The following is a 55,310-nucleotide window of genomic DNA, read 5'->3' as shown; positions in this document are numbered from 1 at the left end:
CGGGTGAGAGGAGGGGCGAAAAGGGGGTGGGAATCCCCCCATAGGCGGGATGGCGCGGGTGGGGATCCGCCCATGAGGAGGGCGATGCGACAGCCCGAATGGTGAAATGTGGGGGGAGAAGGGGCCGCTATGCCTCGACTATCCCCTCTCTCCTGTCTTCTCTCGGCGAAAGCAGGGGCGCGGCGAGAGAGGCCAGGCAAGTGCTCGCTCTTTGCACATTCTGAGGTTCAAGACGCCTCGCCTGTGTCGTCTCCGAGCTTGTAATCCTGCTTGTCGAGGCCATATTTGCGCATCTTGTCGTACAGGGTCTTGCGCGGCAGGCCGAGCACCTCCTGAACCTCTTTCAGGCGCCCGCGATGCTGGCTAAGGGTGTCGGTCAGCAGGATGCGCTCGAACCGGTCGACCTGTTCGGCCAGGGTCAGGGCCTCGCAACCCAGGCTGAGATCGGCAAAGGCCCCCTCTTCTCCCATCAGCACGCAGCGCTCGGCCAGGTTGCGCAGCTCGCGCACGTTGCCCGGCCAGTCGTGGGCCAACAGCCAGGCGCGTTGCTCTGCACCCAGGCGCGGCGGCGCCAGCTGGTAGCGGGTAGCGGCCACCCGCAGGAAGTTCTCGAACAGGAGGGGCACATCCTCCTTGCGTTCGCGCAATGGGGGGATATCCACCCTCACTACGTTGAGTCGGTAATAGAGGTCGGCGCGAAAAGTGCCCTGCTCGACCAGCTTCTTCAGATCCATCTTGCTGGCAGCCAGTACCCGTATGTCCAGGGTGATCAGCTGGTTGGTGCCGAGCGGTTCTACCTTTCTGTCTTCCAGCACCCGCAGCAGCTTGATCTGCAACGCCATCGGCATGCTCTCAATTTCGTCGAGGAAGAGGGTGCCCTTGTCGGCCCAGACTATCTTGCCGACCCGTCGCTTCTGGGCACCCGTAAAGGCGCCAGCCTCGAAGCCAAACAGCTCGCTCTCTATCATGGTCTCGGGCACGGCGCCGCAGTTGATGGCGACGAAGGGCTCGGCGGCGCGCACCGAATGGTCGTGCAGGAAGCGGGCGACCAGCTCCTTGCCGCACCCCGTCTCGCCCATGATGAGCACGTCGGCGGGGGCATCCTTGATGTGGGTGAGGATCTGGCGCAGCCGCTTGATGGCCGGGTGGGCGCCGAGCAGTCTGGGGCCCGGTCCGCTCTGGGCTTCCAGTTCGCTGCGCAGTTCGCGATTTTCCAGCACCAGGCGCCGCTTGTCACTGGCGCGGCGCACGACTTCCAGCAACTGTTCGGTGCCGAACGGCTTCTCGATGAAGTCGTAGGCACCCAGGCGAATGGCCTGCACCGCCGTCGAGATATCCCCATGGCCGGTGAGCAGTATCACCGGCAGCTCGGGGTCACGGCGCATGATCTCTTCGAGCAGGGCGATGCCGTTCATGCCGGGCATGTTGATGTCGCTGATGATGATGCCGGGCCACTGCGCCCGGATATGGGGCAGGGCCTCGGTGGCGCTGGCGAAGGTGGTGACCTGCCACTGGGCCAGCTCCAGGGTCTGGCCGAGGGAGAGCCGCAGGTGATGTTCATCGTCGATCAGCATGACTTGGTTCATGTCGGCCTCCTCGAGGGCGTGGTGAGCAGGGTTGTGCGGGTAAGATGGCAACGGGGGATCCCGACATCATTGTGGGAGCGGAGTTGCTTCACAGGGGACTTCTCCGGCTGGGGTCAACCGCGGGCAGCGTGATGGTGAAGCGGGCTCCGCCCCTGGGATCATTGGTGGCATCCAGGTTGCCGCCAAAGGCGTTAATGATGCGCAGCGATATGGTCAACCCCAGTCCCAGCCCCTGGGATTTGGTGGTGTAGAAAGGGGCAAACAGCTGCCTGGCCTCGACGGCCAGGCCTGGGCCATTGTCGATGATGGCAATGGTCACTTGCTCCGCCTGGTTTTCCACCTCGAGCCAGACCCGGGGGGGCCCGCAATTGGTACAGGCCTGCAGGGCGTTGTGCAGCAGGTTGACCAGCACCTGCTCAAGCTGGACCGCATCGGCGCGCACATAGAGGAGGTCTGCTGGCAGGCGGGTTTCGACCAGCAGTCCCTGCTTGATCATCTGGCCGTGCAGGAGGGAGAGGCTGGCATGAATCACGGGTTGCAGCGCCACCGCCTGCAGCGTCTGCTCCCCCTTGCGGGCGAACACCTTGAAGCGGGCCACCAACTCGCTCATGTGGTGGTTGAGGTCATTGATTTGCAAAAGATTGTCGCGGCAACTGTCGAGGCGGCCCTTGTCGAGCAGTTGCAATGCATTCTCACCGTAGGCCCGCATGGCGGCCAGAGGTTGATTGAGCTCATGGTTGATACCGGCAGACATCTCGCCGAGCAGGGCCAGCTTGGCAGTCTGTACCAGCTGTTCCTGGGTATCGACCAGTTCTCGCTGGGTCTGGCGGAACTTGTCCAGGGTGGCGACCAGATCTTGGTTACTGGTGGAGAGGGCCCGGGTACGCTGGTTGACCTTGTGTTCCAGCAAGTTGTTGAGCCGGGCCAGCCGGGCGCGACCGAGCAGCACCTGGCGCCAGTAGAGCCAGATCATCAGCAGTAACAGGGAGATCAGGGCGAAACTGGCCAGGGCCTTGGCAATGATGGGCCGCAAGTCATGGAGTGGCTCCAGGGTATAGAGGTGCCAGCCAGCCGTCGGCATGGCGGTGCCGGTAAAGAGATAGCCCTGGCCCCAGTGCCACTCGTTCTGACTGCGCAGCAGGCCGAGGGAGGCAAGGTCGCTCAAGGGGGCGCCCAGTCTGTCTCCGTATTTACGCTCTTCGGCCAGGATGTTGCGGGTGGCCTGATCGAGCTGGACCAGGGGGCGATAGAGCCAGTCGGGCTGAGAGGCGAAGAAGACGACACCGTATTCGTCGGTGAGCAGGTAGTCGAGATCGCTGCGGGCCCAGCGCTCATCGATCAGAGAGAGCGCCACCTTGACCACGACGACCCCGAGCCGGCGATCACCATCTTGTACCGGAAAGGAGAAGTAGTAGCCGCGCCGTCCTGAGCGCTGACCCAAGGCGAAGTAACTGCCGGGTTTACCTTGCATCGCCTGGCGAAAATAGGGACGGAAATGGTAGTTGTCACCGACAAAACTGTCCTTTTGCCGCCAATTACTGGCGGAGATCACCTCTCCTTGCTCCGTCATCAGATAGATGGCGTCCGTCCCGAGGATCTCGTTGTATTGCTCCAGCAGAGCGTGGAGTCGATAGGGGGGAAACTGCTGCAACAAGGTCTGTTTCAACTCGCTGCGCGTGGCGATCAGGGCCGGCAAGCGGCGGTACTTGTCGAGCTCGCCCAGCAGCTGTCCCGCCAGCCGCTCATTGTCGAGCTGTGCCTGCTGGCGCAGCGTCTCCAGCCCCCATTGGCGTGCCGTGAAGGCGATCATCACCATCAAGGTGACCCAGAGGCCGATCAGCAGGCCCCGACTTCCATTGTTCATCATGCCCTTCCTTAGGTTGGCATCATCTTAACCTGTCCCGGCTTGAGAGGGGGCGACGCCGACGACAGAGTGTGATGGGGGCGACAGGAGAAGAGATCCTGCACAATCTGCCAGCTTGATATTCATTCTCGTTTAGGCATCATGATAGGCCTCATTCAAGTAAGGAGGTCTCTCATGGCACAGGCATTCACCAGGCCGGACAACACAGAGGCGCACTGGCAGCGTTACATGATAGAAGCCGAGCACTCCTTGGATCAGGGGGCGCTCGGCTCAGCGGTCTGCCTCTATCAGCAGGCCCTCGGCGTCATCTCTGAACCCGTCGACGAGCAGAGCAGGCCCGTCACCATCGACCTTGAAGGGCTGGCCACCATGCGGGTTGCTACCTGCCATCGTCTCGCCGACTTCTGGCGTGCTATGGGGGAGCCCAACTATGAGTTGCGTTATCTCAAGCTTGCCGCCGAATTGGTGACGGCTCTGGTGCCCCAGTGCCCCCACAAGGGGGGCCAGTCCCTCATCAGCGAGCTGGGTTGCTGTCGTGCCGCCCTGCTCGGTTTTCTGCGCCGTCATCCCAATCCCAAGATAGCCAGGCTGATCCAGAGTCAGGACATCATGCAAGGCTGCGAGCTGATTGGCCGGTTTCGCCTCAACTGATGGGTCTGAACCAAGCTGGCCGGCATCGCGGCGGCCCGTTTATCCCCTGGGGGCCAGCTTGCGGGCGATGCGCGCTTGCGCCTCTTCCCCCTGCAGCGCCAGGGAGAAGGCGCGCGCCTCTGTGTCTATCACGAAATGAACCGCCTGCTTGAGCTCCTGCTTGAGCAGAGCCTTGCTGCGCTGCAGGGCCAAGGGGGGCTTGGCGGCGAGTCGCTCGGCCTGGTGCTTGGCATGGGCCAATAGATCGTCAGGGGCCAGCACCTGGTTGGCCAGGCCGAGGCTCAGCGCTTCCTGGGCCGAGATGGGGTCTGCCAGCAAGAGCAGCTCGCAGGCCTTGAGATGACCCACGGCCCTTGGCAGCAAAAGGCTGGAGGCAAACTCCGGCACCAGACCCAGCTCGACGAAGGGCAGTTGCAGCCTGGCGTTATCTGCCAGATAGACGAGATCGCAGTGCAGCAGCAGGGTGGTGCCAATGCCGACCGCCGCTCCGGCGACGGCGGCAATCACCGGCTTTGGGAAATCGGCAAGGGTGTGCAGGAACTGCAAGATGGGATCGTCCTCGTCGAGGCTCTCCTTGCCGATGAAGTCGGCAAGATCGTTGCCAGCGGTGAAGCAATCGTGCTGGCCCTGCAGTAGAACCACCCGCACTTCCGTATCCAGCGCGGCCTCGCGCAACTGATGGGTCAATGCCTGATACATGGCGCCATTGAGGGCGTTTCGTTTGGCGGGGCGATTCAGGGTAAGGGTCAGTACCCCTTGCAGGCGCTGACTGATGACGGGGTTGTTCATGTCGCAATCCTTGGCTGGTGATCTGTTCAAGCTTGGCGCTTGGCAGTAAACTTTTCCTTTCTTAACAAGTTCATAAAAGGATTTCAACCATGTTAAAACGCATGTTTTATGCCGCAGTCTCCTTGGTATTGGCGGCCCCGGTGCTGGCGAACGTCACGGCCAGTGACGGCTATGTGCGTCTGCTGCCCCCTGGTTCCCCCAACACGGCGGCGTTCGTGGTGCTGAAAAATGATGGGGATACGCCGGTCAAACTGACCGGCGCCAGCTCGCCCGAGGTGGCGCGTGCCGAGCTGCATACTCACCTCCATGAGAATGGCGTGATGCGTATGCGCCAGGTCGAGAGCATAGATATCCCGGCCAGGGGCGAGGTGGCACTCAAGCCGGGCAGCTTTCACATCATGCTGTTCGAGCTCAAGGATCAGCCCAGTCAGGATACCCCCTTCCCGCTGACCCTGAGTCTGGACAATGGCCAGACCCTGAGCCTGATGCTACCGGTGAAACCGGTCGCGCCTTCGGCGGGTATGCAGCACTAATCTGGGTCAGGTTTGGTCGCTGTGCGGATAATCTTGCTAGGTATTGGGGATAAGCGAGGTAAAATGCGGGTCTAATCCCGCATTCTCTGGAGTTTAATAATGAAAAAGACACTGTTGGCCTCTTCCCTGCTTGCCCTGATGAGCACCTCCGCCATGGCCGCCGACGACTGGCGCTTTGCCGCCGGCAGCGATATTTGGAATGCCGAAGGTAGCGGTCACGTCAACGACATCGGTGCCAACGGCAGCTTTGATGACAAGAACAACTGGAGCGGTTACCTGCAACTGGAACATGGCATCATACTGCTGCCCAACGCCAAGTTTGAAATGTCCGATCTGAGCTCCAGCGGTGGAGCCTTCGACAACGATATGCAGGCCTATGATCTGAGCCTTTACTACCGCTTGTTCAACAACGATCTCTTCCAGATCGATCTGGGTCTGACCGGTCGTCGTTACGAGGGTGATTTCAACACCCAGCACTACTCCTATGACAAGGACGTGCTGATGGCCTACACCGGTGCCGAAGTACGTCTGCCGGGTACCGGCTTCTCTGCCTTTGGCGATGCCCGGGTTCAGGATGCAGACAACTATGACTACCGTCTGGGTGGTGCTTACAAGTTCTCCTCCCTGCCGCTCAAGCTGCGCGCCGGCTGGCGTCAAGTCGATGTCGACTTTGACAAGGTCGATCAGCGCATAGATGGCTGGTTCGCTGGCGCCGAATTCAGCTTCTAATTTCACCGTAACGAGGGTTCCTCATGGGCAACATCATTGTGACGGGGGCGGGGTCTGGTCTGGGCCGCGCCTTGACGAATGGACTGGTGGCCCGCGGTCACCGGGTGGCCATGATGGGACGCCGTTACCAGAAATTGCAGGATCTGGAGGCCGGACTCGGTCAGGCCGTGATCGGCATCGCGGCGGATCTCTCCCACCATGAAGAGGTGGAGATGGCCTTCGCCGCTGCGGTGGAGTGGGGCGGTCTGCCGGATCTGGTGATCCATTGCGCCGGGGTCGGTGAATTTGGCCCGGTCGGCGTCTATACCGCCGAACAGGTGCGTCGGGTGGTGGAGAATAATCTTGTCTCCACCATTTTGGTGGCCCAGCAGACGGTACGGCTCATCGGGGAGCGGGGGGGAGTACTGGCCAACGTGCTCTCTTCGGCTGCTCAGGTTGGCAAGGCCAACGAGAGCCTCTATTGCGCCTCCAAATGGGGCATGCGCGGCTTTCTCGAATCTTTGCGCGCCGAAACCAAGGGCGGCCCGTTGCGCCTGGTCAACCTCTATCCAAGCGGCATTCGCAGTGAATTCTGGGACAACTCGGATCATGTGGACTCGAGTGATTTCATGACCCCGGAAGACGCTGCCGAATACATGCTCGATGCCCTGGAGGCGCGCAGCAGTTGCCATGTGACCGACCTCTTTATTGGTCGCAATTAAACACTGTTGCCTGGAGACGCTGGATCACCAGACAACAAAAAGCGCGCCGATGGGCGCGCTTTTTTATGGGCGTTGACGGGGGATCAACGGCCCAGCTTGGCCTTGATCATGGCGACGATGTCGGTGATGGCCACTTCCTGCTTCTCACCGGTACGGCGGCACTTGTACTCCACCACGCCGCTGTCCAGGCCACGATCGCCGATGACGATGGCGTGGGGCACACCCAGCAGCTCCATGTCGGCAAACATCACGCCCGGGCGCTCTTTACGGTCATCGAACAGGGTGTCGACCCCGGCGGCTTTCAGCTCGGCATAGAAGCGTTCGGCCAGTTCGGCAACCCGCACCGACTTGTGCATGTTCATCGGAATGATGACTGCTTCGAACGGCGCTATCGCATCCGGCCAGATGATGCCGTACTGATCGTTGTTCTGCTCGATGGCCGCGGCCACCAGGCGGGAGACCCCGATGCCGTAGCAACCCATCTCCATGGTGACGGACTTACCTCCTTCGTTGAGCACGTTCGCCTTCATGGCTTCGGAGTATTTGGTGCCCAGCTGGAAGATGTGGCCCACTTCGATGCCACGCTTGAGCAGCAGCTTGCCCTGGCCGCAGGGGCTGGGGTCGCCTTCGACGACGTTGCGCAGATCGGCAACCTCGTAAGTGGCGATGTCACGATCCCAGTTGGCACCGGTCAGGTGGAAGCCGGTCTCGTTGGCGCCACAAACAAAATCGCTCAGCTGGGCGGCGCTGCGATCGACGATGATGCGGCCGGCAAAGCCGACCGGGCCGATGGAGCCTGCTTCACAGCCTGCGGCGGCCAGGATCTGCTCTTCGCTGGCGAAGGTGAGCGGGTTGGCCACACCGGCCAGCTTCTCTGCCTTGAGCTCGTTGAGCTCATGGTCGCCACGCACTATCAGCGCAATCACGGCCTGTTTGCCGTGCTCGTCCGCATCGGCCAGTACCAGCAGGGTCTTGGCGATGGCGCTCGGTGCCAGGCTCAGGAAGGCGGCAACCTCCTCGATGCTGTGCACGGCCGGGGTCGCTACCTTGGTCAGGGCCTGGGTCGCGGCAGCGCGCTCACCGGCCGGGGCCAGGGCTTCGGCCATCTCGATGTTGGCGGCGTAGTCGGAGCTGTCGGAGAAGGCGATCAAGTCTTCGCCGCTCTCGGCCAGCACCTGGAATTCGTGGGAGCCGGTGCCACCGATGGAGCCGGTATCGGCCTGCACAGGGCGGAAGTTCAGACCCATGCGGCTAAAGGCGGCGCAGTAGGCTGCGTGCATCCGCTCGTAGGTTTCGATCAGCGAGGCTTTGTCGATGTGGAAGGAGTAGGCATCCTTCATCAGGAATTCGCGGCCGCGCATCACACCGAAACGGGGACGCACTTCATCGCGGAACTTGGTCTGGATCTGATAAAGGTTGAGGGGCAGCTGCTTGTAGCTGTTCACCTCGTAACGGACCAGGGCGGTGATCACCTCTTCGTGGGTCGGACCCAGCACGAAGGCACGGTTGTGACGGTCGGTCAGGCGGCACAGTTCGGGGCCGTAGTCGTCCCAGCGGCCAGATTCCTGCCAGAGTTCGGCTGGCTGCACTACCGGCATGGACACTTCGACTGCCCCTGCGTTGTTCATCTCTTCGCGCACTATGTTCTCAATCTTCTTGAGTACACGCAGACCAGAGGGCAACCAGGCGTACATGCCGGAGGCCAGTTTGCGGATCATGCCGGCGCGCAGCATCAGCTGATGGCTGACAACCTCGGCGTCGGACGGAGTTTCCTTGAGGGTAGAAAGCAGATAATGGCTGGTACGCATCGCGATGAACCTTAACGTGAGACGGGCCGCCGGGCCCTGGATAAAAGCAAGGGCGGAATTTTAACATGGGTCACCATCCTAATGCGATTTTCTGTCCGCAATAACATGATTAATGCACGGGTCATGTCGCCAGCGGGGGTTGATGGCTGGAGCCTGGCCGACAGGGGGCATCAGTGTGCTGGATACTTATCCAGTAATTATTTAAGCTAGGGCTACTTTTGTTGCTAGCTGTGTTGGTTGAGGAGACAAGCCGTGATCGGTCGCTTGAGAGGCATTGTAATTGAGAAGAATCCCCCCGAGGTGTTGCTCGAGGTAGGGGGCGTGGGTTATGAGGTACAGATGCCCATGAGCTGCTTCTATGACTTGCCCGAGCTTGGCAAGGAGGCGATCGTTCAGACTCACTTCGTGGTACGCGAAGACGCCCAGCTATTGTATGGCTTCAACCACAAGCAGGAGCGCGCCCTGTTTCGCGAGCTGATCAAGACCAATGGCGTCGGCCCCAAGCTGGCACTGGCAATTCTCTCCGGCATGACAGCCAGCCAGTTCGTGCTCAGTGTCGAGCGGGAGGAGATAAGCACATTGATCAAATTGCCAGGGGTTGGCAAGAAGACCGCCGAGCGATTGGTGGTGGAGATGAAAGACAGGCTCAAGGGCTGGGTCAGTCACGATCTTTTCTCGCCAGCGACTATCAGCCTGCCCGCTCAGGAGAGCAGTTTGCGCGCCCCGGATGCGAGCGAGGAGGCGGCAAGCGCCTTGGTGGCGCTCGGTTACAAGCCCGCCCAGGCGAGTCAGATTGTCGGCAAGGTTGCCAAGGAGGGGATGTCGGTGGAAGCCATCATCCGTGAATCCTTGCGCAGCCTGGTGTGAGGTAAGAGATGATCGAAGCAGACCGTCTCATCTCGGCCACGGGCGTTCGTGAAGATGAGGTCATCGACAGGGCTATTCGCCCCAAGAAGCTGGCCGACTATACCGGCCAGGACCCTGTGTGCGCCCAGATGGAGATCTTCATCGAAGCCGCCCGCCAACGGGGCGAGGCGTTGGATCATTTGCTTATCTTTGGCCCGCCTGGCCTCGGCAAGACCACCCTCGCCAATATAGTGGCCAATGAGATGGGGGTGAACATCAAGACCACCTCGGGCCCCGTGTTGGAAAAAGCGGGGGATCTGGCGGCGCTGCTCACCAACCTCGAGCCTAACGATGTGCTCTTCATTGACGAAATTCACCGACTCAGCCCTGTGGTGGAGGAGGTGCTCTATCCGGCGATGGAGGATTATCAGCTAGACATCATGATAGGAGAGGGGCCTGCAGCCCGCTCCATCAAGCTCGATTTGCCCCCCTTCACCCTGATTGGCGCGACCACCCGGGCCGGTTCTCTCACCAGCCCGCTGCGGGATCGCTTCGGTATAGTGCAGCGCCTCGAGTTTTACAACGTCAAGGACTTGACCGACATAGTGGCGCGCAGCGCCCGCTGCCTGGGCCTTGAGATGACCGATGATGGCGCCCTGGAAGTGGCCCGCCGTTCCCGTGGCACCCCTCGTATTGCTAACCGTTTGTTACGCCGGGTTCGCGATTTTGCTCAAGTGAAATCCGATGGCCGTATAGATGGAGCCATTGCGGCCCGAGCCATGGACATGCTGGACGTGGATAACGAAGGTTTCGACTTTATGGATCGCAAGCTATTGTTGGCTGTGATTGACAAGTTTATGGGTGGCCCTGTCGGGCTGGACAACCTGGCCGCCGCCATTGGCGAAGAGAAGGATACTATTGAGGACGTGCTCGAACCCTATCTGATCCAGCAGGGTTATCTGCAACGTACTCCTAGAGGCAGGATTGCGACGGTTAGAGCCTATGCCCACTTCGGTCTGCAGCGACCCGCTGAAAGCTGAAAATGGCTGGTTCGACAAAAAACCGTCCTCTGGGACGGTTTTTTTATGGGCGGGCATAAAAAAGCCCACACGCACAGGCGGTGGGCATAAAAGACAATTCTGGGTGGATGTTCACAGACAGTGAGTGCATCTGGACACAAGCCGGGTAAAGCAAAAACGGTGAGTCGTCGCGAGACTCAGAGTCGGTTCAGTTGATACAGCTGAACGAAAGAAATCTTGTAATAACGGATCGCTTTAGTCACAAACTTTTTCATCTTGGTGCCCCTCTGTCAGATTCGAAATGGTCATCAAATACGCACTGGGAACCCTGATTAACCGGCCTGTATCCAAGGGATTGCCCTCACTGCGGGGCGCATTGTAGGAGGAGTGTCACTAGGGAGCAAACAAGAAAAATTGTCATTTATAGATTAGTTTTTCTAATCATTTTAGTGGCGATTTAAACTAGCATGAACATGCGTTTTTATCGGTTTTTCAGTAATTTCGCATCAAGAGCTCATCTTTGACAAAAATGAGTCTGACTATATCGATGTCGTGATTTATTTAATAGATTTCTCTGTGGAGCTGTTTTTATAAAAATTGATTTAAATCAATAAATTAAAATCTTTGTGGATTTGTGATATTCCTCTCGGAATGGATGGGTTTTAGGCGTAAAAATCCTTTTAAAACACATGTATCGACACTGGTTTTACATTGATTTCAATCAAATAAAGATGATATAAAACAGCCGTCATCATGGGCGAGAATAAATACCTGGCGCTTGTTTTGTAGTTGTTAAACATTAGCTTTTTTTGTTCTCAGTTATTGCCTTGTTGTTAATATTTGGTCGTGACCTAACAATGCGGTTGTGAAGTGATGCAGTACGCAGCGGACTCGGGAACACCAACGGAAGCTTTGTTCTTAAATACACCTAAAATAGCCGTGCCAATAATCGGTGAGGAAACATCATGATTGCTGAGCATGTGGTAGACCTATCGCGGTTCCAATTTGCTGCGACGGCCCTTTATCACTTCCTGTTTGTACCCCTGACGCTGGGAATGGCCTTCATTCTGGCGATCATGGAATCTGTCTATGTCATGACCAACAACCCCGTTTACAGGGACATGACCAAGTTCTGGGGCAAGTTGTTTGGGATCAACTTCGCCTTGGGGGTCACAACGGGTCTGACCATGGAGTTCCAGTTCGGTACTAACTGGGCCTACTACTCCCACTATGTCGGCGATATCTTCGGGGCCCCACTGGCCATCGAAGGGTTGATGGCCTTCTTCCTCGAATCCACCTTCGTCGGTATGTTCTTCTTTGGTTGGGATCGACTGACCAAGCGTCAACACCTGGCTGCGACCTGGTTGATGGCGTTGGGAACCAACCTCTCTGCCTTGTGGATCCTGGTCGCCAACGGCTGGATGCAAAACCCGGTTGGCGCCGAGTTCAACTTTGAATCCATGCGCATGGAGATGGTGAGCTTCGCGGATCTGGTGTTCAACCCCGTAGCTCAGGTCAAGTTCGTCCATACGGTTGCGGCGGGCTACACCACGGGTGCCATGTTCGTGCTGGGTATCTCTTCTTACTACCTGCTCAAGGGCCGGGATGTGGCCTTCGCTCGTCGCTCCTTCGCCATTGCGGCAGCCTTTGGTATGGCCTCCATCCTGTCGGTGTTGATCCTGGGTGATGAATCCGGCTACGAGACCGGGGAAGTGCAGAAGGTGAAACTGGCCGCCATCGAGGCGGAGTGGGATACCCACCCGGCTCCGGCTTCCTTCACCCTGTTCGGTATCCCGAATCAGGAGGAGATGCGCACCGATTACGCCATCAAAATCCCTTATGCCCTCGGCATCATCGCCACCCGCTCCCTGGACGAGCAGGTGACCGGCATCAAGGATCTGAAGAGCGAGCACGAACTGCGCGTGCGTAGCGGCATGACCGCTTACGAGCTGTTGACCAAGCTGCAATCTGGCGACAAGTCGGAAGAGACCCGGGCCCGTTTCGATGAAGTGAAACAGGATCTGGGCTACGGTCTGCTGCTCAAGCGTTACACCAATGACGTGGTTGATGCGACCGATGCCCAGATAAAGTCTGCCGTGGATGACTCCATTCCTCAGGTGGCGCCTCTGTTCTTCGCGTTCCGCATCATGGTTGCCTGTGGCATCGCCATGCTGTTGCTCATTGGTATCGCCTTCTATGACAGTACTCGTCACCGCATAGGTCAGCGCAAGTGGCTGCTCAAAGCCCTGTTGTGGGGCATACCACTGCCCTGGATTGCCATCGAGTGCGGTTGGTTTGTGGCTGAGTACGGCCGTCAACCCTGGACTATAGCGGAAGTGCTGCCGACCTTCGTGTCAGCCTCCAATGTGCCCGCCGCCGAGATCTGGTTCTCCCTGATAGGCATCTGTCTGTTCTACTCGGTACTGCTGGTCATCGAGATGTATCTGATGTTCAAGTATGCGCGTCTGGGTCCTAGCAGCCTCAGAACTGGCAAGTACCACTTCGAACAGCTCAAGGCATAAGGGGATCGACTCATGTTTGATTATGAAATGTTGCGTCTGGTCTGGTGGGTGCTGGTCGGTGTCTTGCTGATCGGGTTCGCTGTCACGGATGGTTTTGATATGGGGGTGGGCGCTCTGCTCCCCTTCGTCGGCAAGAAGGATGTCGAGCGTCGCGTGATGCTTAACACCATGGGGCCCCACTGGGAAGGAAACCAGGTCTGGCTGGTTACCGCGGGTGGCGCGCTGTTTGCTGCCTGGCCCATGGTCTATGCGGCAGCCTTCTCCGGCTTCTACATTGCCATGATCTTGACTCTGATGGCGCTCTTCTTGCGTCCGGTCGGATTTAAATACCGCTCCCTGCGTGAAGACGCCAAATGGCGCAACAACTGGGATTGGGGACTCTTCATTGGTAGTGCTGTACCGCCCGTTATCTTCGGGGTCGCCTTCGGCAACCTGCTGCAAGGGGTTCCGTTCAGCTTCAACCAGTTCCTGATGCTGACCTATCACGGCAACTTCTTCGGCCTGCTCAACCCGTTCGGTATTCTGGCCGGTCTGGTCAGTCTGTTCATGATCGTGACCCAAGGTGCAACCTGGTTGATGATGAAGACTGAAGGTGAAGTGCTGGCTCGTTCCCGCACTGCCGCCACCTTCTTCTCGCTGCTGACCTTGGTGAGCTTTGCCCTGGCCGGTGTCTGGGTCAGTGGCATGGATGGCTACGTGGTTGTCAGCAGTGCTGCAACCGATGCCGTGACCAACCCCTTGCACAAGGAAGTGGTAGTACAGGCCGGTGCCTGGATGCAGAACTACAGCTTATATAGCTGGATGATTGCCGCCCCTGTGCTGGGTCTGGTGATGAGCCTGTTGACCGCGATTGCGGCCAGAATGGACAAAGGCTGGTTGGCATTCCTCTGCTCATCCCTGGCCATTGCAGGCATCATACTGACTGCCGGTTTCTCCATGTTCCCCTTCGTGATGCCTTCGAGCCTGGAGCCGTCACAGAGTCTGACCATGTGGGATGCTACCGCCTCCTTCAACACCCTTAAGGTGATGACAGTGGTTGCTGCCATTTTTGTGCCGACTGTGCTGGCGTACACCATCTGGACCTACATCAAGATGTTTGGTCGAGTGAGTAACAAGCACATCGAAGACAACCAACAATCGCTCTACTAAAAAGGTGCCCTGATATGTGGTATTTCACCTGGATCCTGGGTCTGCTGCTGGCTTGTGCGTTTGGGATCATCAATGCGCTCTGGCTTGAGCACACCGAGAACCTGGATCGCACGATCGATGAAGATAAGTGACAGCCTGGCCAGGCTGGCCGCTCCCCTTGAGCGCCAGCCATGGCAGGGTCTGATGTTACTTGCGGCGGCCCTGTTGGCCGCCGCCATTCTACAGGCCCCCAATCTGATTGCGGCCAACACCAGTGCCCATGGCCACTGGGTTGCGCCCTGGTTGATGTGGGCAGTCAGTTGTGGCGTCATGCATGGGCTGGGGTTCCATCCCCGCAGCCTGCCGGGCAGGGTGTTGTTCTGTCCCTGGCTCGCCTGGCCAAGCCTGCTTTATGGGCTCTGGCTGACACACAGTTACTTCCTGCCATAAAAACAGGGGGAGACAGGATTTCCCTGTCTCCCCCTGCTTCTTTCCTATTCACCCCTGCGCTATGATAGCCCCCCATCAGACTGTCGAATGGATCACAGATCGTTATGGGTGAAGTCTCTGAGTTTCCGGTACGGGTCTACTACGAAGACACCGATGCCGGGGGCATCGTCTACAACGCCAATTATCTCAAATTTATGGAGCGGGCCCGCACCGAGTTGCTGCGTGCAGGCGGCATAGAGCAGGACGTCCTGCTCGGACTGGGGATCGCCTTCGTGGTAAGCCGGACCGAGATCGATTTTCGCGCCGCAGCCCGCTTCAACGAATTACTGACCGTAATAACGCAAGTGACTGAAGTGAGACGTGCCTCGATGCGCTTCTCGCAGCAGATACTGGCGGCTGATGGGCGACTGATCACCCAGGCCATGGTACAGATAGCCTGTGTCAGTCACCCGCTTATGAAACCTGTTGCAATACCTGAAAATGTGAAGGGAGTGCTGTTAAGTGCACGCTGAAATTTCGTTTATTGGTCTGTTCTGGCAAGCCAGCCTGTTGGTCAAGCTGGTGATGTTGACCCTGATGGGCATGTCTGTCGTCTCTTGGGCGCTGATCATCCAACGCGCCAAGGTCATCAAGGCCGCCAACCTGGCATCCGAGCAATTCGAGGACAGATTCTGGTCCGGGGTGGATCTCAATCGCCTCTATCAGGAGTCCTCCGCCCGCCGCGATGATATCGAAGGCATGGAAGACATCTTCTACTCCGGCTTCAAGGAGTATGCCCGTCTGCTCAAAGCCGGTGCCCGTGGTCAGGATGCGGTGATGGACGGTACTTACCGCGCCATGCGTGTCTCGCTGTCTCGCGCCGTGGACGAGCTGGAGTCCAATTTGCCGGTGCTGGCCACCGTCGGCTCCATCAGCCCCTATATCGGGTTGTTTGGTACCGTTTGGGGCATCATGAATGCCTTTATCGCCCTGGGTCAGGTACAACAGGCGACCCTGCAGATGGTGGCACCCGGCATCGCCGAGGCGCTTATCGCCACTGCCATGGGTCTGTTTGCCGCCATACCCGCGGTTATCTTCTACAACCGTTTCTCCCACAAGGTAGAACGGCTGGAGAATGCTTACGTCAACTTCATGGATGAGTTCACCACCATTCTGAACCGCCAGATAGCACAGCAGCAGGGTGAGAAGTAAATGCAAACTTATCAGCGGATCCGGCGCAAGAAGGTGGCCGAGATCAACGTGGTGCCTTACATCGACGTCATGCTGGTGCTGCTTATCATCTTCATGGCGGTGACGCCGGTGATCACGCAAGGGGTGAAAGTGGATTTGCCCCAGGCTGAATCCGAGCAACTGCCGGAAGATGCCAAGTCCCCCTTCATCGTCAGCGTCAACGTCGACGGCGAGTACGTGGTCAAGGCGGGTGAGGCGGATGACGAGCCAGTGCCTGCAGGGTCCCCCGAGGCTATCCAGCAATTTATCACCGAGAAGGCCATGGGGTATCTCGCGGTCAACCAGGGCGCGCCCGTGGTGGTTGCCGGCGACAAGGCCGTGCGCTACGAAGAGGTGATACTGCTGATGGTGGCCCTGAAGAAAGCCGGGGTGCCTCAGGTCGGTCTGATGACGGATCCGGTGAACTGACGGAGATGGATGTGAAGCGTGGTATTTCCGGTTATCTCATCGTCTCGCTGCTGCTGCACCTGATCATCGGCATCATCTTGCTGGTCGGCGTCGACTTCAGCAAGCCGAAGCGGCCTGCCTCCTCGGCCCAGATAGTCAACGCTGTGATGCTCGATGACGAATTCCTCGCCGAGCAAGCCGCGAAGATCCAGCAACAGCAAGCACAACAGCAAAACAAGCCGGCCGTGAAGGCCGAGATCGATCAAGCCAAACAGGCCCGTGAGCTGGAGCAGGAGCGGCTGCGGACCATCGAGACCAAGCGTAAGGCGGCCGAAGAGGCGACTCGCAAGGCAGAGGCCGAGAAACAGAAGAAGCAGGCTGAACAGAAACAGGCCGAGGAGCAAACCCAGAAAGCCGAACAGGCTCGCAAACAGGAAGAGCTGAAAACCAAGAAGGCTGAGGCAGAACGCAAGGCGGCCGAAGAGGCGACCAGCAAGGCCCTGGCCCTGAAGAAGAAACAAGAGCAAGAACAGAAGCAGGCTGAGGAGAAGGCCAAAGCCGCCAAGAAAGTCGAGGCGGAGAAGCAAGCCAAAGCCGAAGCGGACAAGAAGGCGAAAGCCGAAGCCGAGAAGAAGGCCAAGGCCGAAGCGGACAAGAAAGCCAAGGCGGATGCCGAGAAGAAAGCCAAAGCCGAGGCCGACCAGAAGGCCAAGGACGAGGCGGCCAAGAAGGCAAAAGCTGACGCAGACAAGAAAGCGAAGGAAGCGGCGGACAAGAAAGCCAAAGCCGATGCAGAACGTAAGCGCAAGGCGGCCGAAGAGGCCAAGCTACAGGCACAGCTAGAGGCTCAAATGCAGGCGCAGATGGCGGCTGAGGCTAGCTCTAGAAGTCAGGCGGCCGCGGCTGCGGCTCAGGGTGAGGTCGACAAATATGCCGCCCTCATCAAGGCGACAGTCGAGCGCTATATGATTTTGGATCCCACCATGCGGGGCAAAACATGTACTATCGGTGTGAAGCTTGCCAGCAGTGGCTTCGTCATTTCGGTCGACAATGGTCAGGGTGATCCCGCCGTTTGCCGTTCGGGTCGAGCCGCCGTACTGAAGGCGAACCAGTTGCCCGTGCCCAAGGATCCTGCGGCATTCGAGCAGCTGAAAGAATTCAATCTCAAATTGGAACCGAGTATTTAAGCCATGATAAGAAAAGTATTTTTTGCTTTGGTTGGCTGCTTGCTGATGGGCCAGAGTGCCCAGGCGGCTCTGGACATCGTCATCACAGGTGGTATCGACAGCGCCCGTCCCATCGCCGTCGCTCCTTTCAAATGGAGTGGTGAGGGACAGCTGCCTCAGGATATTGCCGAGGTGGTCTCCAATGACCTGATGCGCAGCGGCAAATTCAAGCCGCTGGCCCGTGGCCAGATGCCGCAAACCCCGAGTAGCAGTGGCGAGATTGACTTCGCGCCCTGGGCCTCCCAAGGGGTCGAGGCCGTGGTGGTGGGCACCATAGCCCCTGCCGGCAACGGTTCCTACAAAATCAACTTCGAGCTGGTCGATGTACTCAAGGGCCAACTGGCCAAGACCCAAGGCGGAGAAGCCAATGGCTACGTACTCGACAGCCGCATGGCCACCATACCCGGTGCCCAGATGCGTCAGTTCGCCCACCGTATCTCCGACATCGTCTATGAGCGCCTGACTGGTGAACGTGGCGCCTTCCTGACTCGTCTGGCTTATGTGGCTGTCGATCAGGGGGCACAGTTCCCCTATCAGCTGCGCATCTCAGACTATGACGGTTACAACGAGAAGGTATTGCTGCGTTCCCGTGAGCCGTTGATGTCACCCTCCTGGTCACCGGATGGCAGCAAGTTGGCTTATGTCAGCTTCGAGAACCAGAAATCCGAGATCTATGTGCAGGATATTTACAACCAGCAACGCAGTCTGGTCTCCAGTTTCCGTGGCATTAACGGGGCGCCGGAGTGGTCACCAGATGGTCGCCGATTGGCTATCGTTCTCTCCAAAGATGGTCAGCCTGATATCTACATCATCGATGTTGCGAGCAAGCAGCTGACCCGGGTGACCAATAGCCGCACCATAGACACCGAACCCTCTTGGGCAGCGGATGGACAAAGTTTGATATTCACCTCTGAACGTGGTGGCAAACCCCAGATTTATAGCGTAAATTTGGCGACTGGCGCCACTCGTCGCATCACCTGGGAAGGGGATTCTAACCAGGGGGCGTCCATGACAGCGGACGGAAAGTCCATGGTAGTGGTCACCCGGGAACAGGGACAATATCGCATCGCTCGGCAAGATATGGAAAGTGGAGCCATGTTGGTATTGACCCAGAGTGCATTGGATGAGTCGCCAAGTGTGGCTCCTAATGGCAGCATGATCATCTACTCCACCATCTATCAGGGGCGCAAGAGCCTGGCTCTGGTCTCGACGGATGGTCGCTTCAAGGCAGTATTGCCGACAAGCAGCGGGGAAATACGTGCGCCAGCTTGGTCGCCCTTTCTGAATTGATAATAAATTCAATTGTTTTTTGTTTTGTTATAAAGGTTTAAGGAAATAGCATGCAACTCAATAAACTGCTCAAGGGTCTGGCCATCGCACTGCCTCTGTTCGCCCTGGCTGCCTGTAGTTCTTCTTCCGACTCCGACGCCTCTGGCGCCGAAGCGGGTATGACCGACGGCATGGGTGGTGTACAGACTGGCTCCGCCAATGGTCTGTTGTCACCGGAAGAGCAGATGCGTCAGAAGTTCGAAGCGCTGCAGCGCGACAACGTCATCTTCTTCCCGTACGACGGTTACGATATCCAGGGTCAATACGCTGACCTGCTGGATGCCCACGCCAGCTATCTGCGTGAGCGCCCGTCCGTCAAAGTACTGATCGAAGGTCACGCCGATGAGCGCGGTACCCCAGAGTACAACATCGCCCTGGGCGAACGTCGTGCCAAGGCCGTAGCCAAATATCTGCAAACCCTGGGTGTGCAGGCTGAGCAACTGTCTATCGTCAGCTATGGCGAAGAGAAGCCGCTGGACTTGTCTCACACCGAGGATGCCTTTGCCAAGAACCGTCGTGCGGTTCTGGTCTACTAAGGTTTCATTCGGATGAATCTTGTGTATAAAAATGCGGCCATTTCGATGGCCGCACTTCTATTTAGCATGGGGGCCCATGCCGCGGCGCCTGTGTCCGATCTCTCCGGTGGCGACAGTGCGGTCACCGCCGCCTTCGGCAGCAATGCGGGTGCCATCGTACCCTCAGGCAGCCTGGAGGACAGGGTTGCGCTGCTGGAGCGAACCCTCAATGCTCGTCTGCGTCTACAGGCCGACTTGCAGCAGCAAGTCGACTCCCTGCAAGGGGAGGTGGCCGATCTGCGTGGTCAGCTGGAGCAGCAGACCTACAAGATGGAGCAGTCCCAGGAACGCCAGCGCCAGCTCTATCAGGAACTCGACAAAGTCAGTAGCCAGCAGGCTGCTCCGGCCGCAGCGGCAGCAGCCACGGCGGCAACAGCCACCGCCGCGAGTGCTGCGACTTATTCCAGTAACCAGGATGAGAATCAGGCCTATGATTCGGCCGTCAATCTGGTGCTCAAGGATAAAAACTACGACAAGGCGATCCCGGCATTTCAGGGATTCATCAAGCAGTTCCCGGATTCGAGCTATGTGCCCAATGCCCACTACTGGCTAGGTCAGTTGCTGTTCAACAAGGGCGACAGACCCGGTGCCACGGCCCAGTTCAAGACCTTGGCTGACAAGTACGGCAAATCGCCCAAGCGTGCCGATGCGCTGGTCAAGCTGGGCATGATAGCTCAGCTGGATGGCAACAAGGCTCAGGCAAAAAGTTACTACGAGCAGGTGATCAAGGGCTATCCCAATACCTCGCCAGCACAGCTCGCCAAGCAGAGCCTCGACAAGCTGTAACATTGCGCTAGGTAGTTGTTTTCGTAACACTCTTGTAAATGTGACGGCGGTTTGTACGCGCAGTGAGCAAACGGATTTAAATTAAGAATTTTCTGTTGCACCGGAAATTTAAATCCGTATTATAGGCCGCCGTCAGCGTTGGTTCAGTCATGAGCCAGGTGCGATGGTGGTATGGGTCGTTAGCTCAGTCGGTAGAGCAGTTGACTTTTAATCAATTGGTCGCTGGTTCGAATCCAGCACGACCCACCATTTCCACTCATGAAGTGGACAGCAGTATCCCAGGTCGTTTAGCTCAGCTGGGAGAGCACCTCCCTTACAAGGAGGGGGTCACTGGTTCGAGCCCAGTAACGACCACCATACTTTTTGAGTATGAACCGCAGTAAAAATGAGTTAGATGGGCCGTTAGCTCAGTCGGTAGAGCAGTTGACTTTTAATCAATTGGTCGCTGGTTCGAATCCAGCACGGCCCACCATCATTTCCCATCGTCGAGATGGACAGTTTCCCAGGTCGTTTAGCTCAGCTGGGAGAGCACCTCCCTTACAAGGAGGGGGTCACTGGTTCGAGCCCAGTAACGACCACCATACTTTTTGAGTATGAACCGCAGTAAAAATGAGTTAGATGGGCCGTTAGCTCAGTCGGTAGAGCAGTTGACTTTTAATCAATTGGTCGCTGGTTCGAATCCAGCACGGCCCACCATCATTTCCCATCGTCGAGATGGACAGTTTCCCAGGTCGTTTAGCTCAGCTGGGAGAGCACCTCCCTTACAAGGAGGGGGTCACTGGTTCGAGCCCAGTAACGACCACCAAGTTTGTAAGCAGTAAAAATGAGTTAGATGGGCCGTTAGCTCAGTCGGTAGAGCAGTTGACTTTTAATCAATTGGTCGCTGGTTCGAATCCAGCACGGCCCACCATCATTTCCCATCGTCGAGATGGACAGTTTCCCAGGTCGTTTAGCTCAGCTGGGAGAGCACCTCCCTTACAAGGAGGGGGTCACTGGTTCGAGCCCAGTAACGACCACCAAGTTTGTAAGCAGTAAAAATGAGTTAGATGGGCCGTTAGCTCAGTCGGTAGAGCAGTTGACTTTTAATCAATTGGTCGCTGGTTCGAATCCAGCACGGCCCACCATCATTTCCCATCGCTGAGATGGACAGTTTCCCAGGTCGTTTAGCTCAGCTGGGAGAGCACCTCCCTTACAAGGAGGGGGTCACTGGTTCGAGCCCAGTAACGACCACCAAGTTTGTAAGCAGTAAAAATGAGTTAGATGGGCCGTTAGCTCAGTCGGTAGAGCAGTTGACTTTTAATCAATTGGTCGCTGGTTCGAATCCAGCACGGCCCACCATCATTTCCCATCGTCGAGATGGACAGTTTCCCAGGTCGTTTAGCTCAGCTGGGAGAGCACCTCCCTTACAAGGAGGGGGTCACTGGTTCGAGCCCAGTAACGACCACCAAGTTTGTAAGCAGTAAAAATGAGTTAGATGGGCCGTTAGCTCAGTCGGTAGAGCAGTTGACTTTTAATCAATTGGTCGCTGGTTCGAATCCAGCACGGCCCACCATCATTTCCCATCGCTGAGATGGACAGTTTCCCAGGTCGTTTAGCTCAGCTGGGAGAGCACCTCCCTTACAAGGAGGGGGTCACTGGTTCGAGCCCAGTAACGACCACCATATTCCCGACCAGCAAGATGGTCAGATAAAAAGGCCCGCACGAAAGTGCGGGCCTTTTTGTTGTGGGTACGCTTGAGCCCTCTGCTCGGGATTGTGATTTGTTGATGGGTTTGTGGCCGGCTTCTGGTTATAATTTTGGCCTTTCCAAGCCCTGATGGAACAGTCGCAATGAGCAATGCACTGAGCAGTATCCCTCCCGCGGTTGAGATGGATTACCCCTTCCCGGCCAAACCCGTCCCCTTGAGCCAGGCCGAGAAGAGCCGCTTCATTGAGGAGATCAAGGCGCTGCTAACTGAGCGCAAGGCTGTGCTGATCGCCCACTACTACACGGATCCCGAGATCCAGGCCCTGGCCGAATCCACGGGTGGCTTCGTCGGTGACTCCCTGGAGATGGCCCGTTTTGGCCGGGATCACGAAGCCCAGACCCTGATAGTGGCGGGCGTGCGCTTCATGGGGGAAACCTCCAAGATCCTGAGCCCTCACAAACAGGTGTTGATGCCGACCCTAAAGGCTGAGTGTTCCCTCGATCTGGGTTGCCCGATTGAGCAGTTCTCCGCTTTCTGTGATGCCAATCCGGATCACATCGTCGTCGTCTACGCCAACACCTCGGCGGCGGTCAAGGCGCGGGCAGACTGGGTGGTGACCTCCAGCATTGCGCTCGAAATCGTCGAGCATCTCGACAGCCAGGGCCACAAGATCATCTGGGGCCCGGACAGGCACCTCGGCGCCTATATCGAGAAGAAGACTGGCGCCCAGATGTTGCGCTGGCAGGGCCACTGCATCGTCCATGACGAGTTCAAGGCCAGCGCACTGCGCGAGCTCAAGGCCCAGAACCCGGATGCGGCTGTGCTGGTGCATCCTGAATCCCCGGCCTCGGTTATCGAATTGGCCGACGCGGTCGGCTCGACCAGTCAGCTGATCAAGGCGGCTCGCGACTTGCCTCAGAAAAAACTGATAGTGGCGACCGACCGCGGCATCTTTTACAAGATGCAACAGGCTTGTCCGGACAAGGAGATGGTCGAGGCTCCGACCGGTGGCGATGGCGCGACCTGTCGCAGCTGCGCCCATTGTCCCTGGATGGCAATGAACGGCCTGGCGGCGATCAAGGACGCGCTCAGCGATGGTGCCGAGCAGCACGAGATATTGGTCGATGAGGCACTGCGCATCAAGGCGTTGATCCCGCTCGATCGCATGTTGGATTTTGCCGCCGAACTCAAGTTGAAGGTCCAGGGCAACGCCTGATCGGCTCAGTGTCTCTGGCCGCAAGGCAAGGGCATATCAGAAAGCGCATAGAAAAGAGGGCACCCCAGGGTGCCCTCTTTTTAGCGCATGAGCCTTAGCAGATCACGGTCGAGAAGCTGTGTTCTTCATCCGCAGCTATGGTTACACCGGCATCGGCCGTGATGGCGGCCTCAACACAGAACATGGTGGCATAGCCATCATCGCTCATGTCGGCCATGGCGGTGGCGCCTTCCGCCCAGGGATTCCAGACCACTATGCTGTCATGATTGCCACTGATGACCTGGGTGCTGCGATCACCATCTTGTACTTCAACCAGGGCGTCGGGAGCCTGATAGATGCGATCCATGGCCGCATTGAGGACGACAGAGCCTTGTTGGCACGCTTGCTGGCCACTCAGCTTGTCCAGATAGGGTTCGCCCAATCCTTGTATTTCAATGGCCTCAGGGGCGCTCACCTGCAAGTAAGTGTGCAGGGCGGCGTTATAGACGATGGGGTCTGCTCCTGTGTTGCGAGTAGTCAGCACCAGGGATAGCTCACGGCCGACCAGTACATCCAGTTCCAGCTCGAAGGGGTGAGGCCAGATCGCCAATGTGGCATCGTTGTCCGTCAGGGAGAGATGCACCAGGGTGCCATCTTCGTGATCGCTGACGCCATCCAGCGTCCAGAGGCTGGTGCGGGCGAAGCCATGAGCTGGCTTGCCACTACCCACCCGGGCGGGGGAGGGGCCAAACCAGGGCCAGCAGACGGGAATGCCGCCACGGATGGGCTTGCTGCCGTCGAGGGCGGCCTTGTCGCTTAGCCAGAGCGACGCTGGCTCACCATGGCGTTGATAGCGCAACACATGGCCGCCAAACAGGCTGATCTCGGCCTTGGCGACCCCATTGTCGATATAGAGCAGGGGCAGGCCGGTTTGGTTGACGCCAAGCTGGCAGCTGGCAGTCAGGGAACGAAGGGATTGCATGGAGACTCCTTGAGGATCCGACGAGGATTCGACGGCCAAACAACAATGTGCCAATAACAAAAAAGGCGGCCAATGGCCGCCTTTTTTACGCTACGTGATTGCGCATCCCAAATTACTTGGAGATATGAGCGATCAGGTCCAGAACCTTGCTGGAGTAGCCCATTTCGTTGTCGTACCAGGATACAACTTTAACGAATTTGTCGTTCAGTGCGATACCGGCTTTGGCATCGAATACGGAAGTTTGACGCTCACCCAGGAAGTCGGTGGAAACCACTTGATCTTCGGTGTAGCCCAGCACGCCCTTCATGGAGCCTTCGGAGGCGGCTTTCATCGCTGCGCAGATTTCAGCGTAGGTGGCAGCTTTCTTCAGGTTGACGGTCAGGTCAACAACGGACACGTCCGGAGTCGGTACACGGAACGCCATGCCGGTCAGTTTGCCGTTCAGTTCCGGGATAACAACGCCAACAGCCTTGGCAGCACCGGTAGAGGACGGGATGATGTTCTGAGCCGCACCGCGGCCACCGCGCCAGTCTTTGGCAGACGGACCATCAACGGTCTTCTGGGTAGCAGTGGTAGCGTGGACGGTGGTCATCAGGCCGGATTCGATACCGAAGGTATCGTTCAGAACCTTGGCGATCGGGGCCAGGCAGTTGGTGGTGCAGGAAGCGTTGGAAACGATGTCCTGGCCAGCGTAGGTCGCGTCGTTAACACCCATGACGAACATAGGAGTCGCGTCTTTGGACGGGCCAGTCAGAACGACTTTCTTGGCACCGGCAGCGATGTGCTTACGAGCAGTGGCGTCGTCCAGGAACAGACCAGTTGCTTCGGCAACAACGTCAACACCGATGGCATCCCATTTCAGGTTAGCCGGGTCACGTTCAGCGGTAACACGTACAGTTTTACCGTTAACAACCAGGTTGCCGTCTTTGACTTCAACGGTGCCATTGAAACGGCCGTGAGTGGAGTCGTACTTCAACATGTAAGCCATGTAGTCAACGTCGATCAGGTCGTTGATGCCAACCACTTCGATGTCAGCACGCTCAGCGGCCAGACGGAAGACGAAACGGCCGATACGGCCAAAACCGTTAATACCTACTTTGATAGTCATAATTGGTTACCTAACTGTTCAGTAGTCAAAGAAAATTCCGTTTGTAAATTTACTAGAACTCACCGGTGAGTCAACCAACAATCTGCGCGAAATTGCGCTATATCATGAAAAACTGTGAAATTTATTTTCTGTTTATGTAACTGACTACCAGTTTTTGTCGAAAGAGATAACCCAAATAGTGCCTACTCTGTCACACAACCCCCAGGTCAGATGTGTAAAAATGGCGGCGGTTTGGCGTGGCCAAAGAGCCAGTCCGCCAGTAAGACCCATAAAAACTAAACAAATAGTATAGACAGAATCCACAGCGGGAATTCTCAAACTATGACCACCCTGATAGAACAGCTGGCTGCCGCCAAAGGCATTGCCAGCGAGTATGTTGATGCCTGGGGCCAGCCGGCCCAGGTATCCCAAGAGAGCAAGGCTGCCATGCTGGGGGCCATGGGCTACCAGGTCGATGACGAAGCGATGCTCACCGCCCAGCTGGAACAGGAGTATCGCCAACACTGGTTGCGCGCTCTGGATCCTGTGATGGTGGTGCGTGACGGCGAGCCTGTCAGCCTCGAAATCCGCCTGCCCATCGATTTTGTCAATGACAGCCTCATCTGGACGCTTTCGGTGGAGCAGGGGGGCGAGTTGTCCGGTCAGCTCACGCCGGTCGAGGGCGAGCTGGTCGGTGTGGCCGAATTCGAGGAGATGGAGTGTCAGGCCTACCGCGTCACTCTGGATGCTGCCCCGGGTCTGGGTTATCACCAGTTGGTGCTGCTCGAGGAGGGCAATGACGAACCCTTGGCCAGCATGCGGCTCATCGTCGCGCCCAAGGCATGCTACAAACAGGCGCCCATCGCTCAGGGTCGCAAGGTGTGGGGACCGAGCGTGCAGCTCTATTGCCTGCGCAGTCGTACCAACTGGGGCATTGGCGATTTCAGCGATCTTGGCCTGCTGGTCGAGCGAGTTGCTGGCTGGGGCGCACACTTTGTCGGCCTCAATCCTATCCATGCCCTCTACCCGGCCAATCCGGAGAGTGCCAGTCCTTATAGCCCCTCTTCCCGTCGCTGGTTGAATCTCATCTACATCGATGTGGAGGCTGTGCCTGAGTTTCAAGCTAATGCTGACCTGAAGGCCGAGGTTGCTTCGCCCTCTTTCCAGCAGCAACTCACCTTGTTGCGCGCCAAAGAGTACGTGGACTACAGCGGTGTCACCGCCATCAAGCTGCCTATGCTGCGCAAGGTGTTCGACCAGCGTCCGTTGAGTGGTGCACGTCTCGCTGCGTTCGACGCCTTTGTCGCAGCCGGTGGTGACAGTCTGCAGCAGCAGGCGAGCTTCGATGCCATCCAGGCGAGCCTCTATGCCGAAGGCCAGAATGCCTGGGGTTGGCCGGTCTGGCCCGAGGCCTTGCAGGATTACCACAATGCAGAGGTGGCCGCCTGGGTGGCCGCCCACAGCCAAGAGGTGAACTTCTATCTCTATCTGCAATTCCTGGCCGATGAGCAGCTTGCCGCTGCCGACGCCCGGGCCAAGGCCGCTGGCATGGTGATGGGGATCTACCGGGATCTGGCGGTGGGTGTTTCCGAAGGCTCGACCGAGATCTGGGCCAACCGTGAACTCTATTGCCCGAAAGCGTCTGTGGGGGCGCCGCCCGATATCCTGGGGCCGCTCGGTCAGAACTGGGGCCTGCCCCCCATGAACCCGAACCAGCTCTTTGAAGCTGCCTATCAACCCATGGTGGATATGTTCAGGGCCAACATGCGTTCGTGCGGCGCGCTGCGCATCGACCACGTCATGGCCTTGCTGCGGTTGTGGTGGGTACCGCCCGGAGCTTCGGCCGCCAAAGGGGCCTACATCTACTACCCGGTCGATGACCTGCTCGGCATATTGGCGCTGGAGTCCCACCGCAATCAGTGCCTGCTGATAGGGGAAGATCTGGGCACGGTGCCGCAAGGTATCGATGTGACTCTCAAAGAGAATGGCGTCCACTCCTACAAGGTGTTCTTCTTCGAGCGCTCCAAGGATGATGGTGGCTATATCTCTCCGGCCCACTACACCGAACAGGCGATGTCGGCCTTGACCACCCACGACATGCCGACCCTCAAGGGGTTCTGGCATTGTGATGATCTGGCGCTGGGCAAGGAGCTGGGGCTCTACCCGGACGAGGCGGTACTCAAGACCCTGTATGCGGATCGCCACCAGGCCAAACAGTGCATTCTCGACAGCCTGCATGGCCATGGGGTCATCTCCCCCAATGTCAGTCATGACGTCAATTGGGTCGGTATGAATACCGAGCTGAATCATGGTTTGCAGATCCACATGTCCCGTGGCAGCTGTGCCCTGTTCAGTACCCAGCTGGAAGATTGGCTGGAGATGGACAAACCGGTCAATGTACCCGGTACCAGCTACGAATACCCGAACTGGCGTCGCAAGCTGTCGGCGGATCTGGAAGATCTGTTCGAGAGAGAGTCGCTCAAGGCGCTGGCGGCTCGTATGAGCCAGGCCCGCGATGAGGCCAGTCGTTGAGTCGTTTTCCCATGACTCGCTCACATCCGCTCGGGCCCTGGCCCGGGCGGATGCTCTGCTATGAAAGGATGTCCCTATGCTCGTTGAACGTTTGGCTGCGGCCCGTTGTGCCGATCCCTTCTCTCACTTAGGCCTCTGTGCCAATCCGGACGGACCCGGTCTGAGGTTGAGGGCCTGGTTGCCTGACGCCATCGAGGTCGGCGTCAAGGATCTCAAGTCGGGCAAATTGGTCGCCACTCTGACTCCCAGTGACCCATCGGGTCTTTTTGAAACTGTTTTCACCCGCCGCAAGCTCCCCTTTCCCTATCAGCTTATCGCCCGCTATCCCGATGCCAGCCACGACATCATCGATCCCTATCAGTGCCAGGATGCCGCCTGGAGCGGCCTTGCCGAACTGACCGCAGCGCCCGAGCATCTCTATCAGACCCTGGGGGCCCAGCTCACCACCATCACTCACCTTGGCCAGGTTATTTGCGGGGTGCGTTTCGCCGTCTACGCCCCGAGTGCCACCGCGGTGAGCCTCATCGGTGACTTCAACTTGTGGGATGGTCGCCGTCACCCCATGCAGCGCAGCCTGTGCGGTCACTGGGTGCTGTTCGTGCCCGGTATGCAGGCCGGGGCACGCTACAAGTTCGAGCTCAAGGATCTCGCGGGCAATCGCTTGCCGCACAAGAGTGATCCGGTTGGCTTCTACTGCGAGCAGTATCCCTCGTTCGCTTCCGTGGTCTACGACCATGAGCAGTACCAGTGGCAAGACGGCGACTGGCAAGCTCGCTGTGGCGGTGACAAGCGCGAGCAGGCGCTCTCCATCTACGAGCTGCATGTCGGTTCCTGGAAGCGGCACCCCAATGGCGACAGCCTGAGCTGGTGCGAACTGGCCGAGGAGCTGGTTTCCTATGTCACTGAGATGGGTTACACCCACATCGAACTGCTGCCGGTCTCGGAGCATCCGTTCAGCGGCTCCTGGGGTTACCAGCCGGTGGGCATGTTCTCGCCGACCAGCCGGTTTGGCAGTGCCGATGACTTCAAGTTCTTCGTCGATGCCTGCCACCAGGCGGGGATTGGCGTCATCCTGGATTGGGTGCCGGCCCACTTCCCGTCCGATGCCCACGGTCTGGCCCGTTTCGATGGCACGCCGCTCTACGAGTACGAAGATCCGCGCCGGGGCTGGCACCCGGACTGGAACTCCTACATCTATGATTTTGGCCGGGACACAGTGCGCCAGTTCCTGGTGGCGAGCGCCCTCTACTGGCTCGACAAGTTCCACATCGATGGCCTGCGGGTCGATGCGGTCGCCTCCATGCTCTATCTGGATTATTCGCGCAATGCCGGGGAGTGGGTGCCCAATGTCGATGGCGGCAATCACAACTACGAGGCGATCAGCCTGCTCAAGTGGTTCAACGAGGCAGTCTACGGCCAGTATCCCAACGCCGTGACCATCGCCGAGGAGTCCACCGCCTTTGCGGGTGTCTCCCGACCCACCTTCCTCGGCGGCCTGGGATTTGGCTTTAAGTGGAACATGGGCTGGATGCACGACACCCTGAGCTACATGCAAAAAGAGCCGATCCACCGGCGCTATCATCACAACGAGATGACCTTCGCCATGGTGTATCACTATGACGAGAACTTCATACTGCCGCTCTCCCATGACGAGGTGGTGCACGGTAAACACTCCCTGCTCTACAAGATGCCCGGCGACGAGTGGCAGCAAGCCGCCAACCTGCGTGCCTACATGGGGTACATGTACGGTCATCCGGGCAAGAAGCTCAACTTCATGGGCACCGAAATCGCCCAGAGCAGCGAGTGGAATCACGATGCCCAGTTGCCTTGGCACCTGCTGCAGTTCCCCAAACATGCGGGTCAGCAACGACTCATCCGCGATCTCAACCAGCTCTATCGCAGCGAGTCTGCGTTGTTTGAGGCGGATCACGAGCGCCAAGGCTTTTGCTGGCTGGATCACAACGACGCCGACAACAGCATACTGGCCTGGCTGCGCGCCGATCTGAGTGGCGGCAGGCCGGTACTGATTGCCAGCAATTTCACCCCAGTGCCGCGCCTGACTTATCGGCTTGGCGTGCCGGGGGAGGGGCGTTACCGGGTGTTGCTCAACACCGACAGTGAGCATTACTGGGGCAGCAACTATGATGTGGGCTTGGGTTTTGTCGCCGAGCCGACCCCCTGGCAGGGCATGAGCCACTCCATAGTGCTGGACTTGCCTCCGCTCGCGACCTTGTTCATCAAACAGGAGTCTTGATGCTCAATATCGAGAAAGGAACAGGCCTGCGCCTCGGCGCCTGGCTGGATGAGACGGGTTGCCAGTTCTGTGTCTGGGCGCCACAGGCGCAGCGAGTCGAACTCTGCCTCTATGACGAGCAGGAGGTGGAGACGGCGCGCCTGGTGCTGCCTGGGCGGCGGGGCCAATACAGCTTCGGCCACGTGCATGGCATCCGGGCGGGCCAGCGTTACGGTTACCGCGTCTATGGCGAGCCCATGGATGGCCTGCTGTTTGATGGCGACAAGCTGTTGATCGACCCCTATGCACGCGCGCTCTCCCGCCCGCTGCGTTGGGATGCCGACGCTTATGAGGGGGATAGCGCGGCCATGCAGGCCAAGTCGGTGGTGGTCCAGGATGATTTTGACTGGCAGGGCGTGACCAAGCCCGTCATCTCTGCGCAGCACACCCTGGTCTACGAGGCGCACGTCAAGGGCTTTACCAAGCTGCATCCTGCCATCCCTGAGGCCGAACGCGGCACTTATCTGGGGCTCTGCCATCCCCTGATGCTGACGCACCTCAAGACGCTGGGCATCAGCTCGCTGCAACTGATGCCGGTGGCGGCTTTTATGGCGGAACCCCGGCTGGAGCAGTTGGGGCTCACCAACTATTGGGGTTACAACCCGGTCGCTTTCTTTGCTCCAGAGCCGCGCTACGCGGTGGCGGATGCGGTGACCGAGTTCAAGACCATGGTGCGCGAACTGCACAGGGCAGGCATAGAGGTGATCCTGGACGTGGTTTACAACCACACAGCCGAGTCCGGTTTCGATGGCCCGCTGCTCTCCTTCAAGGGGCTGGACAACAGCGGCTACTACAGCTTTGACCCGGGGGCCCATGGCCCGGATTTCAACCGTTATGCCAATGTCACCGGCTGTGGCAACAGTGTGAACCTGGATCACCCCAACAGCCTGCGGCTGGTGCTCGACGCCCTGCGCTACTGGGTGACCGAGATGCAGGTGGACGGCTTTCGCTTCGATCTGGCGGTCACCTTGGGGCGTGAGGCGGGGGAGTTCGAACCCATGGGGGCCTTTTTCAAGGTGCTGATGGCCGATCCCGTGCTTGCCGGCGTCAAGCTCATCGCCGAGCCTTGGGATATAGGTCCGTTCGGCTACCGGCTCGGCCAGTTCCCGAGCCAGTGGCATGAGATCAACGATCGCTATCGCGACACGGTACGCGCCTTCTGGCGTGGGGATGGCGGTAAGATGGCGGATCTTGCCACCCGGCTGATGGGATCGCGGGATCTCTTCCCCAAAAATTGGCGCTCGCCACATACCAGCATCAACTACCTCTGTTATCACGATGGTTTCACGCTGGAGGATCTGGTCTCCTACAACCAGCGTCACAACCAGGCCAACGGTGAAGACAACCGGGATGGTCACGGCAACAATCTCTCCAACAATCATGGGGTGGAGGGGCCGACCCTGGATCCGCGCATCAGCAATCTGCGACTCCAGCAAAAGCGCAACCTGATAGCCACCCTGCTGCTCTCCCAGGGCACACCGCACTTTCTCGGTGGGGATGAGATGGGACGCAGCCAGCTTGGCAACAACAATGCCTACTGCCAGGACAACCAGATAAGCTGGGTCAACTGGCAGTGGCGGCCGGAGGATGAACGGTTGCTCGCGTTCACCCGGCAGATGGTGGCGCTGCGGGCCAGCTCCGAAGTCTTCTCCAACCTGCGGCTATGTGACGACAACTGGAATGGCGCTCAGGAGCATTGCCATCGCGTCGACTGGTATCACCCGGACGGTCACCTGCTCACGGCTCAGGATTGGCAGGCGCCCATGGGCCAGGCCTTCGCCATGGACATAGGGTCGCTGGATGAGGAGGGGGAGCGTTGGCTGGTGCTGTTCAATGCCAGCGGTTACGACATTCAGTTCCGGCTGCCGCCTCCGGGAGAGGGGATGGAGTGGGTGCAGACCATAGACACGGCCACCAATGATGGCTTGCCCTTCCTGCCTGATGACATCAAGCGTCAGGTGGCCGTGGGCCGGGCGCACTCCCTCAAGCTGCTGGAGCGGGTTCACCCCCCTCTTGATGCTGCGGGTCATCACGCCCCCTGAATTCCGGCTGGCTCTGGCAGATAAGCTGGAACAGTGGTTTTATCTGCCAAGGGGATCACAATCTCGCTTTTTCGGGCATTCAGTGGGGTGGAGTCAAGGGCCATGGCTGGTTATGCTGTGGCCCTGTCTCACAGACCTTGCGCCGTGGAGGCAAGATTTGAGTGCAAATAACCCGGAAAGCTGGCGCCAGACCTTAAGCCCCGAGCAGTTTCATGTCTGCTGGGAGCGGGGTACCGAGCAGCCCTACAGCGGCGCTCTGCTTCACAACCGCAAAAGCGGTGAATACCTCTGCACCTGCTGCAAGCAGGTGCTCTTCCCCTCGAGTGCCAAGTTTGATGCCGGTTGTGGCTGGCCCTCCTTCGATCGTGCCATCGACGGCAGGGTGCATTCTCGCGACGATAGCAGTCACGGCATGAAGCGTATCGAGATCAGCTGCGCCGGTTGTGGCTCCCACCTGGGCCATCTCTTCCCTGATGGGCCGACCGAGACGGGGCAGCGCTACTGCGTCAACAGTCTGAGTCTGGATTTTCAGGCCGACGAGCCCTGAGCTGACACGGGCCAAACTGGGATATCAAAAACGGCGGCGCAGCCTGGCTGCGCCGCCGTTTTTATGGTTTGTGATGATGACCGTGCCCGGGGGCTCACGCCAGCAGCAAGCTGCTGGCGAGCAGCAGGGCAGCCAGAGCCAGCACGGGCAGCTTCATCACCCGCAGCAGGAAGAGGCCGGTCGCAGCCAGTGCCAGATCCTTGGGTGCCAGCACGGCACTTTGCCAGATGGGTTGATAGAGGGCGGCGAGCAACAGGCCGACCACGGCGGCATTGATGCCCGTCACGGCCCCGGCCAGTCGGGGTCTGGCCAGCAGCGCCTGCCAGCAGGGGCCCAGAGCCCAGAGCAGCAAAAAGCCCGGCATGAACAGCGCTAGGGTCGCAAGCAGCGCGCCGAGCAGCGCCTGCTGTGGCAGCATCAAGGCCCCCAGATAGCTTGCCAGTGTAAACATGGGGCCCGGGACCAGTTGGGCCAGGCTGTAACCGGTCAGGAACTGGCTGGCGCTCAGGCTCTGCTCTGCGCTCTGTTCGAGCAGCGGCAGTACCACATGACCGCCACCAAATACCAGACTGCCCGCCCGGAAAAAATCAGCAATCAGTCGGCCCGTCTCTGAGCTGGCCAGCAGAGGCAATCCGAGGAAAAGCAACGTAAACAGCACCAGACTGGGCCAGTGCGGCCCCTGCCAGGGGTGGGACTGAGCCGCTGGTAGTTTGGCCAGGCGGGCGCAGAGCAGGGCGGCCGCCAGCAGCATCAGCAACTGAGTGGATAGACCGGGTTGCCACCAGAGCGCCGCCGCCGTGGCCATCATGATGCCCTGGGTCAGGGGCTCCTTGCAGAACTGGCGCGCCATGTTCAATACGGCGTCGGCGACCACCACCAGCGCCAACAGCTTGAGACCGTGCAGCGCCGCATCCAGCCAAAGATTTTCTGCCAGCTGCCCCAGTCCCAAGGCGGCAAGGGCGAGCAGCAGGAAGGAGGGGAGGGTGAACCCGACGAAGGCGGCCAGGGCACCGCCAAGCCCGGCCCTGTGCCGACCTATGGCAAAACCGAGCTGGCTGGAGGCCGGTCCCGGCAGCAGCTGGCACAGGGCCAGTTGCTGGGCAAACTCGGCCTGGTCAAGCCAGCCGAGTCGCGTGACGAAGGTGCGCTGAAAGTAACCTATGTGGGCCGCCGGGCCGCCAAAACTGGTGCAACCCAGCCAGAGAAACTGCAAAAAGATCCCTATCATCCGTAATCCGTGCGCTCGCGTCATGGCAAAGCCTGCATGATACAAGAGTTTCATGAATCCTGGATAACAGGGGCGCCGCGCTACCTCCCCCCACGCATCAGGCGCAGTCGGCCAGTCTTGGTCGATGGGGCAGGGTGTCGGCTGGCTTGATTGGGGCAGGTAGCAGAGCCCGGCTCGCCAGCTGGCAACGGCCTGGCGGCTGGCTCGATTGTGGCAGGTAGTAAAGCCCGGCTCGCCAGCAGGCGATGGTCATGGTGTCGGCTGGCTCGATTGTGGCAGGTAGCACAGCCCGGCTCGCCAGCTGGCAATGGCTTGGCGGCTGGCGTCGAAGTGGGGTTCCGGCAGATGGTCCGGATCGCACCAGTACCACCCTTCGCACTTATCTGGTTCACGCAGTTCGGGTTCGCCATCGACCTTGGCCAGCAGGGTAACTGAGACATAATGGAGGCCGCTCTCGCGCCAGGTTTCCAGGTTGTTGCTCACCGCGACGACTTGGGGATGGTGGATGATGAAGCCGATCTCCTCGGCCACTTCGCGGATTGCCGCCGCTTCGAAACTTTCACCAAGCTCGAGGTGACCACCAGCGATGGACCAGTAGGGGGCATGGCTGCCCTTGCGTTTGCCGAGCAGCACTTGTCCCTGGGCGTTGACCAGGATGACGCCGATCCCGACGCGGGGGTAAGGAGTGGACATTGGATTCCTCGCTGAATGAAAAACGGGCCCACATTAGAACCTGTGGACCCGTTTCGCAAGCCGTCAGCGAGGGGCTATCAATCCAGCTTGACCAGCATCTTGCCGGTATTGCGTCCCTCGAACAGGCCGATGAAGGCAGCAGGCGCCTGCTCCAGCCCCTGATAGACGGTTTCGTTGGCCTGCAGTTGCCCCTCTTCGAAGGCGGGGGTCACCTCGGCCAGGAAGTCGCCATAGTGCTGCCAGTGATCAAATACGATCAGGCCCTGCATGGTGAGGCGCTTGCGGATGATCTGGGAGAGGTTGTTCGGCCCTCCCTGACCCGCGCCATTGTACTGGTCGATGAGGCCGCACATGACGATGCGGCCGTTGATCACCATGTGATCCAGCGCGGCCTCCAGCATGGCGCCCCCCACATTCTCGAAGTAGACATGGATCCCCTCGGGGGCCAGACGCGCCAGCTCGCCGGCCAGATCCTGGGTCGTCTTGTAGTTGATCACCTCATCTATGCCCAAGGCTTCGAGGGCCGCTACCTTGTCGGCCGAGCCAGTGGAGCCGATGACGCGGGCGCCGGCCAGCTTGGCAAGCTGCACCACCATGGTTCCCACGGCCCCCGAGGCGGCCGAGACCAGCACGGTTTCACCGGCTTGCAGCTTGGCTATCTTGTGCAGGCCAACCCAGGCGGTCATGCCCGGCATGCCGAGGGCGCCGAGGAAGCGCTGGGGCGGCAGCGAGCTTTGCGGCAAGCGGGTGAGCGCGGCGCCGGGCGCGATGAAGTGATCGCGCCAGCCCTGCATGCTGCTCACCCTATCGCCGATGGCAAAATCCGGATGGCGGGAGGCGATCACGGTGCCGATGGCGCCGCCGTCGAGGGCGCTGTTGAGGGTGAAGGGTGGCACATAGCTCTTGGCCAGTGACATGCGACCCCGCATGTAGGGATCCACCGACAGCCATTGGTTGCTGACCTCCACCTCCCCTTCATTCAGAGGGGGCAGCGCCACCTCGGCCAGGGTGAAATCGGCCAGGTTCGGCAGGCCGGACGGGTAGCGCAGCAGTTGGATCTGGCGGCTAATCTGGTTCATTTGGTTTCCTCCAGTAGTTGGCCGTTGAGCAGCAGGCGGGTGGCGACATTGCCCCGCATGGCATTGGCGAAGGGGCAGGTCTGGTGGGCTTTGCGCACTATCTGCTCGGCGAGATCCCCGGTCAGGGTCACCTCCAGCAGGATGGCGAAGGTGAAGGTGCCATCGGCACGGGCCAGCAGATCGACCGTGGTGGCGACAGGCGCTGCGGCAAGGGGTGATCCCAGGGCTTTGGCGACATGAAGCAGGGCGTTGGAGAAGCAGGCGGCATAACCGGCTGCCAGCAACTGCTCCGGGTTGTTGCCCTGGCCGTTGCCGCCGAGATCGGTGGGCAGGGCCAGGGCCAATTGCAAGGTACCGTCCTGGGTGTGAACTTCCCCGTTGCGACCGGCCTGGGCCAGTGCCTGAGTGCGATAGAGGCTCTTCATGATGATGGCGTCTCACTATGGTTTGTGTGCAAAGTAAATTAAGGCTAATACCGCGACACGCTTTTGACAACTACTTTGTGTGCAAAATATTTGGGTGGCGATTAATCTCGGGTATACTGGCCCCATAGCTAGCGAGGTAGTGCCATGAGCGAATTGAAGAAGCAGGTCTGTTTTGCGCTCTATAGCGCCTCCAATGCGGTAATGCGTGCATACCGCCCCCTGCTGGATCGGCTGGATCTCACCTACACCCAGTATCTTGTGATGCTCTCCCTCTGGGCCGAGGACGGGGTCAGCCTCAAGCAGATTGGCCAGGATACCGGGCTGGATGCGGGCACCCTGACCCCCATCGTCAAGCGGCTGGAGAGCAAGGGGTGGCTCACCCGCACGGTGTCGACGGAAGATGAGCGGCAGAAGTGTGTGGTGCTGACCGACACGGGACGTGCCTTGCAGGCCGAGGTTCGCGCCAGCTGCCTGGCCGACAACTTGCGCAATCAGGTGGACTTGAACGATGCTGAGCTGACCCAGCTCAAGGGACTGTGCGATCGCATCTCGAGCCAGCTGGGTCGCTGAGTCCAATCCGGCAATGTGAGGAGATCATGGATGACAAGGATAAGCCGACTGGTCCCGCTGTTGGGGCTCTTGCTGGTGGCCTGTGGTGGCACGGGCCAGCATGCGCGCCCGCTGGAGATCGATGATGCCGACGCCTGGCGCGCCATCTGCAAGGATGGTACCCGGGTCAAGGCGGTGCGCGAGCAGGGGATCTGTGACGATCACCATGGGGTGGCCATGTGGATGAATAAGCCAGGAGAGGCCGCCACGGCAGAGGAAGCCACCAACTGAGGGGAGATCCTCATCACAAAATGACGCAACCGACCGCTCTGGTCGGTTTTTTTCGCGATCCCGCTAGCAGTTTGCCCGACTGTTCATGGTGTACTCAGTTTTCTCTTCCCATACTGGCTTCATCAGTCCCACGTGAGGAGTACCAGAAATGCAGCATTGGGTCGGACTCTCCATCCTATGGGGACTAGCCAGTTTTGGTGTGCAGGCCGATTTCATCGAGAGCCGGGATCCGGTGGAGCCGCTTTGGCACGCCCAGTCGCAGGTCGAGATGGAAGGCTATTTGATAGAATCTCTTGGTGAGAGGCGCTGGGTATTTGATACCGGCTCGGACAGCCTGCTGGTCGAGCTGCCGCAGGGGCAAGCCGCGCAGACTGACGAGCGATTGGTGCTAAGTGGCGCCCCCCGCCAGGCGGCCGAAGGCTGGCTGCTGCAAGTCGAGGATGTCAGCGCGGCAGTGTCCTGAGCGCTCAGGGGTAACAGAGCACCAAACAAAGAGGAGGCCTTGGCCTCCTCTTTTTCATGCCGTCTCATCAGGGTGGCCGGACCGCTAGCCTCAGCCCAGGTGGTTCAGGGGCAGGGCTGTCTTCTGCTTGATGCGGCGCAGCACGAAGCTGGAGCGCACCCCGGTCACTCCGGGAATGTGGGTCAGCTTGTCCAGCAGGAAGTGCTGATAGTGTTCCATGTCGCGCACCACCACCTTGAGCTGGTAATCCGCATCGTTGCCGGTGATAAGGTCGCATTCGAGCACTTCTGGCAGGGCCGAGATGGCGGTGTCGAAGTTTTCGAATCGCTCAGGGGTATGTCTGTCCATGGAGATGTGAATGTAGGCGGTGAGAGTGAGCCCCAGCTGGCGAGCGTTGAGCAGGGTGACATGGGCATCGATGAGGCCCGCATCTTCCAGCGCCTTGACCCGTCGTGAGCAGGGAGAGGGGGAGAGGCCGACCAGCTCGGCCAGTTCCAGGTTGCTGATGCGACCATTCTCCTGCATCAATTCCAGAATATGACGGTCTATACGATCCAGTTTCAGCATGCTTTGTCACCTTGTCGCAATGTTTTATTGTATTTTTCTAGATTAAGGGTGAGTCGTTGCAAAAACAATCGAAAATAACCAATTCTTCGCAACCACTCGCCCGAGGCATCCGGGTAATATGAACTCATCAAACGGTGGTCAGGCAGTGGCAGCATCCAGCCCCTGCGGCGACGAGTCCAACCAGACTCCGAGCACCATAAGACGTCACGCCTAATCGGGCCATGACAGACAGATGCGGGCTTACCGGTCCGTAGAAAACAACAAAGCAGGCCTCCCGGCGCCTGCTTTGTTGTTTTTTGTCGCGGGCTACAGACCCGCAGGCTTGGCTCAGCGGCTTACTGCTCGGGTCCCTGGGCGTCATCGAGAGGGGGGCTGATGCGGTAGAGGCAGCGGTGATCGCCGCTGAGCAGATACTCCTCACGCTCGACCCGGGCCGGGGCCAGCAACTCGGCGAAGATGGCGAGTTCGCTGCGACAAAAACCCTGACACCCTCGCGCCGCGACACAGATGGGGCAGTGACTCTCCCACAATAGCCAGCTGCCATCCGCCTCCTGGCGGGCCTCGGCCATGTAGCCTTCCCGGGTGCGCAAGATGGCCAGTTCCGCTACCCGTTCAGCCAAAGAGAGCTCGGCCAGTTGCACCCGGTAGCGCCCCAACTGCTGCTGTTCGCGCTCCGCAATCACCTTATCCAGTCCGCTCTCCCCAAACAGCTGCTGCACCGTTTCAATCAGACGAAGAGTCAGCTCGCCATGGCCATCGGGGAAGCGCTGCCAGGCCTGTTCGGTCAACAGCCAGAGCCGGCTCGGGCGGCCTCGCCCTCGGGCCTCATCCCGAAAACTCACCCAGCCATCGGCCTCCATGGCTTGCAGGTGCTGGCGAGCGCCCATGGAGGTCATCTGCAACTGCTCGCCAAGGGCCGCGGCGCTCTGGGGGCCTTGGGTCTTGAGCAAGTGAAGTATCTTGTCGGTGCTGGCGTTCATGCTGTGACCCTGATTACCGAATGGCGCTTGCTGGCAGTGACAGCGCCCTGGGGGATCCATGGCATCTTGAGCAGGTGAAGTATCTTGTCGGTGCTGGCGTTCATGAGGTCACTCTGATTATCGGCATCGGGTTATCGACAGCGTCTATGGGGGAATTATGGGTAGATGCATCATTTAAATCAACATTTCACTTTACAAAATAAGCGTCGCTCACCAGTATAAATAAACTTTTAACTTTACTTAATGGTGGGTGCGATGGAGAGCCGTAGAGACAAGGTGAGTCTGTGGGTGCTGGTGATGACGGTGACGCTGGCGGTGGCAGGCTTTAGCTTGCCATCGCCGGTGTTGGCTCCTTTGATGCTGGATCCGGCGCAAGGCATGCTGACACCGGACGCCTCGGACTGGAGTCGCAAAGTGTGGCTGGGTGTCGTGATGGGGCTCTACCCCTTGTTCCAGTTGTTGGGGGCGCCCCTGCTGGGGCGGTTGTCGGATCGTTATGGTCGCAAACCCATACTGACCATCTGTCTGGTCGGCGTCTTGGCAGGCTATGCCTTGATGGCGCTGGGGATCGCCTGGCGATCCTTGCCAATCCTGCTGCTCAGCCGGGTGCTGGAAGGTTTCTTCAACGGCGACATCGCCATAGTGCAGGCGATGGCGGCGGACATGAGCACGACCAAGGCCAAGGCCCGCAACTTCTCCATGATAAACATCGGCATGAATCTGGGGTGGGTATTGGGCCCCATGATTGGGGGTTATGCCGCCGTCATCTCCGGGGATTACAGCGTGGCGGCCTGGTTGGCGGTGGCAATGACGGCGGCCAACTTGCTGCTGGTTCTCTGGTTAGTGCCCAACCGACCGCCACTGCCCAATCTTGCCACGGCACCGCGCCTGTCAAATCGCGCCCTGCTGCTTGCACCGGCCCTGCTGCCTTACTTCGCACTGACCCTGCTCAGCTATGGCGCGGTGCAGCTCTATTTCAGCTACTTCAATGTCTGGCTGGTAGAGGAGCTGACCTGGGATCCGGCGCAACTGGCGCAAGGGGCCGTGCTGGTGAGCGTCCCCATGATGCTCGGATCCTGGCTGGGGGGCTGGCTCTCTCGCCACTGGCGTGGCAGCGCCCTGGGCATAGTCGGCCATCTGCTGATGGCGGCGGGGATGTTGATGTTTATTCTGCCTAGCCAGTGGTGGGGCCTGGCGCTTACTTTTATTCCCGCCGGTATCGGCATGAGCCTGGGGGAGCTGGCGACCTCGGTGGCCATCTCCAATCGCAGCTCGGCCGAGCAGCAGGGTCAGGCCATGGGGCTCTATCGCGGCATCGCCGTCGGCAGCGAGATAGTGGCCGTGGTGTTGGGCAGCCTGGCGCTGCTGGCGGGCAATCAGTGGCCCTTCTATCTGGCGACGGCCTGTTCCCTGTTTTGTGTGCTGGGCTTCTATGCGCTGCGACGCCGGGCCGACAGGGGCAGACAGATCACAGAATGGGCCCCTCACTCCTGATGAGACTTGCATCCCGGGGGCGAGTCTGGGAATTTATCCCCTCTTGTTTCGCCTGTTTGGAGGGAATATGACGCAGTACAGAGCCATAGCGCTCGATATGGATGGCACTCTGTTGACCCGGGATCACCAGATCTCGAGCGCGACCCGGCAGGCGCTGGCCGAGGCCCGTGCCCGTGGCATCAAGGTGCTGCTGGTTACCGGGCGTCACTTCATGACGGCGCGCCCTTTCCATCATGAACTGGGGCTCGATACCCCCATCATCTGCAGCAACGGTGCCTATCTCTATGATCCCAACGCGGATCGGATCCTGACAGGGGATCCCCTGGCTCGGGATCCCCTGGCCGAGTTGCTGGCAGCCATGGCTGAGGAACAGATTGAGGCCCTGGCTCACCTCTCTCATGGCATAGGCCATCTGGGATGCGAGCCTTATGTCACGCGGATCCGCGACTGGTCGGCCAAGATGGATACCCGGCTCAGGGTCAGCTTCCTGCCCCAGAGCGCCGCCGATTTGCTGGCCCAGCCCGAGGTCTGGAAGCTGGAGCTGTTTGGCCAGGACCCGGCCCGCCTGCACGATTTTGTCAGCCGTAAGATAGCGGCGTTGCCCTTCACCCAGGACTGGGCCGCGCCCTATGCGGTCGAGCTGGTCAAACCTGGTTGCAGCAAGGGTAACCGGCTGGCCCAGTGGGCGGCAGGGGAGGGGATCGCCATGAGCGAGGTGGTGGCGTTTGGCGACAATAACAACGACATCAGCATGTTCGAACAGGTCGGGTTGGCGGTCGCCATGGGCAATGCTGCGCCGCAGATCCAGAGCTTGGCGCACAAGGTCACGGCGGATCATAACGAGGACGGCATCGCGCTGGGTCTGGCGCGTTGGGTGCTTTAGTCGCGCCAGCTTAACATTTGATAGCAAGAGGCCGATGCAGTGCATCGGCCTCTTCTCATGCAATGGCCAGTGCGCATCGGGCTTAGCGTCATGCTGGCCGCATGCTGTGAACTTATAGCTTGAACTCTATCACCCGGGGTGGGTAGCGCAGCCGGTTGTACTCATCGCGCAGCGCCCTGTCGCGGCGTATGGCGCGCTCCCGTTGATAACGGTAACTGTCACGCTGGGCACTGTCGTTCTCCTTGCGGATCCGCTGCTCGAGCTGGTAGATGTCTTGCTCGTTTTGGGAGATGGCATTGCTCAGCTCGTTGAGTCGGGCGGCCAGTTGGTATTCCTGACGGCCGCGTTCGAACTGGCGCAGGAAGGTTTCGTCATTGGGACAGACTCCTTGATACTCAGTGCCCTCTCGCCCCTTGCGATAGGCCAGCTCCGGGATGCAGTAAAGCTCGAGTCCCTTCTTGTAACCGCGCTGCCACTCGGCCTGATCGACTCTGATGCCGTATTCGCCGCAGCTGTCGGCATACCCCTTGCTTGCGTCCGGCGCCTTGCCCTGCTCACCATCGGCAAAGCCCAGGTTGTACCAGCTCATGGCGGCGCACTCTTCCTGGGAGAGGCTGCTACAGGCTCCCAGCAGCAGGCTGATGCCAAGGATAATCCCCTTGGCTAGCGTCCGTTTCATCATCTAAATGCTCCTTGCGGCGGGCATGGCGTATCTGGGCGGGTCATGGGATGACGCATTCTAGGAGCCGGTTCGTCCGGGAACAAGAGGGCTGCGGGCTGTTTTGTATGCCGCGGCTGCCTGTCTGCGCCCCGGCATGGCTGGGCCGGGGCGGCACACCTTTTCTTGCGAGCCGCATGAGGGTAAACTTGCGGCCACTTTTTAACAGCCATGCAACAGCAACCATGAAAGTCCTGACCGTTGATTATCGGGCGCCAGACGCCGCCCAGCGCTTCACCGAATCCCTGCGAACCACCGGCTTCGGTGTGCTGACCAATCACCCCATCCCCAAGGAACTGGTGCAGGGGATCTATGACAACTGGTATCGCTTCTTCATGAGCGAGCGCAAACAGGATTTTCTATTTAACCGGGAGACCCAGGACGGCTACTTCCCGCCCTCAGTCTCCGAGGTGGCCAAGGGTCACAGCCAGAAGGACATCAAGGAGTACTTCCACCTCTATCCCTGGGGCCAGATGCCCGAAGAGCTGAAGGCGCAAGCCATGGAGTATTACCAGCTGGCCAACAGCCTGGCCGCCGAGCTGCTCTCCTGGGTGGAGCAGTACACCCCGAGCGATATCGCCGCCAGCTACAGCTGCCCGCTCTCTTCCATGATCGACGAGAGCCAGAAGACGCTGCTGCGGGTGCTGCACTATCCGCCGTTCGATGGCACCGAGGAGCCGGGAGCCATTCGTGCCGCCGCCCACGAGGACATCAACCTGCTTACCATACTGCCCGCATCTAACGAACCGGGTCTGCAGGTGATGGGGCAGGATGGGGAGTGGATGGACGTGCCCTGCGATTTCGGCACCCTGATCATCAACATCGGGGACATGCTGCAGGAGGCCTCCGCCGGCTATTACCCCTCCACCACTCACCGGGTGATCAACCCAAGTGGCGGCAGCGCCAACAAGTCACGGATCTCCTTGCCGCTCTTCCTGCATCCGCGTCCGGATGTGGTGCTCTCCGAGCGCCATACTGCCCACAGCTACCTGATGGAACGGCTGCGCGAACTTGGCGTGATCTGAGTCAGGGGCCCGCATTACCTCGCATAAAAACCGGAGCAAATTTGCTCCGGTTTTTACTTTTTGGCATTAAAGTTCTAAAAATGTACTTTAATTGGTTAATCGTGCCAATAGTGACCCCTGATACCCGTTTTAGTTGATTGTGATTGCGTGGCCTCTCCCTTACTCTGGCTGCCGCTTTTCGCCAGCGCCACCCAATGTCCTGGCCTCGACACCGGAGTTCGTATGCAGCAGTCCCAATGGTCCTCTCGCCTGGGTTATATTCTCGCCGCCGCAGGGTCGGCCGTCGGCCTTGGCGCCATCTGGAAGTTTCCCTATGTGACGGCTGCCAATGGTGGCGGCGCCTTCCTGCTGGTGTTCCTCTTGTTCAGCTTCACCCTGGGGGTCGCCGTGCTGATGGGCGAGACCTTGCTGGGCAGCCGCAGTCGGCGCGGCGTGGTCGGCGCCCTGTCCAGCCTGGCCGGCCCGCACTGGCGATGGCTCGGCGTCATGGGCCTTGTCTGCAGCCTGCTCATCTTCTGCTTCTACAGCGTGGTGGGGGGCTGGACTCTGGGTTATACCGGCATGGCACTGGCCGGCAGCCTCAACAGCGGTGATGGCGTCGCGCTCACGGCCCGCTTCAATGACTATGTCGGGGATCCCGTCTGGCCACTGCTGACGCACCTGCTGTTTGCCGCCCTTGCCTGGTGCTGTGTGCAGGGGGGCGTGCAGAAAGGGGTGGAGCGTACCCTGCGCTGGATGATGCCAAGCCTGCTGATCATGATGGTGCTGCTCGCCGCCGTGGGTTTGACCCTGCCCGGCGCCATGGCCGGGGTACGCCACTTTCTGCTGCCGGACTTTAGCAAGCTCGGCATGAACGGGGTGCTCGATGCCCTGGGGCTGGCCTTTTTCTCCCTCTCCATCGGCCTTGGCATCCACACCACTTATGGCGCCTACCTGTCTGACAGCGAGGGGGTTGGTCGCTCCAGCCTCTGGGTCGTGTTGCTGGCGAGCCTGATCGCCGTGCTGGCTGGCCTGATGATCTTCCCCGTGCTGGCGGCGACCGGCATAGACCCCGCAGCGGGCCCCGGACTCACCTTCATGACCATGCCGGCCGTCTTCCAGAAACTGCCCTTCGGTCAGGGATTGGCGACCCTCTTCTTTGCCTTGCTGGTGGTGGCTGCGCTCTCCTCGGCCATCTCCCTGCTCGAACATTTGCAGTGCTTCATCAGCGAGAGCTGGGGCTGGCGCCGCCGCGCGAGCTGCACCCTGATCATCGCCCTGGTGATGGCGGGGGGCATCCCGGTGAGCCTGTCGTTCGGCCCCTGGTCCGGGGTGACGCTGTTTGGCCGCAACATCTTCGAGTTGCTCGACTTTGTCACCTCCAACCTGATGATGCCGCTGTTTGGCCTGGGGCTGACCCTGCTGCTTGGCTGGAAACTGGGACGGCAGATCCTGCCTCGGGGCCTTGGGCTCTCCTGGCAGACTTTGTTGCTCGGCTGCTGGCGCTGGCTAGCCCCCTTGCTGATCGGCGGTATTTTGATCCGCGGTCTGGTGTGAGAGGGGGCGTCAAGACCGGGCTGGGCGGGCAATGCCCTGGTTAAGGGGTCGCCAGAGGAACGGCTGGTTTTGGGCAGTGCGACTCGTTCAAATACTGCTCAAATGGATGAGCGTATGATTTTCAACTAATTCAGTGCAAAAACACTGACGGGATCTGTCAACTTGCCTTGCCATGGTTTAGGCTGTCGCCACATTTCTCGATGGTCTGGATCCCATGTCACGTCGTCTGGTTCAGCTTGGCCGATTTAGTCGCGCCTACCAGAGGTGAGCTTGCAGACATCAGTTAGCCGGATTTCATTGCAAGGGTCGCCTCAGGGCGGCCCTTTTTGTTGTTTGTCCATCATGGAGTCAATCATGTTGTCCTCAAGGGAGTTGGTATGAGCCAGGTGCAGTGGTCTTCTCGTCTCGGTCATGTGCTGGCCGCAGCCGGTACGGCGATCGGTCTCGGCGCCATCTGGAAGTTTCCGTATGTAACTGCCACCAATGGCGGCGGCGCCTTCTTGCTGCTGTTTCTGCTGTTCAGTTTCACCCTGGGGGTGGCCGTGCTGGTGGGGGAGACCCTGCTCGGTAGCCAGAGTCAACGTGGTGTGCTCGGGGCTTTCAAGAAGCTGGTCGGGCCGAACTGGCGCTGGATGGGCTATATGGGCATATTGTGCGGCTTTTGCATCTACAGCTTCTACAGCGTGGTGGGCGGCTGGACGGTCGGTTATGTGGGGCTGGCGGCCATGGGCCGTCTCAACCTGAGCGAGGGAGAGGCGCTGACCGCCCTGTTCAACGGTTATGTGAGCAACCCCTGGTGGCCGGCGCTGACCCATCTGGTGTTTGCGGGCCTGACCTGGTGGTTCGTGCAGGGGGGGATCCAGAAAGGTGTCGAGCGAGCGCTGCGCTGGATGATGCCGGCGCTGTTCATCATGATGCTGCTGCTGGTGGTGGTCGGCCTTTCTCTGCCGGGCTCCATGGCCGGGGTGCGCCAGTTGCTGCTGCCCGACTTCAGCAAGCTGAGCGGCGAGAGCGTGCTCGATGCCCTGGGGCTGGCGTTCTTCTCCCTCTCCATCGGACTGGGCGTGCACACCACTTATGGTGCCTATCTGCCCAACAGCCAGGGGGTGCTGCGCTCCGGGGTCTGGGTCGTGACCCTGGCCAGCCTTATCTCGGTACTGGCGGGGCTGATGATATTCCCGGCGCTGGCGTCGACCGGCATAGATCCAAGCGCGGGCCCGGGCCTCACCTTCATGACGATGCCAGCCGTGTTCAACCAGCTGCCCTTCGGTCAGGGGCTGGCCCTGGTCTTTTTCTTGCTGCTGCTGGTGGCTGCACTCTCGTCGTCCATCTCCATGCTGGAGCATCTGGTGCGTTTCACCTGCGAGGAGTGGGGCTGGTCGCGGCGCAGCGCTTGTCTGGTGCTGACCCTGATGATCATGGCGGCCGGGGTGCCGGTCAGCCTCTCGTTCGGTCCCTGGTCCGAGGTGACCCTGTTTGGCAAGACGCTGTTCGAGTTGCTCGACTACCTCACCTCCAACCTGATGATGCCGCTGTTTGGCCTGGTGCTGACCCTGCTGCTTGGCTGGCGACTGGGGGAGAAGATGCTGCCCGAGGGGTCCCATCCGCTGGCGCGTTTCGCACTGCTCTGGTGCTGGCGGCTGGTGGCGCCGCTGTTGATCGGCGGCATCTTGCTGCGCGGCATCAGCTGAGCGCGCGGCTGTCAGTCGTGAAAAAGGGTTGGCCGGCGGCCAACCCTTTTTTGATCCCCTGAGCGGCTCGATGCTGCCGTTGTCCCAGCCACTATTGCAGGCCGGGCCCCTTGACCGAGAAAGGACAATCGCGCTGGTCAATGAGCAGACTCCCCTGGTCATTGGCGCCCTGCCAGTGCAGTGCGAGCTGGCCGAGCAGTCCCAGATGACGCAACTCGAACTCGTAATCCAGACAGGGGTTGCCGAGGGGGAGGGTCGCCACCCCTTGGGGCAGTCGGTAGTCGTAGCTAAGCCGTGGGCCATCTGCCAGGGTTTGCCGCGCGGGGATCAGGCCATGGGGGCCAGGAGTCCGGGTAGTCAATGCCTGGCGCAGACTGAGCGGTGCATCTATCGCCTTCTGATAGTGGAGACTGTTCATGACGGCCAGCTGCTCTTCCAGTTGCTGCAGCTCGCTATCCAGGCCACCAATCGCCGCGGCAAGCTGTTGCTGGCGGGCTGGGGTGGCGCAACCCGTCAGCAACAGGCTGATGAGCAAGAGGGGGATAGAGGTCAGATACATGGGCTCTCCTGCGTGCACAAGGCAATAAACCACTGGCTGTCTCGGGGCGGTGGGCGACGTGCAATGGCTTGCACGGCCACTGACTATAGCAAGGAGTTCGCAGGGGGCGCTGCGCGCAGCAACCCGGCGAGGCGATCCAGGCCCTCGGCCACCTTGGCATCGGTCGCTGGCTGGCTCAGGCTCAGGCGCACCCCTTGCGGGGCGGCAAACTGACCGGCGGCAAAGTGCTCGCCACTCGCGACCCCGACGTCGAGGGCGTTGGCGGCCTCGGCAAACTCCTGGCTGCGCCAGGGCTCGGGCAGCGGCAGCCAGGCATGCATGGAGCCTTCCTGCCAGCGGGCCCCGGGCAGCAGGTGGCGCAGCAGCTCGCCGCGCCGGGTCAGGATCCGCCGCTGCTGCTCCACCAATGGCATGATCTGGTGCTGGCTCACCAGCTTGCAGGCCAGCTCGATCAGCAGCGGGCTCACCATCCAGCTCGACAGGCGCATCGCCTGGGCGAAGGCGTTGCGCAGGGGAGGGGGCGCCAGCACGAAGCCGACCCGCAGGCCGCCGCAGGCGATCTTGGCCAGGCTGCCGAGGTAGATGACCCGCTCCGGTGCCAGGTTCACCAGGGGGGCCACCGGGGTGCTGGGCAGCAGGCCGTTGACGTCATCTTCGATGATCAGCAGATCGTGGCGGCGGGCGATGGCGACGACGGCCTCGCGCCTGCCCTGGCTCATGGTGGCCGTGGTGGGGTTTTGCAACGTGGGGGTGAGGTAGAGCAGCTTGGCGCGGCGGGTGCGGCAGGCCGCCTCCAGGGCATCGGGGATCAGCCCCTCCTCGTCCATCGCCAGCCCCATCACCTGATTCTTCAGCTGGCGGGCATTGCCCAGCATGCCGGGATAGCTGAGCCCCTCGCACAAGATCGTCTCCCCCACGCAGCCGGTCGCCATCAGGGAGAGCATGATGCCGTGCTGGGCGCCATGGCTGAACAGCAGGCGATCCTCGCTCCCTGCCACCCCCTGCTCGGCCAGCCAGTCGATGAACAGCTGGCGCTGGCCGGGCTGGCCCGCCTCCTTGTCATAGCCGAGCAGGGCATTGAGGTCGCCGTCCGCCACCTCGGTCAGCATGGGGCGAATGATGGCGGCCCTGTCCAGCTGTACCGGCAGGTTTTGCCACAACTCGATGCGGTGCCCCTCTTCCTTGCGGATCACCCACTCGTTTGCGGGATCCGTGCCTGCCCCCTTGACCCAGGTGCCGTGACCCACCTTGGCGGCCAGCAGGCCGCGCCGCTCCGCCTCGCCATAGGCGCGGGTGATGGTGCCCACGGTCACCCCCAGCCTGTCTGCCAGCGCCCGCATGGTCGGCAGCCGGGTGAGGGGAGGCAGGGCGCCGTCGTCGATGGCCTGCTCGATGGCCTTGACCAGCTTGAGATAGAGGGGGCCATCGAAGGGGGTGAGGTCCGGGGTCCAGATTGTCATGGTGACAATAAATCCATTGATCCAAAGTTGTGGCCAATATAGCGTGAAATCTCCCACAACGACAATCAATAATGGCACATTGTACCGATACAATGTGGCAAGAAAGGAGTCACCTCATGACCATCGAATGGTATGCCACCCTGTTTGGCTTCGCCCTGCTCACCTGCGGCACCCCGGGGCCCAACAACCTGATGTTGACGGCATCCGGTGCCAACTTCGGGGTGCGCCGCACCCTGCCACACCTGATCGGGGTGGTGGTCGGCCAGCCGGTGCTGCAACTGGTGCTGGCGCTGGGCTTCTATCCGCTGTTCGAGCGCTGGCCCCTGCTCAAGCTGAGCTTGCAGGTGCTGGGCAGCCTCTATCTGCTGTGGCTGGCCTGGCGCATCGCCGTGGCCGGTGCCCCCGGCGATCCGGCGAGGCGTGCCCGCCCGCTGACTCTGCTGGAAGGGCTGGGCTTTCAGTTCCTCAATCCCAAGGCCTGGATGATGGGGATCTCCGCCATCAGTCTGTTCAGCCTGCCGGGGAGCGACTACTGGCCGAGCCTGTGGGGCATCATGTCCGTCTTCCCCATGGCGGGGCTGCCGGTCTGCTTTGCCTGGGTGCTGTTCGGCCATCAGCTCAGTCGCTGGATCAACTCGGACCGGGGCTGGCGCCGCCTCAATGGCAGCCTGGGTGCGCTCACCGCCTTATGCGTGGTGATGCTCTGGTATTAATGACAGCCTGATTATTGATGCAAAGAAATGCATTGCCGGCCTTGTCGTCAGGGGAGAGGCTCTGCATATTAGGAGGCTTGCCCCATGTCGGGTTGCTGGTATCAAAAGAGGTTGAGATGGATCTGAACTGGTTATTGCCTCTGGCGGGTTTTGCATTGATCACTTGTGGTACGCCGGGTCCCAATAACATGCTGCTCACCAGTGCCGGGGCCGCCCAGGGATTTGGACGTAGCCTGCCGCTGCTGGTGGGGGTGGTTGGCGGCATCAATCTGATGATCCTGGCTACGGCCCTGGGTCTTGGGGTGCTGTTTGACCGGGTGCCGCTGCTGCACGATGGCCTCAAGGTGGCGGGCTCGCTCTATCTGTTGTGGCTGGCCTGGAAGGTGGCCAACGCCAGCGGCCCGGCCGAGGGAAGCCGACCGCTGATCCCGGCCCATCAGGGCGCCCTGCTGCAACTGCTCAATCCCAAGGCCTGGATGATGGCACTCTCCGCCATCAGCGGCTTCACCCTGGCGGGGGAGGCCTACTGGCCTTCGGCATTCTGGGTACTGGGGATCTTCTTCCTGACCGGGCTCTACACGGGAGCATTCTGGGTACTGTTCGGTGCCCAGGTGCGCCGCCTCATTCACACGGCCCGCGGCTGGCGCCGTTTTAATCTTGGCATGGGGCTGGCGACTGCCGCCTGCGTGCTGATGATCTGGATCTAGGCATTGGCCTGAACCTGCTGTCTTGTTGGCCCTGCGGGGCCTTTTTTGTCCGTATTATGCACCGTAACCCAGAGGGCGAGGCGGCGCGAGAGGAGAGCGAATGAAATGCATAGGTGTGCTGGGTGGCATGAGCTGGGAGTCTACCGTCAGCTATTATCAGGCGCTCAACCGAGGAGTCAGGACGCGGCTCGGGGGCCTGCACTCGGCGCGGGTGCTGCTGAGCAGCGTCGATTTTGCCGAAATAGAGCGGCTGCAACATGCCGGAGACTGGCCCGCGACCGCCCTGCTGCTCGGCAAGGCGGCCCAGAGTCTGCAAGCTGGCGGGGCCGACTGTCTGCTGATCGCCACCAACACCATGCACAAGGTGGCCGACGAGATAGCCGCCTCCGTTGAAATTCCCCTGCTGCATATCGCCGATGCCACCGCCCGGCGCCTGCGCGAGGATGGCATCGACACTGTGGGGCTGCTTGGCACCCGCTTCACCATGGAGCAGGATTTCTACAAGGGGCGCCTGCGGGACAAGTTCGGACTCAAGGTGCTGGTACCAACGGCGGCGGCCCAGGCGAGGGTGCATCGCATCATTTATGAGGAGCTTTGCCAGGGTGAAATAAAGGAGGCATCCCGGGCCGATTACCTGGCCATCATAGGGGAACTGGCGGCGGCAGGGGCCGAGGCAGTGATCCTGGGCTGCACCGAGATAGCCCTGCTGGTCGGGGAGTCACCGGCCGCGGTGCCGCTCTATGACACCACAGTTCTACATGCGGAGGCCGCAGTGGCCTGGTCTCTCGACGAGCCGATTTGACGCCAGTCGGCGCGGGTTCCCGTCAGTCGTCAAAAACTGTAATCGATTGGCTCCCTTATTGGTCGTATCACGCTTGTCTTGATGCCGGTCAGATCGCATATCACTCTTTGTGGCATAGTCCTAGGCGCAAAAGTGTGTAAAATTGCGCCCTGAATTTTGGCCGAGCCTTTGGCCAGACTCCCTCTCAAGCAAGGCGGACCCGGTGACAGAAGTAGACAGATTCGCAGACATTCGCCCCTATCAAGATGATGAAGTTCCCGCGGCCATAGAGCGTCTGATCCAGGACGATGAGTTCATCGGTGCCATCGCCAAGTACCGTTTCGGCGCCTTGATGAAGTGGTTCGGCTGGGCGCTGCGCCCGTTGATCCGGTACTTCCTGCGCAGCAAGTGGCGCCATGTCACCACAGTGCATCAGGTGCAGATGGGGGTGACCCGCTACATGAACCGCATGATAGGCAGTTCCACCAAGGGGGTGACTTTCTCCGGCATCGAGCACCTCAAGCAGGGGCAGGGTTATCTGTTTGTCTCCAACCACAGGGACATCGCCATGGATCCCGCCTTCGTCAACTGGGGGCTGCATACCCATGGTTTCGAGACGGTACGCATCGCCATCGGTGACAACCTGCTGCGCAAACCCTGCGCCACCGAGCTGATGAAGCTCAACAAGAGCTTCATCGTCAAGCGCTCCGCCAAGGGACCACGGGAGATGATGAAGGTGCTGGGCGAGCTGTCGGCCTACATCGGTCAATCGGTCCACGAAGGGCACTCCATCTGGATAGCCCAGCGGGAAGGGCGCGCCAAGAACGGCGATGACAAGACGGATCCCGCCATCCTCAAGATGTTCTACGTCGATGGCAAGAAGCAGAAGATCCCCTTCGTCGACTATATGCGCAGCCTCAACATAGTGCCGGTCAGCATCAGCTACGAGCTGGACCCGACCGACAAGGCCAAGGCGCGCGAGCTTTATGAGAAGTCCGTCAACGGCAGCTACGAAAAAGGCGAGTTTGAGGATATCGAGAGCATCGTGGCCGGTATCGTCGGCCAGAAGGGGCGCGTCCATGTCGCCTTTGGCGCGCCCATCACCGAGGGCTTCGAGGATCCGGACCAGCTGGCGGCGCTGATCGACAAAGCCATCTGGGGCAACTATCGCCTCTTCCCCGGCAATTACCTGGCGGCAGATGTGCCCAACAAGGCCAACACCCTGGAGCAGGCGGCATTCTTGACCCGCCAGTCCGAGGTGCCGGAGGAGCACAAGGCCATCTGGCGCGCCATGTACGCCAAGCCGGTCGAGAATGCCAGCAAGGTGCAATAAATCAGGCTGCACACTAAAAAAACGGGAGCTTAGGCTCCCGTTTTTGCGCCTGGTCAAAGTTGGTGGCAATCGAGTAGTGAATAATATTGTTTCAGCTGGTACGATCATCTGGAGAGTGAGCGGGTATCTCTTGGCAAGTCATGGGCGACTGTGCAACAGTGGTTTGGCGCCAACCGGATGACCCCGACTCCTCTCGGTCTGCATGGATTGCAGACGGTGCTAGACAAGGACCTTTGACGGGTCCTTTTTCATTGGCAGGCAAAGATAGACGGCGAATACACCTAAGGATGCGCATCTCATGATCACCGGCAGTCTGGAAACGTTACAACGTACCCCCTTGCCCACCCCGCTGGCTCGCATCATGGCCGAGGTGGTGAAAGACGTCGCGCACTGGGTGAATGCGCCCCTTGGCAAAAGCGATGTCGATGGATTGCGGCTGTTTTGCCTGGTGAGCGAGGAGCTGACGGAGCCCGTCGCCGCTCGCCGCGGCGAGTTTCATGAACAGTATCTGGATATCCAGCTGCTGCTGCGTGGTGAGGAGTGGATAGGCGTCGGGCCTCATGCCTACGTCGATGACGGCGCCGATCACCCCCATCCCGACCTCTGGTTCGTCGATGACGAGCAGACCAGTTATCTGGCGTTGCAGCCCGGCGAGTTTGCCATCTTCTGGCCGGGAGAACTGCATCGCCCTCTCTGTACCCTGACTACCCCCGCCAAGGTGAAAAAGCTGGTGGTCAAGGTTCACAAGGATCTGCTGGCGGAGTGCTAACCAGCAGCGCGGGGCCCCAGGCTCCCGCTCACGACAAGACCGATTCCGATGAGCGGTGGCTTGTCCCGAATTGAAGGCTCGATGGGTGTGCTAGGCACTCACTGTATTGAAAAATTGGGCGCACTTTCCTGCGGCCATAAGCCCCCGGCAGGGGAAATCCCATCCCTCGCGGATGACACGACACTGTCGGCGTAACGCCGGCTCACAGGAAGATGTAGAAGATGAGCAAGTTGGTACTGATCCTTAACTGCGGTAGCTCTTCCCTGAAATTTGCCGTCATGGATGCCACAACAGGCGAGGACATGCTGTCCGGTCTGGCCGAATGCTTCAATCTGGATGATGCCCGTATCAAATGGAAACTCCATGGGGTCAAGGGTGAAGCCATGCTGGGGGCGGGTGCCGCGCACCAGGCTGCCCTCGACCACATAGTGAGCCAGATCCTGCCCCAGGATCCCTCTCTGGCCGAGCAGTTGGTGGCCATAGGACATCGCATCGTACACGGTGGCGAGCAGTTCTCCCGCTCGGTACGCATCGATGATGCCGTCATCGCCGGTATCGAAGCCGCCATCCCGTTCGCCCCCCTGCACAACCCGGCCCACCTCATCGGCATTCGCGCCGCATTGCAGGTGTTCCCGGCGCTGGCGAACAAGAACGTGGCCGTGTTCGACACCGCCTTCCACCAGACGCTGCCGCAAGAGGCGTATCTCTACGCACTGCCCCACACCCTCTATCGCGAGCATGGCATCCGTCGCTACGGCGCCCACGGCACCTCTCACCGCTTCATCGCCGAAGAGACCGCCAAGGCACTGGGCAAGCCCCTGGCCGAGCTCAACATGATCAACTGCCACCTGGGTAATGGCGCCTCCGTCTGCGCGGTGCGCAATGGCGAGTCGGTCGATACCTCCATGGGGCTGACGCCGCTGGAAGGGCTGGCCATGGGCACCCGCAGTGGCGACATCGATCCGGCCGTGGTGTTTTTCATGCACGATCAGCTGGGGTTCAGCGTGGATAAGATAAACCATGTGCTGACCCGCGAGTCCGGTCTGCTGGGGTTGACCGAGGTGAGCAGCGATTGCCGCTATGTCACCTCCAACTATCCCCAGGAAGAGCATGCCAAGCGGGCGCTGGATGTGTTCACCTATCGGGTGGCCAAATACGTGGGGGCCTATGCTGCCGCCATGGAGGGTCGTCTCGATGCGCTGGTGTTCACCGGCGGGATTGGCGAGAACGCCGCGCTGGTGCGCGAGCTGGTGCTGGGCCGTCTGGCCCTGCTCGGCTTCAAGGTGGATGAAGCGGCCAACGCGGCGGCCGTCCTCGGTGGCGAGGGTCGCATCACGGCCGAAGGCAGCCGTCTGGCACTGGTGATCCCCACCAATGAAGAGCTGGTGATTGCCCGTGACGCCCTGGCGCTGGTTGGCTGAGGCAGTCCCATCCCATAGACAACGCCGGCCATGAGCCGGCGTTGTTGTCTCATTCATCAGCCGGTTTGACATATACCGCCAGATCCGTACTCTGGCCGATTCGTTGCAAAGAGGAGCAGATGGCATGAGAGAAGCGTTCTTCGCCTGGTTGACCGGGCAGGGCATAGCGATTACCAACCCCATGGCGTTGGGCATCGCGATCGCCTTCATAGTGCTCACCTCCATGGTGCTGCATCTGGTGCTGCACCGCTATGTGCTGGTTGCCCTGACCAACCAGCTCGGGCGCTGGCTGCAGGTCTGGCTACCACCCTTGTTGCAACAGAAGATGTTCAACCGCTTCGCCTTCGCCTTGCAGGGCGGCGTGTTGCTGGCCCAGGCCGAGATCTGGCTGGCGGGTTATGTCGAGAGCCTGCACCTGATAGAGACGGTCGCCCAGCTCTGGATCCTGCTGTTCCTGCTGTTGGGGGCGTTCTCCATTCTCGACTGCATTCTGTTTATCAGCCGCCGGGCCCCGATCGGCAAGACGCTCCCACTGCGGGGCATCTTCCAGGGAGTCAAGCTGATGGGCAGCATCCTGGTCGGCATAGTGATGCTGGCCCTGTTGATGGGCAAGTCGCCCATCATCTTGTTCAGTGGTCTGGGCGCCATGACCGCGGTGCTGATGCTGGTGTTCAAGGATCCCATCCTCGGCCTGGTAGCCGGGATCCAGCTCTCCGCCAACAGTATGCTCAATGTCGGTGACTGGTTGCAGATGGACAAATACGGTGCCGATGGCGAGGTGATCGACATCGGGCTCACCACGGTCAAGGTCTCCAACTGGGACAAGACCATCACCACGATTCCTACTTATGCGCTCATTTCCGACTCGTTCAAAAACTGGCAAGGGATGACGGAAGCTGGCGGACGCCGTATCAAACGCTGCGTCAATATCGACCTCACCAGCGTGCGCTTCCTCGAGCACGATGAGTTGCTCAAACTCAGCCATGCCAAGTTGCTTGCCCCCTACCTGAGCGAGAAGGAGCAGGAGTTGTCCCGTTACAACCAGCAGCTGGCCGGGGAGCTGGTTACCCCTATCAATGGTCGCCATCTGACCAATCTGGGCACCTTCCGTGCCTATCTGCAGGCTTATCTCCAGGCCCACCCCTCCATTCGCAGGGACATGACGCTGATGGTGCGTCAGTTGGCGCCCACTTCCGATGGGGTGCCGCTCGAGATCTACTGTTTCACCTCGACCACGGCCTGGGCCGAATATGAAGGGATCCAGGCCGACATCTTCGACCATCTGTTTGCGGTGATAGGGGAGTTCTATCTGCGCCTGCACCAGACGCCGACCGGTTACGATCTGAGGTCATTGCAGGGCTCCGACCTGGTCAAAAACAGACTCGGTCAGAGCGCTTGATTATCATGCAATTTGCCAGTTG

At 59.7% G+C, this 55,310-nt stretch carries 52 protein-coding genes and 14 tRNA genes; 51 read left to right on the top strand and 15 right to left on the bottom strand.

Translation table 11 applies throughout. The features are described 5' to 3' along the window. Positions 1-227: 227 nt before the first annotated feature. Both ACSMDR_RS08295 and ACSMDR_RS08290 read right to left on the bottom strand, forming a co-directional pair. Complete coding sequence (locus tag ACSMDR_RS08295; RefSeq protein WP_005893639.1) at positions 228-1,586, bottom strand: sigma-54-dependent transcriptional regulator; 1,359 nt, start codon at positions 1,584-1,586, stop codon at positions 228-230. An 88-nt stretch (positions 1,587-1,674) separates the two neighbouring features. After that, the gene (locus ACSMDR_RS08290; RefSeq protein ID WP_436467893.1) at positions 1,675-3,453 is read right to left on the bottom strand and encodes a sensor histidine kinase; all 1,779 of its coding nucleotides are present in this window, start codon (positions 3,451-3,453) and stop codon (positions 1,675-1,677) included. A 171-nt stretch (positions 3,454-3,624) separates the two neighbouring features. On the opposite strand from ACSMDR_RS08290, the gene ACSMDR_RS08285 reads away from it, so the two are divergent. Further along, positions 3,625-4,101, top strand: a complete 477-nt coding sequence (locus ACSMDR_RS08285) for a DUF2753 family protein (protein ID WP_436467892.1) — start codon at positions 3,625-3,627, stop codon at positions 4,099-4,101. Positions 4,102-4,140: 39 nt separating this feature from the next. Here ACSMDR_RS08285 and ACSMDR_RS08280 read toward each other — a convergent pair whose 3' ends face one another. Next, positions 4,141-4,890 (bottom strand): enoyl-CoA hydratase-related protein, encoded by a 750-nt coding sequence (locus ACSMDR_RS08280; RefSeq protein ID WP_436467891.1) that lies wholly within the window; start codon positions 4,888-4,890, stop codon positions 4,141-4,143. Between the two features lie 89 nt (positions 4,891-4,979). Between ACSMDR_RS08280 and ACSMDR_RS08275 the strand changes: the two genes are divergently transcribed. The 3 genes from ACSMDR_RS08275 (at position 4,980) to ACSMDR_RS08265 (ending at position 6,853) form a co-directional block, all read left to right on the top strand. Continuing rightward, positions 4,980-5,423, top strand: coding sequence for a copper chaperone PCu(A)C (locus ACSMDR_RS08275; RefSeq protein WP_005893633.1), 444 nt, complete (start codon positions 4,980-4,982; stop codon positions 5,421-5,423). Positions 5,424-5,522: 99 nt separating this feature from the next. Then, entirely contained in the window at positions 5,523-6,152 is a 630-nt protein-coding gene (locus ACSMDR_RS08270) for a TIGR04219 family outer membrane beta-barrel protein (RefSeq protein ID WP_005893630.1), read from the top strand. A 23-nt stretch (positions 6,153-6,175) separates the two neighbouring features. Further along, positions 6,176-6,853 carry an SDR family oxidoreductase gene (locus ACSMDR_RS08265; RefSeq protein ID WP_436467890.1) on the top strand — a complete coding sequence of 226 codons (678 nt, stop codon included), beginning with the start codon at positions 6,176-6,178 and terminating at the stop codon, positions 6,851-6,853. Between the two features lie 83 nt (positions 6,854-6,936). Here ACSMDR_RS08265 and ACSMDR_RS08260 read toward each other — a convergent pair whose 3' ends face one another. Further along, on the bottom strand, positions 6,937-8,661 hold the full coding sequence (locus ACSMDR_RS08260) for a proline--tRNA ligase (RefSeq protein WP_436467889.1): 1,725 nt from the start codon (positions 8,659-8,661) through the stop codon (positions 6,937-6,939). 252 nt (positions 8,662-8,913) lie between these two features. Between ACSMDR_RS08260 and ruvA the strand changes: the two genes are divergently transcribed. The 28 genes from ruvA (at position 8,914) to nadA (ending at position 23,062) form a co-directional block, all read left to right on the top strand. Further along, positions 8,914-9,528, top strand: a complete 615-nt coding sequence (gene ruvA / locus ACSMDR_RS08255; RefSeq protein WP_436467888.1) for a Holliday junction branch migration protein RuvA — start codon at positions 8,914-8,916, stop codon at positions 9,526-9,528. A gap of 8 nt (positions 9,529-9,536) precedes the next feature. Continuing rightward, the gene (gene ruvB / locus ACSMDR_RS08250; RefSeq protein WP_005908057.1) at positions 9,537-10,547 is read left to right on the top strand and encodes a Holliday junction branch migration DNA helicase RuvB; all 1,011 of its coding nucleotides are present in this window, start codon (positions 9,537-9,539) and stop codon (positions 10,545-10,547) included. 944 nt (positions 10,548-11,491) lie between these two features. Beyond that, positions 11,492-13,048 carry a cytochrome ubiquinol oxidase subunit I gene (locus ACSMDR_RS08245; RefSeq protein ID WP_005908058.1) on the top strand — a complete coding sequence of 519 codons (1,557 nt, stop codon included), beginning with the start codon at positions 11,492-11,494 and terminating at the stop codon, positions 13,046-13,048. Between the two features lie 12 nt (positions 13,049-13,060). Continuing rightward, entirely contained in the window at positions 13,061-14,197 is a 1,137-nt protein-coding gene (cydB, locus tag ACSMDR_RS08240) for a cytochrome d ubiquinol oxidase subunit II (RefSeq protein ID WP_436467887.1), read from the top strand. Positions 14,198-14,211: 14 nt separating this feature from the next. Beyond that, on the top strand, positions 14,212-14,328 hold the full coding sequence (cydX, locus tag ACSMDR_RS08235; RefSeq protein ID WP_259237956.1) for a cytochrome bd-I oxidase subunit CydX: 117 nt from the start codon (positions 14,212-14,214) through the stop codon (positions 14,326-14,328). Continuing rightward, complete coding sequence (locus ACSMDR_RS08230) at positions 14,315-14,626, top strand: cyd operon YbgE family protein (protein WP_436467886.1); 312 nt, start codon at positions 14,315-14,317, stop codon at positions 14,624-14,626. The genes cydX and ACSMDR_RS08230 overlap by 14 nt, the downstream gene beginning before the upstream one ends. Before the next feature lie 104 nt (positions 14,627-14,730). After that, entirely contained in the window at positions 14,731-15,138 is a 408-nt protein-coding gene (ybgC, locus tag ACSMDR_RS08225; RefSeq protein ID WP_436467885.1) for a tol-pal system-associated acyl-CoA thioesterase, read from the top strand. Further along, entirely contained in the window at positions 15,128-15,817 is a 690-nt protein-coding gene (gene tolQ / locus ACSMDR_RS08220) for a protein TolQ (RefSeq protein WP_005908537.1), read from the top strand. Before ybgC ends, tolQ begins: the two co-directional genes overlap by 11 nt. Further along, positions 15,818-16,264 (top strand): protein TolR, encoded by a 447-nt coding sequence (gene tolR / locus ACSMDR_RS08215; RefSeq protein WP_005908538.1) that lies wholly within the window; start codon positions 15,818-15,820, stop codon positions 16,262-16,264. A gap of 5 nt (positions 16,265-16,269) precedes the next feature. After that, positions 16,270-17,430, top strand: a complete 1,161-nt coding sequence (tolA, locus tag ACSMDR_RS08210) for a cell envelope integrity protein TolA (protein ID WP_005908539.1) — start codon at positions 16,270-16,272, stop codon at positions 17,428-17,430. A 3-nt stretch (positions 17,431-17,433) separates the two neighbouring features. Next, positions 17,434-18,759, top strand: coding sequence for a Tol-Pal system beta propeller repeat protein TolB (gene tolB, locus ACSMDR_RS08205; RefSeq protein WP_005908540.1), 1,326 nt, complete (start codon positions 17,434-17,436; stop codon positions 18,757-18,759). 50 nt (positions 18,760-18,809) lie between these two features. Next, entirely contained in the window at positions 18,810-19,334 is a 525-nt protein-coding gene (gene pal / locus ACSMDR_RS08200) for a peptidoglycan-associated lipoprotein Pal (RefSeq protein WP_005908541.1), read from the top strand. 12 nt (positions 19,335-19,346) lie between these two features. Further along, positions 19,347-20,159 (top strand): tol-pal system protein YbgF, encoded by an 813-nt coding sequence (gene ybgF / locus ACSMDR_RS08195; protein ID WP_005908542.1) that lies wholly within the window; start codon positions 19,347-19,349, stop codon positions 20,157-20,159. A 173-nt stretch (positions 20,160-20,332) separates the two neighbouring features. Next, positions 20,333-20,408: transfer RNA gene (locus tag ACSMDR_RS08190), tRNA-Lys, on the top strand. Positions 20,409-20,440: 32 nt separating this feature from the next. Beyond that, a tRNA-Val gene (locus tag ACSMDR_RS08185) sits at positions 20,441-20,516 on the top strand. Positions 20,517-20,555: 39 nt separating this feature from the next. Then, a tRNA-Lys gene (locus ACSMDR_RS08180) sits at positions 20,556-20,631 on the top strand. 33 nt (positions 20,632-20,664) lie between these two features. Next, positions 20,665-20,740, top strand: a tRNA-Val gene (locus ACSMDR_RS08175). 39 nt (positions 20,741-20,779) lie between these two features. Further along, positions 20,780-20,855, top strand: a tRNA-Lys gene (locus tag ACSMDR_RS08170). A 33-nt stretch (positions 20,856-20,888) separates the two neighbouring features. Further along, positions 20,889-20,964, top strand: a tRNA-Val gene (locus tag ACSMDR_RS08165). A gap of 29 nt (positions 20,965-20,993) precedes the next feature. After that, positions 20,994-21,069, top strand: a tRNA-Lys gene (locus ACSMDR_RS08160). Positions 21,070-21,102: 33 nt separating this feature from the next. Next, a tRNA-Val gene (locus ACSMDR_RS08155) sits at positions 21,103-21,178 on the top strand. A 29-nt stretch (positions 21,179-21,207) separates the two neighbouring features. Then, positions 21,208-21,283 (top strand) — tRNA-Lys (locus tag ACSMDR_RS08150). Between the two features lie 33 nt (positions 21,284-21,316). Further along, positions 21,317-21,392: transfer RNA gene (locus tag ACSMDR_RS08145), tRNA-Val, on the top strand. 29 nt (positions 21,393-21,421) lie between these two features. Next, positions 21,422-21,497: transfer RNA gene (locus ACSMDR_RS08140), tRNA-Lys, on the top strand. Between the two features lie 33 nt (positions 21,498-21,530). Next, positions 21,531-21,606, top strand: a tRNA-Val gene (locus tag ACSMDR_RS08135). A gap of 29 nt (positions 21,607-21,635) precedes the next feature. Next, a tRNA-Lys gene (locus ACSMDR_RS08130) sits at positions 21,636-21,711 on the top strand. A gap of 33 nt (positions 21,712-21,744) precedes the next feature. After that, positions 21,745-21,820 (top strand) — tRNA-Val (locus ACSMDR_RS08125). A gap of 168 nt (positions 21,821-21,988) precedes the next feature. Then, entirely contained in the window at positions 21,989-23,062 is a 1,074-nt protein-coding gene (gene nadA, locus ACSMDR_RS08120) for a quinolinate synthase NadA (protein ID WP_436467884.1), read from the top strand. Between the two features lie 94 nt (positions 23,063-23,156). On the opposite strand, the gene ACSMDR_RS08115 is transcribed toward nadA, so the two are convergent. Both ACSMDR_RS08115 and gap read right to left on the bottom strand, forming a co-directional pair. Then, positions 23,157-24,023 carry a D-hexose-6-phosphate mutarotase gene (locus tag ACSMDR_RS08115; protein ID WP_436467883.1) on the bottom strand — a complete coding sequence of 289 codons (867 nt, stop codon included), beginning with the start codon at positions 24,021-24,023 and terminating at the stop codon, positions 23,157-23,159. 112 nt (positions 24,024-24,135) lie between these two features. After that, complete coding sequence (gene gap, locus ACSMDR_RS08110; RefSeq protein WP_005313250.1) at positions 24,136-25,131, bottom strand: type I glyceraldehyde-3-phosphate dehydrogenase; 996 nt, start codon at positions 25,129-25,131, stop codon at positions 24,136-24,138. Positions 25,132-25,452: 321 nt separating this feature from the next. Between gap and malQ the strand changes: the two genes are divergently transcribed. From malQ to msrB, 4 genes are all read left to right on the top strand, one after another. Continuing rightward, positions 25,453-27,642, top strand: coding sequence for a 4-alpha-glucanotransferase (gene malQ, locus ACSMDR_RS08105; protein WP_436467882.1), 2,190 nt, complete (start codon positions 25,453-25,455; stop codon positions 27,640-27,642). A 76-nt stretch (positions 27,643-27,718) separates the two neighbouring features. Further along, complete coding sequence (gene glgB, locus ACSMDR_RS08100; RefSeq protein ID WP_436467881.1) at positions 27,719-29,896, top strand: 1,4-alpha-glucan branching protein GlgB; 2,178 nt, start codon at positions 27,719-27,721, stop codon at positions 29,894-29,896. Further along, entirely contained in the window at positions 29,896-31,977 is a 2,082-nt protein-coding gene (gene glgX / locus ACSMDR_RS08095; RefSeq protein ID WP_436467880.1) for a glycogen debranching protein GlgX, read from the top strand. Before glgB ends, glgX begins: the two co-directional genes overlap by 1 nt. A gap of 157 nt (positions 31,978-32,134) precedes the next feature. Then, the gene (gene msrB / locus ACSMDR_RS08090; protein WP_436467879.1) at positions 32,135-32,524 is read left to right on the top strand and encodes a peptide-methionine (R)-S-oxide reductase MsrB; all 390 of its coding nucleotides are present in this window, start codon (positions 32,135-32,137) and stop codon (positions 32,522-32,524) included. A gap of 94 nt (positions 32,525-32,618) precedes the next feature. On the opposite strand, the gene chrA is transcribed toward msrB, so the two are convergent. The 4 genes from chrA to ACSMDR_RS08070 form a co-directional block, all read right to left on the bottom strand. Next, positions 32,619-33,752 (bottom strand): chromate efflux transporter, encoded by a 1,134-nt coding sequence (gene chrA / locus ACSMDR_RS08085; protein ID WP_436467878.1) that lies wholly within the window; start codon positions 33,750-33,752, stop codon positions 32,619-32,621. Between the two features lie 249 nt (positions 33,753-34,001). Continuing rightward, positions 34,002-34,445: a nucleotide triphosphate diphosphatase NUDT15 gene (locus tag ACSMDR_RS08080; protein ID WP_436467877.1), complete on the bottom strand. Its 444-nt coding sequence runs from the start codon at positions 34,443-34,445 to the stop codon at positions 34,002-34,004. A gap of 77 nt (positions 34,446-34,522) precedes the next feature. After that, positions 34,523-35,524, bottom strand: a complete 1,002-nt coding sequence (locus ACSMDR_RS08075) for an NADP-dependent oxidoreductase (RefSeq protein WP_436467876.1) — start codon at positions 35,522-35,524, stop codon at positions 34,523-34,525. After that, the gene (locus tag ACSMDR_RS08070; RefSeq protein WP_005904743.1) at positions 35,521-35,949 is read right to left on the bottom strand and encodes an Ohr family peroxiredoxin; all 429 of its coding nucleotides are present in this window, start codon (positions 35,947-35,949) and stop codon (positions 35,521-35,523) included. The genes ACSMDR_RS08075 and ACSMDR_RS08070 overlap by 4 nt, the downstream gene beginning before the upstream one ends. Before the next feature lie 144 nt (positions 35,950-36,093). On the opposite strand from ACSMDR_RS08070, the gene ACSMDR_RS08065 reads away from it, so the two are divergent. From ACSMDR_RS08065 to ACSMDR_RS08055, 3 genes are all read left to right on the top strand, one after another. Then, on the top strand, positions 36,094-36,519 hold the full coding sequence (locus ACSMDR_RS08065) for a MarR family winged helix-turn-helix transcriptional regulator (protein ID WP_436467875.1): 426 nt from the start codon (positions 36,094-36,096) through the stop codon (positions 36,517-36,519). A gap of 39 nt (positions 36,520-36,558) precedes the next feature. Further along, positions 36,559-36,789 (top strand): DUF3761 domain-containing protein, encoded by a 231-nt coding sequence (locus tag ACSMDR_RS08060; protein WP_436468227.1) that lies wholly within the window; start codon positions 36,559-36,561, stop codon positions 36,787-36,789. 148 nt (positions 36,790-36,937) lie between these two features. Next, complete coding sequence (locus ACSMDR_RS08055) at positions 36,938-37,252, top strand: hypothetical protein (RefSeq protein WP_436467874.1); 315 nt, start codon at positions 36,938-36,940, stop codon at positions 37,250-37,252. Positions 37,253-37,342: 90 nt separating this feature from the next. Here ACSMDR_RS08055 and ACSMDR_RS08050 read toward each other — a convergent pair whose 3' ends face one another. Together ACSMDR_RS08050 and ACSMDR_RS08045 are read right to left on the bottom strand one after the other, a co-directional pair. After that, positions 37,343-37,819, bottom strand: coding sequence for an Lrp/AsnC family transcriptional regulator (locus ACSMDR_RS08050; RefSeq protein WP_005904753.1), 477 nt, complete (start codon positions 37,817-37,819; stop codon positions 37,343-37,345). A 335-nt stretch (positions 37,820-38,154) separates the two neighbouring features. Then, on the bottom strand, positions 38,155-38,799 hold the full coding sequence (locus tag ACSMDR_RS08045; protein ID WP_436467873.1) for a helix-turn-helix transcriptional regulator: 645 nt from the start codon (positions 38,797-38,799) through the stop codon (positions 38,155-38,157). A 255-nt stretch (positions 38,800-39,054) separates the two neighbouring features. On the opposite strand from ACSMDR_RS08045, the gene ACSMDR_RS08040 reads away from it, so the two are divergent. Then, positions 39,055-40,293: an MFS transporter gene (locus ACSMDR_RS08040; protein WP_436467872.1), complete on the top strand. Its 1,239-nt coding sequence runs from the start codon at positions 39,055-39,057 to the stop codon at positions 40,291-40,293. A 67-nt stretch (positions 40,294-40,360) separates the two neighbouring features. After that, on the top strand, positions 40,361-41,176 hold the full coding sequence (locus ACSMDR_RS08035) for a Cof-type HAD-IIB family hydrolase (protein ID WP_436467871.1): 816 nt from the start codon (positions 40,361-40,363) through the stop codon (positions 41,174-41,176). A gap of 112 nt (positions 41,177-41,288) precedes the next feature. Here the strand turns inward: ACSMDR_RS08035 and ACSMDR_RS08030 are convergent, their stop codons facing one another. Further along, positions 41,289-41,858 (bottom strand): DUF2799 domain-containing protein, encoded by a 570-nt coding sequence (locus tag ACSMDR_RS08030; RefSeq protein ID WP_436467870.1) that lies wholly within the window; start codon positions 41,856-41,858, stop codon positions 41,289-41,291. A gap of 221 nt (positions 41,859-42,079) precedes the next feature. Here ACSMDR_RS08030 and ACSMDR_RS08025 point away from each other — a divergent pair, with 221 nt between their 5' ends. The 3 genes from ACSMDR_RS08025 (at position 42,080) to ACSMDR_RS08015 (ending at position 46,146) form a co-directional block, all read left to right on the top strand. Beyond that, entirely contained in the window at positions 42,080-42,919 is an 840-nt protein-coding gene (locus ACSMDR_RS08025) for an isopenicillin N synthase family dioxygenase (RefSeq protein WP_436467869.1), read from the top strand. Positions 42,920-43,141: 222 nt separating this feature from the next. Then, positions 43,142-44,455 carry a sodium-dependent transporter gene (locus tag ACSMDR_RS08020; RefSeq protein WP_436467868.1) on the top strand — a complete coding sequence of 438 codons (1,314 nt, stop codon included), beginning with the start codon at positions 43,142-43,144 and terminating at the stop codon, positions 44,453-44,455. A 377-nt stretch (positions 44,456-44,832) separates the two neighbouring features. Then, a complete protein-coding gene (locus ACSMDR_RS08015; RefSeq protein WP_005904768.1) occupies positions 44,833-46,146 on the top strand; it encodes a sodium-dependent transporter in 1,314 nt (437 codons plus the stop codon). 91 nt (positions 46,147-46,237) lie between these two features. On the opposite strand, the gene ACSMDR_RS08010 is transcribed toward ACSMDR_RS08015, so the two are convergent. Both ACSMDR_RS08010 and ACSMDR_RS08005 read right to left on the bottom strand, forming a co-directional pair. Next, complete coding sequence (locus ACSMDR_RS08010; protein WP_436467867.1) at positions 46,238-46,705, bottom strand: hypothetical protein; 468 nt, start codon at positions 46,703-46,705, stop codon at positions 46,238-46,240. An 83-nt stretch (positions 46,706-46,788) separates the two neighbouring features. Further along, positions 46,789-48,165, bottom strand: coding sequence for an aminotransferase-like domain-containing protein (locus ACSMDR_RS08005; protein ID WP_436467866.1), 1,377 nt, complete (start codon positions 48,163-48,165; stop codon positions 46,789-46,791). A 116-nt stretch (positions 48,166-48,281) separates the two neighbouring features. Here ACSMDR_RS08005 and ACSMDR_RS08000 point away from each other — a divergent pair, with 116 nt between their 5' ends. From ACSMDR_RS08000 to ACSMDR_RS07970, 7 genes are all read left to right on the top strand, one after another. Continuing rightward, entirely contained in the window at positions 48,282-48,878 is a 597-nt protein-coding gene (locus ACSMDR_RS08000) for a LysE family translocator (protein WP_005908470.1), read from the top strand. 116 nt (positions 48,879-48,994) lie between these two features. Then, positions 48,995-49,585 carry a LysE family translocator gene (locus ACSMDR_RS07995; RefSeq protein ID WP_005908469.1) on the top strand — a complete coding sequence of 197 codons (591 nt, stop codon included), beginning with the start codon at positions 48,995-48,997 and terminating at the stop codon, positions 49,583-49,585. Between the two features lie 100 nt (positions 49,586-49,685). Beyond that, positions 49,686-50,387, top strand: coding sequence for an aspartate/glutamate racemase family protein (locus tag ACSMDR_RS07990; protein WP_436467865.1), 702 nt, complete (start codon positions 49,686-49,688; stop codon positions 50,385-50,387). 202 nt (positions 50,388-50,589) lie between these two features. Then, on the top strand, positions 50,590-51,699 hold the full coding sequence (locus ACSMDR_RS07985) for a 1-acyl-sn-glycerol-3-phosphate acyltransferase (RefSeq protein ID WP_005908467.1): 1,110 nt from the start codon (positions 50,590-50,592) through the stop codon (positions 51,697-51,699). 298 nt (positions 51,700-51,997) lie between these two features. Further along, a complete protein-coding gene (locus ACSMDR_RS07980) occupies positions 51,998-52,468 on the top strand; it encodes a NanQ anomerase/TabA/YiaL family protein (RefSeq protein ID WP_005908465.1) in 471 nt (156 codons plus the stop codon). Between the two features lie 221 nt (positions 52,469-52,689). Further along, complete coding sequence (locus ACSMDR_RS07975; RefSeq protein ID WP_436467864.1) at positions 52,690-53,889, top strand: acetate kinase; 1,200 nt, start codon at positions 52,690-52,692, stop codon at positions 53,887-53,889. 124 nt (positions 53,890-54,013) lie between these two features. Further along, positions 54,014-55,288: a mechanosensitive ion channel family protein gene (locus tag ACSMDR_RS07970; RefSeq protein WP_436467863.1), complete on the top strand. Its 1,275-nt coding sequence runs from the start codon at positions 54,014-54,016 to the stop codon at positions 55,286-55,288. The last annotated feature ends 22 nt before the right edge of the window (positions 55,289-55,310 follow it).

It is taken from the genome of Aeromonas molluscorum, assembly GCF_051376105.1.
GTDB classification, from domain to species: domain Bacteria; phylum Pseudomonadota; class Gammaproteobacteria; order Enterobacterales; family Aeromonadaceae; genus Aeromonas; species Aeromonas molluscorum.
Note: the sequence above shows the minus strand (reverse complement) of the source record. Positions and strands in the feature narration are given on the sequence as shown.

Excerpts from the sequence above, each read along its gene's own strand:
- ACSMDR_RS08295 (WP_005893639.1), bottom strand. The coding sequence starts at position 1,586 with ATGAACCAAGTCATGCTGATCGACGATGAACATCACCTGCGGCTCTCC.
- ACSMDR_RS08290 (WP_436467893.1), bottom strand. The coding sequence starts at position 3,453 with ATGATGAACAATGGAAGTCGGGGCCTGCTGATCGGCCTCTGGGTCACC.
- ACSMDR_RS08285 (WP_436467892.1), top strand. The coding sequence starts at position 3,625 with ATGGCACAGGCATTCACCAGGCCGGACAACACAGAGGCGCACTGGCAG.
- ACSMDR_RS08280 (WP_436467891.1), bottom strand. The coding sequence starts at position 4,890 with ATGAACAACCCCGTCATCAGTCAGCGCCTGCAAGGGGTACTGACCCTT.
- ACSMDR_RS08275 (WP_005893633.1), top strand. The coding sequence starts at position 4,980 with ATGTTAAAACGCATGTTTTATGCCGCAGTCTCCTTGGTATTGGCGGCC.
- ACSMDR_RS08270 (WP_005893630.1), top strand. The coding sequence starts at position 5,523 with ATGAAAAAGACACTGTTGGCCTCTTCCCTGCTTGCCCTGATGAGCACC.
- ACSMDR_RS08265 (WP_436467890.1), top strand. The coding sequence starts at position 6,176 with ATGGGCAACATCATTGTGACGGGGGCGGGGTCTGGTCTGGGCCGCGCC.
- ACSMDR_RS08260 (WP_436467889.1), bottom strand. The coding sequence starts at position 8,661 with ATGCGTACCAGCCATTATCTGCTTTCTACCCTCAAGGAAACTCCGTCC.
- ruvB (WP_005908057.1), top strand. The coding sequence starts at position 9,537 with ATGATCGAAGCAGACCGTCTCATCTCGGCCACGGGCGTTCGTGAAGAT.
- ACSMDR_RS08245 (WP_005908058.1), top strand. The coding sequence starts at position 11,492 with ATGATTGCTGAGCATGTGGTAGACCTATCGCGGTTCCAATTTGCTGCG.
- cydB (WP_436467887.1), top strand. The coding sequence starts at position 13,061 with ATGTTTGATTATGAAATGTTGCGTCTGGTCTGGTGGGTGCTGGTCGGT.
- cydX (WP_259237956.1), top strand. The coding sequence starts at position 14,212 with ATGTGGTATTTCACCTGGATCCTGGGTCTGCTGCTGGCTTGTGCGTTT.
- ACSMDR_RS08230 (WP_436467886.1), top strand. The coding sequence starts at position 14,315 with ATGAAGATAAGTGACAGCCTGGCCAGGCTGGCCGCTCCCCTTGAGCGC.
- ybgC (WP_436467885.1), top strand. The coding sequence starts at position 14,731 with ATGGGTGAAGTCTCTGAGTTTCCGGTACGGGTCTACTACGAAGACACC.
- tolR (WP_005908538.1), top strand. The coding sequence starts at position 15,818 with ATGCAAACTTATCAGCGGATCCGGCGCAAGAAGGTGGCCGAGATCAAC.
- tolA (WP_005908539.1), top strand. The coding sequence starts at position 16,270 with ATGGATGTGAAGCGTGGTATTTCCGGTTATCTCATCGTCTCGCTGCTG.
- tolB (WP_005908540.1), top strand. The coding sequence starts at position 17,434 with ATGATAAGAAAAGTATTTTTTGCTTTGGTTGGCTGCTTGCTGATGGGC.
- pal (WP_005908541.1), top strand. The coding sequence starts at position 18,810 with ATGCAACTCAATAAACTGCTCAAGGGTCTGGCCATCGCACTGCCTCTG.
- ybgF (WP_005908542.1), top strand. The coding sequence starts at position 19,347 with ATGAATCTTGTGTATAAAAATGCGGCCATTTCGATGGCCGCACTTCTA.
- nadA (WP_436467884.1), top strand. The coding sequence starts at position 21,989 with ATGAGCAATGCACTGAGCAGTATCCCTCCCGCGGTTGAGATGGATTAC.
- ACSMDR_RS08115 (WP_436467883.1), bottom strand. The coding sequence starts at position 24,023 with ATGCAATCCCTTCGTTCCCTGACTGCCAGCTGCCAGCTTGGCGTCAAC.
- gap (WP_005313250.1), bottom strand. The coding sequence starts at position 25,131 with ATGACTATCAAAGTAGGTATTAACGGTTTTGGCCGTATCGGCCGTTTC.
- malQ (WP_436467882.1), top strand. The coding sequence starts at position 25,453 with ATGACCACCCTGATAGAACAGCTGGCTGCCGCCAAAGGCATTGCCAGC.
- glgB (WP_436467881.1), top strand. The coding sequence starts at position 27,719 with ATGCTCGTTGAACGTTTGGCTGCGGCCCGTTGTGCCGATCCCTTCTCT.
- glgX (WP_436467880.1), top strand. The coding sequence starts at position 29,896 with ATGCTCAATATCGAGAAAGGAACAGGCCTGCGCCTCGGCGCCTGGCTG.
- chrA (WP_436467878.1), bottom strand. The coding sequence starts at position 33,752 with ATGATAGGGATCTTTTTGCAGTTTCTCTGGCTGGGTTGCACCAGTTTT.
- ACSMDR_RS08080 (WP_436467877.1), bottom strand. The coding sequence starts at position 34,445 with ATGTCCACTCCTTACCCCCGCGTCGGGATCGGCGTCATCCTGGTCAAC.
- ACSMDR_RS08075 (WP_436467876.1), bottom strand. The coding sequence starts at position 35,524 with ATGAACCAGATTAGCCGCCAGATCCAACTGCTGCGCTACCCGTCCGGC.
- ACSMDR_RS08070 (WP_005904743.1), bottom strand. The coding sequence starts at position 35,949 with ATGAAGAGCCTCTATCGCACTCAGGCACTGGCCCAGGCCGGTCGCAAC.
- ACSMDR_RS08065 (WP_436467875.1), top strand. The coding sequence starts at position 36,094 with ATGAGCGAATTGAAGAAGCAGGTCTGTTTTGCGCTCTATAGCGCCTCC.
- ACSMDR_RS08055 (WP_436467874.1), top strand. The coding sequence starts at position 36,938 with ATGCAGCATTGGGTCGGACTCTCCATCCTATGGGGACTAGCCAGTTTT.
- ACSMDR_RS08050 (WP_005904753.1), bottom strand. The coding sequence starts at position 37,819 with ATGCTGAAACTGGATCGTATAGACCGTCATATTCTGGAATTGATGCAG.
- ACSMDR_RS08045 (WP_436467873.1), bottom strand. The coding sequence starts at position 38,799 with ATGAACGCCAGCACCGACAAGATACTTCACTTGCTCAAGACCCAAGGC.
- ACSMDR_RS08040 (WP_436467872.1), top strand. The coding sequence starts at position 39,055 with ATGGAGAGCCGTAGAGACAAGGTGAGTCTGTGGGTGCTGGTGATGACG.
- ACSMDR_RS08035 (WP_436467871.1), top strand. The coding sequence starts at position 40,361 with ATGACGCAGTACAGAGCCATAGCGCTCGATATGGATGGCACTCTGTTG.
- ACSMDR_RS08030 (WP_436467870.1), bottom strand. The coding sequence starts at position 41,858 with ATGATGAAACGGACGCTAGCCAAGGGGATTATCCTTGGCATCAGCCTG.
- ACSMDR_RS08025 (WP_436467869.1), top strand. The coding sequence starts at position 42,080 with ATGAAAGTCCTGACCGTTGATTATCGGGCGCCAGACGCCGCCCAGCGC.
- ACSMDR_RS08020 (WP_436467868.1), top strand. The coding sequence starts at position 43,142 with ATGCAGCAGTCCCAATGGTCCTCTCGCCTGGGTTATATTCTCGCCGCC.
- ACSMDR_RS08015 (WP_005904768.1), top strand. The coding sequence starts at position 44,833 with ATGAGCCAGGTGCAGTGGTCTTCTCGTCTCGGTCATGTGCTGGCCGCA.
- ACSMDR_RS08010 (WP_436467867.1), bottom strand. The coding sequence starts at position 46,705 with ATGTATCTGACCTCTATCCCCCTCTTGCTCATCAGCCTGTTGCTGACG.
- ACSMDR_RS08005 (WP_436467866.1), bottom strand. The coding sequence starts at position 48,165 with ATGACAATCTGGACCCCGGACCTCACCCCCTTCGATGGCCCCCTCTAT.
- ACSMDR_RS08000 (WP_005908470.1), top strand. The coding sequence starts at position 48,282 with ATGACCATCGAATGGTATGCCACCCTGTTTGGCTTCGCCCTGCTCACC.
- ACSMDR_RS07995 (WP_005908469.1), top strand. The coding sequence starts at position 48,995 with ATGGATCTGAACTGGTTATTGCCTCTGGCGGGTTTTGCATTGATCACT.
- ACSMDR_RS07990 (WP_436467865.1), top strand. The coding sequence starts at position 49,686 with ATGAAATGCATAGGTGTGCTGGGTGGCATGAGCTGGGAGTCTACCGTC.
- ACSMDR_RS07980 (WP_005908465.1), top strand. The coding sequence starts at position 51,998 with ATGATCACCGGCAGTCTGGAAACGTTACAACGTACCCCCTTGCCCACC.
- ACSMDR_RS07975 (WP_436467864.1), top strand. The coding sequence starts at position 52,690 with ATGAGCAAGTTGGTACTGATCCTTAACTGCGGTAGCTCTTCCCTGAAA.
- ACSMDR_RS07970 (WP_436467863.1), top strand. The coding sequence starts at position 54,014 with ATGAGAGAAGCGTTCTTCGCCTGGTTGACCGGGCAGGGCATAGCGATT.